This window comes from Streptomyces sp. NPDC051109 (genome assembly GCF_044455885.1).
In the GTDB taxonomy this organism is placed as follows: domain Bacteria; phylum Actinomycetota; class Actinomycetes; order Streptomycetales; family Streptomycetaceae; genus Streptomyces.
In genome coordinates this window covers 37,787-92,306 of sequence record NZ_JBITFF010000011.1, presented here as the reverse complement: position 1 = coordinate 92,306, position 54,520 = coordinate 37,787, and the positions used below count along the sequence as shown (strand labels likewise).

The 54,520-nt window shown below is 72.8% G+C and carries 50 protein-coding genes, 7 tRNA genes and 1 pseudogene; 39 read left to right on the top strand and 19 right to left on the bottom strand.

What is annotated here, in order from left to right; translation table 11 throughout:
• Positions 1–34 precede the first annotated feature (34 nt).
• Both ACIBAD_RS21275 and argH read left to right on the top strand, forming a co-directional pair.
• On the top strand, positions 35–1,228 hold the full coding sequence (locus ACIBAD_RS21275) for an argininosuccinate synthase (RefSeq protein WP_398908036.1): 1,194 nt from the start codon (positions 35–37) through the stop codon (positions 1,226–1,228).
• 98 nt (positions 1,229–1,326) lie between these two features.
• The gene (gene argH / locus ACIBAD_RS21270; protein WP_123515309.1) at positions 1,327–2,757 is read left to right on the top strand and encodes an argininosuccinate lyase; all 1,431 of its coding nucleotides are present in this window, start codon (positions 1,327–1,329) and stop codon (positions 2,755–2,757) included.
• 156 nt (positions 2,758–2,913) lie between these two features.
• On the opposite strand, the gene ACIBAD_RS21265 is transcribed toward argH, so the two are convergent.
• Entirely contained in the window at positions 2,914–4,092 is a 1,179-nt protein-coding gene (locus ACIBAD_RS21265; protein ID WP_398908035.1) for a hypothetical protein, read from the bottom strand.
• Between the two features lie 50 nt (positions 4,093–4,142).
• The gene (locus ACIBAD_RS21260) at positions 4,143–4,676 is read right to left on the bottom strand and encodes an HAD domain-containing protein (protein WP_134074708.1); all 534 of its coding nucleotides are present in this window, start codon (positions 4,674–4,676) and stop codon (positions 4,143–4,145) included.
• A gap of 89 nt (positions 4,677–4,765) precedes the next feature.
• On the opposite strand from ACIBAD_RS21260, the gene ACIBAD_RS21255 reads away from it, so the two are divergent.
• The 3 genes from ACIBAD_RS21255 to ACIBAD_RS21245 all read left to right on the top strand — a co-directional run bounded on the left by ACIBAD_RS21255 (position 4,766) and on the right by ACIBAD_RS21245 (position 8,414).
• Positions 4,766–5,317 (top strand): TetR/AcrR family transcriptional regulator, encoded by a 552-nt coding sequence (locus tag ACIBAD_RS21255; protein WP_398908034.1) that lies wholly within the window; start codon positions 4,766–4,768, stop codon positions 5,315–5,317.
• Positions 5,314–6,870, top strand: coding sequence for an MFS transporter (locus ACIBAD_RS21250; RefSeq protein ID WP_398908032.1), 1,557 nt, complete (start codon positions 5,314–5,316; stop codon positions 6,868–6,870). Before ACIBAD_RS21255 ends, ACIBAD_RS21250 begins: the two co-directional genes overlap by 4 nt.
• 68 nt (positions 6,871–6,938) lie before the next feature.
• The gene (locus tag ACIBAD_RS21245; protein ID WP_398908031.1) at positions 6,939–8,414 is read left to right on the top strand and encodes a membrane-associated oxidoreductase; all 1,476 of its coding nucleotides are present in this window, start codon (positions 6,939–6,941) and stop codon (positions 8,412–8,414) included.
• A gap of 8 nt (positions 8,415–8,422) precedes the next feature.
• On the opposite strand, the gene ACIBAD_RS21240 is transcribed toward ACIBAD_RS21245, so the two are convergent.
• Positions 8,423–9,052, bottom strand: a complete 630-nt coding sequence (locus tag ACIBAD_RS21240) for a lysophospholipid acyltransferase family protein (protein ID WP_134074705.1) — start codon at positions 9,050–9,052, stop codon at positions 8,423–8,425.
• Positions 9,053–9,355: 303 nt separating this feature from the next.
• Here ACIBAD_RS21240 and ACIBAD_RS21235 point away from each other — a divergent pair, with 303 nt between their 5' ends.
• The 3 genes from ACIBAD_RS21235 (at position 9,356) to ACIBAD_RS21225 (ending at position 11,794) form a co-directional block, all read left to right on the top strand.
• Positions 9,356–10,561, top strand: a complete 1,206-nt coding sequence (locus ACIBAD_RS21235) for a glycerophosphodiester phosphodiesterase (RefSeq protein WP_398908030.1) — start codon at positions 9,356–9,358, stop codon at positions 10,559–10,561.
• A gap of 173 nt (positions 10,562–10,734) precedes the next feature.
• Positions 10,735–11,250 carry a sigma-70 family RNA polymerase sigma factor gene (locus ACIBAD_RS21230; RefSeq protein WP_398908028.1) on the top strand — a complete coding sequence of 172 codons (516 nt, stop codon included), beginning with the start codon at positions 10,735–10,737 and terminating at the stop codon, positions 11,248–11,250.
• 37 nt (positions 11,251–11,287) lie between these two features.
• A complete protein-coding gene (locus ACIBAD_RS21225; RefSeq protein WP_053688798.1) occupies positions 11,288–11,794 on the top strand; it encodes a GNAT family N-acetyltransferase in 507 nt (168 codons plus the stop codon).
• Positions 11,795–11,825: 31 nt separating this feature from the next.
• Here the strand turns inward: ACIBAD_RS21225 and ACIBAD_RS21220 are convergent, their stop codons facing one another.
• Together ACIBAD_RS21220 and ACIBAD_RS21215 are read right to left on the bottom strand one after the other, a co-directional pair.
• Positions 11,826–12,239: a hypothetical protein gene (locus ACIBAD_RS21220; RefSeq protein WP_134075722.1), complete on the bottom strand. Its 414-nt coding sequence runs from the start codon at positions 12,237–12,239 to the stop codon at positions 11,826–11,828.
• A gap of 16 nt (positions 12,240–12,255) precedes the next feature.
• Positions 12,256–12,624, bottom strand: a complete 369-nt coding sequence (locus ACIBAD_RS21215; protein WP_134074703.1) for a hypothetical protein — start codon at positions 12,622–12,624, stop codon at positions 12,256–12,258.
• A 577-nt stretch (positions 12,625–13,201) separates the two neighbouring features.
• Here ACIBAD_RS21215 and ACIBAD_RS21210 point away from each other — a divergent pair.
• The 8 genes from ACIBAD_RS21210 to ACIBAD_RS21175 all read left to right on the top strand — a co-directional run bounded on the left by ACIBAD_RS21210 (position 13,202) and on the right by ACIBAD_RS21175 (position 23,881).
• Entirely contained in the window at positions 13,202–14,257 is a 1,056-nt protein-coding gene (locus tag ACIBAD_RS21210) for a methionine ABC transporter ATP-binding protein (RefSeq protein WP_398908027.1), read from the top strand.
• A complete protein-coding gene (locus tag ACIBAD_RS21205) occupies positions 14,254–14,922 on the top strand; it encodes a methionine ABC transporter permease (protein ID WP_134074701.1) in 669 nt (222 codons plus the stop codon). Before ACIBAD_RS21210 ends, ACIBAD_RS21205 begins: the two co-directional genes overlap by 4 nt.
• 90 nt (positions 14,923–15,012) lie before the next feature.
• On the top strand, positions 15,013–15,876 hold the full coding sequence (locus ACIBAD_RS21200) for a MetQ/NlpA family ABC transporter substrate-binding protein (protein ID WP_398908026.1): 864 nt from the start codon (positions 15,013–15,015) through the stop codon (positions 15,874–15,876).
• Positions 15,877–16,028: 152 nt separating this feature from the next.
• The gene (locus tag ACIBAD_RS21195) at positions 16,029–16,712 is read left to right on the top strand and encodes a GNAT family N-acetyltransferase (protein ID WP_134074699.1); all 684 of its coding nucleotides are present in this window, start codon (positions 16,029–16,031) and stop codon (positions 16,710–16,712) included.
• Positions 16,713–16,816: 104 nt separating this feature from the next.
• Positions 16,817–18,040, top strand: coding sequence for a precorrin-6y C5,15-methyltransferase (decarboxylating) subunit CbiE (gene cbiE, locus ACIBAD_RS21190; protein ID WP_398908025.1), 1,224 nt, complete (start codon positions 16,817–16,819; stop codon positions 18,038–18,040).
• Between the two features lie 250 nt (positions 18,041–18,290).
• Positions 18,291–21,539, top strand: coding sequence for a nicotinate-nucleotide--dimethylbenzimidazole phosphoribosyltransferase (cobT, locus tag ACIBAD_RS21185; RefSeq protein ID WP_398908024.1), 3,249 nt, complete (start codon positions 18,291–18,293; stop codon positions 21,537–21,539).
• A gap of 212 nt (positions 21,540–21,751) precedes the next feature.
• Positions 21,752–22,972, top strand: a complete 1,221-nt coding sequence (gene cobA / locus ACIBAD_RS21180) for a uroporphyrinogen-III C-methyltransferase (protein WP_134074698.1) — start codon at positions 21,752–21,754, stop codon at positions 22,970–22,972.
• 57 nt (positions 22,973–23,029) lie between these two features.
• The gene (locus tag ACIBAD_RS21175) at positions 23,030–23,881 is read left to right on the top strand and encodes a TrmH family RNA methyltransferase (protein WP_398908022.1); all 852 of its coding nucleotides are present in this window, start codon (positions 23,030–23,032) and stop codon (positions 23,879–23,881) included.
• Between the two features lie 10 nt (positions 23,882–23,891).
• Here the strand turns inward: ACIBAD_RS21175 and ACIBAD_RS21170 are convergent, their stop codons facing one another.
• On the bottom strand, positions 23,892–25,151 hold the full coding sequence (locus tag ACIBAD_RS21170; RefSeq protein ID WP_398908021.1) for a serine/threonine-protein kinase: 1,260 nt from the start codon (positions 25,149–25,151) through the stop codon (positions 23,892–23,894).
• A 561-nt stretch (positions 25,152–25,712) separates the two neighbouring features.
• Between ACIBAD_RS21170 and ACIBAD_RS21165 the strand changes: the two genes are divergently transcribed.
• The 3 genes from ACIBAD_RS21165 (at position 25,713) to ACIBAD_RS21155 (ending at position 27,577) form a co-directional block, all read left to right on the top strand.
• A complete protein-coding gene (locus tag ACIBAD_RS21165; RefSeq protein ID WP_030157329.1) occupies positions 25,713–25,898 on the top strand; it encodes a hypothetical protein in 186 nt (61 codons plus the stop codon).
• A 231-nt stretch (positions 25,899–26,129) separates the two neighbouring features.
• The gene (locus ACIBAD_RS21160) at positions 26,130–27,206 is read left to right on the top strand and encodes a phosphotransferase family protein (protein ID WP_398908020.1); all 1,077 of its coding nucleotides are present in this window, start codon (positions 26,130–26,132) and stop codon (positions 27,204–27,206) included.
• A gap of 65 nt (positions 27,207–27,271) precedes the next feature.
• On the top strand, positions 27,272–27,577 hold the full coding sequence (locus ACIBAD_RS21155) for a zf-TFIIB domain-containing protein (protein ID WP_030157333.1): 306 nt from the start codon (positions 27,272–27,274) through the stop codon (positions 27,575–27,577).
• Positions 27,578–27,653: 76 nt separating this feature from the next.
• On the opposite strand, the gene ACIBAD_RS21150 is transcribed toward ACIBAD_RS21155, so the two are convergent.
• The 5 genes from ACIBAD_RS21150 to ACIBAD_RS21130 form a co-directional block, all read right to left on the bottom strand.
• Positions 27,654–27,728, bottom strand: a tRNA-Val gene (locus tag ACIBAD_RS21150).
• A 50-nt stretch (positions 27,729–27,778) separates the two neighbouring features.
• Positions 27,779–27,850, bottom strand: a tRNA-Val gene (locus ACIBAD_RS21145).
• Between the two features lie 19 nt (positions 27,851–27,869).
• Positions 27,870–27,941 (bottom strand) — tRNA-Val (locus ACIBAD_RS21140).
• A 1-nt stretch (position 27,942) separates the two neighbouring features.
• Positions 27,943–28,016, bottom strand: a tRNA-Cys gene (locus tag ACIBAD_RS21135).
• A gap of 38 nt (positions 28,017–28,054) precedes the next feature.
• A tRNA-Gly gene (locus ACIBAD_RS21130) sits at positions 28,055–28,127 on the bottom strand.
• Positions 28,128–28,307: 180 nt separating this feature from the next.
• Between ACIBAD_RS21130 and ACIBAD_RS21125 the strand changes: the two genes are divergently transcribed.
• The 3 genes from ACIBAD_RS21125 (at position 28,308) to ACIBAD_RS21115 (ending at position 31,181) form a co-directional block, all read left to right on the top strand.
• Positions 28,308–29,363 (top strand): chorismate-binding protein, encoded by a 1,056-nt coding sequence (locus ACIBAD_RS21125; RefSeq protein WP_166682146.1) that lies wholly within the window; start codon positions 28,308–28,310, stop codon positions 29,361–29,363.
• A gap of 16 nt (positions 29,364–29,379) precedes the next feature.
• Positions 29,380–30,213 (top strand): aminotransferase class IV, encoded by an 834-nt coding sequence (locus ACIBAD_RS21120; RefSeq protein ID WP_398908019.1) that lies wholly within the window; start codon positions 29,380–29,382, stop codon positions 30,211–30,213.
• Positions 30,214–30,356: 143 nt separating this feature from the next.
• Positions 30,357–31,181 carry a GNAT family N-acetyltransferase gene (locus ACIBAD_RS21115; protein ID WP_398908018.1) on the top strand — a complete coding sequence of 275 codons (825 nt, stop codon included), beginning with the start codon at positions 30,357–30,359 and terminating at the stop codon, positions 31,179–31,181.
• Here ACIBAD_RS21115 and ACIBAD_RS21110 read toward each other — a convergent pair.
• Positions 31,178–31,696 carry a DsbA family protein gene (locus ACIBAD_RS21110; protein ID WP_398908017.1) on the bottom strand — a complete coding sequence of 173 codons (519 nt, stop codon included), beginning with the start codon at positions 31,694–31,696 and terminating at the stop codon, positions 31,178–31,180. The genes ACIBAD_RS21115 and ACIBAD_RS21110 overlap by 4 nt on opposite strands.
• A 238-nt stretch (positions 31,697–31,934) precedes the next feature.
• Here ACIBAD_RS21110 and ACIBAD_RS21105 point away from each other — a divergent pair, with 238 nt between their 5' ends.
• Positions 31,935–32,405, top strand: a complete 471-nt coding sequence (locus tag ACIBAD_RS21105; RefSeq protein WP_398908016.1) for a hypothetical protein — start codon at positions 31,935–31,937, stop codon at positions 32,403–32,405.
• A 108-nt stretch (positions 32,406–32,513) separates the two neighbouring features.
• A complete protein-coding gene (locus ACIBAD_RS21100) occupies positions 32,514–32,693 on the top strand; it encodes a hypothetical protein (RefSeq protein WP_030157343.1) in 180 nt (59 codons plus the stop codon).
• A 54-nt stretch (positions 32,694–32,747) separates the two neighbouring features.
• On the opposite strand, the pseudogene ACIBAD_RS21095 reads toward ACIBAD_RS21100, so the two are convergent.
• Positions 32,748–33,302: pseudogene (locus tag ACIBAD_RS21095) on the bottom strand (CGNR zinc finger domain-containing protein); the annotation flags it as partial.
• Positions 33,303–33,591: 289 nt separating this feature from the next.
• Complete coding sequence (locus ACIBAD_RS21090) at positions 33,592–34,005, bottom strand: SsgA family sporulation/cell division regulator (RefSeq protein WP_030011909.1); 414 nt, start codon at positions 34,003–34,005, stop codon at positions 33,592–33,594.
• Between the two features lie 177 nt (positions 34,006–34,182).
• On the opposite strand from ACIBAD_RS21090, the gene ACIBAD_RS21085 reads away from it, so the two are divergent.
• Entirely contained in the window at positions 34,183–34,653 is a 471-nt protein-coding gene (locus ACIBAD_RS21085) for a TIGR02611 family protein (RefSeq protein WP_134074689.1), read from the top strand.
• 46 nt (positions 34,654–34,699) lie between these two features.
• Positions 34,700–34,771: transfer RNA gene (locus ACIBAD_RS21080), tRNA-Val, on the top strand.
• Positions 34,772–34,828: 57 nt separating this feature from the next.
• Here ACIBAD_RS21080 and ACIBAD_RS21075 read toward each other — a convergent pair.
• Complete coding sequence (locus ACIBAD_RS21075; protein WP_398908014.1) at positions 34,829–37,195, bottom strand: SCO7613 C-terminal domain-containing membrane protein; 2,367 nt, start codon at positions 37,193–37,195, stop codon at positions 34,829–34,831.
• Between the two features lie 160 nt (positions 37,196–37,355).
• Between ACIBAD_RS21075 and ACIBAD_RS21070 the strand changes: the two genes are divergently transcribed.
• Positions 37,356–37,850, top strand: coding sequence for an SRPBCC family protein (locus ACIBAD_RS21070; RefSeq protein ID WP_398908013.1), 495 nt, complete (start codon positions 37,356–37,358; stop codon positions 37,848–37,850).
• A 39-nt stretch (positions 37,851–37,889) separates the two neighbouring features.
• Positions 37,890–37,961: transfer RNA gene (locus tag ACIBAD_RS21065), tRNA-Val, on the top strand.
• Between the two features lie 73 nt (positions 37,962–38,034).
• Here ACIBAD_RS21065 and ACIBAD_RS21060 read toward each other — a convergent pair.
• Positions 38,035–38,760: a 3'-5' exonuclease gene (locus tag ACIBAD_RS21060; protein ID WP_134074686.1), complete on the bottom strand. Its 726-nt coding sequence runs from the start codon at positions 38,758–38,760 to the stop codon at positions 38,035–38,037.
• A 231-nt stretch (positions 38,761–38,991) separates the two neighbouring features.
• On the opposite strand from ACIBAD_RS21060, the gene ACIBAD_RS21055 reads away from it, so the two are divergent.
• The 3 genes from ACIBAD_RS21055 to thrS all read left to right on the top strand — a co-directional run bounded on the left by ACIBAD_RS21055 (position 38,992) and on the right by thrS (position 42,948).
• Complete coding sequence (locus ACIBAD_RS21055) at positions 38,992–39,582, top strand: DUF4365 domain-containing protein (protein WP_053694050.1); 591 nt, start codon at positions 38,992–38,994, stop codon at positions 39,580–39,582.
• Positions 39,582–40,826 (top strand): hypothetical protein, encoded by a 1,245-nt coding sequence (locus ACIBAD_RS21050; RefSeq protein WP_398908012.1) that lies wholly within the window; start codon positions 39,582–39,584, stop codon positions 40,824–40,826. Before ACIBAD_RS21055 ends, ACIBAD_RS21050 begins: the two co-directional genes overlap by 1 nt.
• Before the next feature lie 145 nt (positions 40,827–40,971).
• Positions 40,972–42,948 (top strand): threonine--tRNA ligase, encoded by a 1,977-nt coding sequence (gene thrS, locus ACIBAD_RS21045; protein ID WP_119096506.1) that lies wholly within the window; start codon positions 40,972–40,974, stop codon positions 42,946–42,948.
• A gap of 26 nt (positions 42,949–42,974) precedes the next feature.
• On the opposite strand, the gene ACIBAD_RS21040 is transcribed toward thrS, so the two are convergent.
• Positions 42,975–43,673: a potassium channel family protein gene (locus ACIBAD_RS21040; RefSeq protein WP_398908011.1), complete on the bottom strand. Its 699-nt coding sequence runs from the start codon at positions 43,671–43,673 to the stop codon at positions 42,975–42,977.
• Between the two features lie 67 nt (positions 43,674–43,740).
• Here ACIBAD_RS21040 and ACIBAD_RS21035 point away from each other — a divergent pair, with 67 nt between their 5' ends.
• The gene (locus tag ACIBAD_RS21035) at positions 43,741–44,301 is read left to right on the top strand and encodes an HIT family protein (RefSeq protein WP_398908010.1); all 561 of its coding nucleotides are present in this window, start codon (positions 43,741–43,743) and stop codon (positions 44,299–44,301) included.
• Positions 44,302–44,359: 58 nt separating this feature from the next.
• On the opposite strand, the gene ACIBAD_RS21030 is transcribed toward ACIBAD_RS21035, so the two are convergent.
• Together ACIBAD_RS21030 and ACIBAD_RS21025 are read right to left on the bottom strand one after the other, a co-directional pair.
• The gene (locus ACIBAD_RS21030; protein ID WP_398908009.1) at positions 44,360–46,024 is read right to left on the bottom strand and encodes a hypothetical protein; all 1,665 of its coding nucleotides are present in this window, start codon (positions 46,022–46,024) and stop codon (positions 44,360–44,362) included.
• A 138-nt stretch (positions 46,025–46,162) separates the two neighbouring features.
• Positions 46,163–48,358: an elongation factor G-like protein EF-G2 gene (locus ACIBAD_RS21025; RefSeq protein ID WP_398908008.1), complete on the bottom strand. Its 2,196-nt coding sequence runs from the start codon at positions 48,356–48,358 to the stop codon at positions 46,163–46,165.
• A gap of 243 nt (positions 48,359–48,601) precedes the next feature.
• Here ACIBAD_RS21025 and pgsA point away from each other — a divergent pair, with 243 nt between their 5' ends.
• The 7 genes from pgsA to ACIBAD_RS20990 all read left to right on the top strand — a co-directional run bounded on the left by pgsA (position 48,602) and on the right by ACIBAD_RS20990 (position 54,424).
• Positions 48,602–49,267: a phosphatidylinositol phosphate synthase gene (gene pgsA / locus ACIBAD_RS21020; protein ID WP_134074679.1), complete on the top strand. Its 666-nt coding sequence runs from the start codon at positions 48,602–48,604 to the stop codon at positions 49,265–49,267.
• Positions 49,267–50,175 carry a phosphatidylinositol mannoside acyltransferase gene (locus ACIBAD_RS21015; RefSeq protein WP_134074678.1) on the top strand — a complete coding sequence of 303 codons (909 nt, stop codon included), beginning with the start codon at positions 49,267–49,269 and terminating at the stop codon, positions 50,173–50,175. The genes pgsA and ACIBAD_RS21015 overlap by 1 nt, the downstream gene beginning before the upstream one ends.
• Positions 50,172–51,335, top strand: coding sequence for a glycosyltransferase family 4 protein (locus tag ACIBAD_RS21010; protein WP_134074677.1), 1,164 nt, complete (start codon positions 50,172–50,174; stop codon positions 51,333–51,335). The genes ACIBAD_RS21015 and ACIBAD_RS21010 overlap by 4 nt, the downstream gene beginning before the upstream one ends.
• 43 nt (positions 51,336–51,378) lie before the next feature.
• On the top strand, positions 51,379–51,918 hold the full coding sequence (locus ACIBAD_RS21005) for a hypothetical protein (protein ID WP_134074676.1): 540 nt from the start codon (positions 51,379–51,381) through the stop codon (positions 51,916–51,918).
• A 182-nt stretch (positions 51,919–52,100) separates the two neighbouring features.
• Positions 52,101–53,018 (top strand): pyridoxal 5'-phosphate synthase lyase subunit PdxS, encoded by a 918-nt coding sequence (pdxS, locus tag ACIBAD_RS21000; protein WP_030157377.1) that lies wholly within the window; start codon positions 52,101–52,103, stop codon positions 53,016–53,018.
• A 5-nt stretch (positions 53,019–53,023) separates the two neighbouring features.
• Positions 53,024–53,614, top strand: coding sequence for a pyridoxal 5'-phosphate synthase glutaminase subunit PdxT (pdxT, locus tag ACIBAD_RS20995; RefSeq protein WP_134074675.1), 591 nt, complete (start codon positions 53,024–53,026; stop codon positions 53,612–53,614).
• Positions 53,615–53,671: 57 nt separating this feature from the next.
• The gene (locus ACIBAD_RS20990; protein ID WP_030157380.1) at positions 53,672–54,424 is read left to right on the top strand and encodes a YebC/PmpR family DNA-binding transcriptional regulator; all 753 of its coding nucleotides are present in this window, start codon (positions 53,672–53,674) and stop codon (positions 54,422–54,424) included.
• Positions 54,425–54,520: the final 96 nt, after the last annotated feature.

Here is a 54,520-nt window from a genome sequence, read left to right as displayed (position 1 = left end):
TGGATGTACCGCTGGAGCCCGTAAGGAGAAGCCCGTGACCGAGCGCGTCGTACTCGCCTATTCAGGCGGACTGGACACCTCCGTCGCCATCGGCTGGATCGCCGAGGAGACGGGCGCAGAGGTCATCGCCGTTGCCGTGGACGTCGGCCAGGGCGGCGAGGACCTGGACGTCATCCGCAAGCGGGCCCTCGCCTGCGGTGCCGTCGAGGCCGAGGTCGCGGACGCCAGGGACGAGTTCGCCGACGAGTACTGCCTTCCGGCGATCAAGGCCAACGCCCTCTACATGGACCGCTACCCGCTGGTGTCGGCGCTCTCCCGGCCGGTCATCGCCAAGCACCTGGTCGCCGCCGCGAAGAAGCACGGCGCGGGCGTCGTCGCCCACGGCTGCACCGGCAAGGGCAACGACCAGGTCCGCTTCGAAGCCGGCATCCAGACCCTCGGCCCCGATCTGAAGTGCATCGCCCCGGTCCGCGACTACGCCATGACGCGGGACAAGGCCATCGCCTTCTGCGAGGCCAAGAACCTCCCGATCGCGACCAGCAGGAAGTCCCCGTACTCCATCGACCAGAACGTCTTCGGGCGCGCCGTCGAGACGGGCTTCCTGGAGGACATCTGGAACGCGCCGATCGAGGACATCTACGAGTACACCGCCGACCCCGCCGAGCCGCGCGGCGCCGACGAGGTCGTCATCTCCTTCAAGGAGGGCGTCCCCGTCGCCGTCGACGGCAGGCCCGTCACCGTGCTCCAGGCGATCCAGCAGCTCAACGCCCGGGCCGGGGCCCAGGGCATCGGCCGGATCGACATGGTCGAGGACCGCCTCGTCGGGATCAAGTCCCGCGAGGTGTACGAGGCCCCCGGCGCGATCGCGCTGATCACCGCGCACCAGGAGCTGGAGAACGTCACCGTCGAGCGCGAACTGGCCCGCTACAAGCGGCAGGTCGAGCAGCGGTGGGGCGAGCTGGTCTACGACGGCCTGTGGTTCTCCCCGCTCAAGCGGGCCCTGGACGGCTTCGTCGACGAGGCCAACCGGCACGTCACCGGCGACATCCGGATGACCCTGCACGGCGGCCGCGCCGTGGTCACCGGCCGCAGGTCGGACGCGTCGCTGTACGACTTCAACCTGGCGACCTACGACTCGGGCGACACCTTCGACCAGTCCAAGGCCCAGGGCTTCATCGAGATCTTCGGTCTCTCGTCGAAGATCGCGGCGCGCCGCGACCTGGCCTGAGCCCGACTCGTTACGCAGTACGAAGTCGGCCTCCCCGTATCCTCCGCGACGGGGAGGCCGACGCACATCCACGCACGCATTCCTGAGGAGCAGCAGCTGTGAGCAGCAACAACGGTGGTGACGTCCGGCTCTGGGGCGGCCGGTTCGCCGACGGCCCCGCCGAGGCCCTCGCGAAGCTGTCCGCGTCGGTCCACTTCGACTGGCGCCTCGCGCCGTACGACATCGCCGGATCCCGTGCCCACGCCCGCGTGCTCGCCAAGGCGGGCCTGCTCACGGCGGACGAGCTCGACCGCATGATCGCCGGCCTGGACCGGCTCGAAGCCGACGTCGCCGACGGCTCCTTCACCGGGACCATCGCCGACGAGGACGTGCACACCGCCCTGGAGCGGGGCCTCCTGGAGCGGCTCGGCGCCGACCTCGGCGGCAAGCTGCGCGCCGGCCGGTCGCGCAACGACCAGGTGGCCACCCTGTTCCGGATGTACCTGCGCGACCACGCCCGGATCGTCGGCGGCCTGATCGCGGACCTCCAGGACGCGCTGGTAGGCCTCGCCGAGACGCACCACGACGTGGCCATGCCGGGCCGGACCCACCTCCAGCACGCGCAGCCGGTGCTCTTCGCGCACCACGTACTGGCCCACGTGCAGTCGCTGTCGCGGGACGCGGAGCGGCTGCGGCAGTGGGACACCCGGACCGCGGTCTCCCCGTACGGCTCCGGTGCGCTGGCCGGCTCCTCGCTGGGGCTGGACCCGGAGGCGGTCGCCGCCGACCTGGGCTTCGAACGGGGCTCGGTCGGCAACTCGATCGACGGCACCGCCTCGCGCGACTTCGTCGCCGAGTTCGCCTTCATCACCGCGATGATCGGGATCAACCTGTCCCGGATCGCGGAGGAGATCATCATCTGGAACACGAAGGAGTTCTCCTTCGTGACCCTGCACGACGCCTTCTCGACCGGGTCGTCGATCATGCCGCAGAAGAAGAACCCGGACATCGCGGAGCTGGCTCGCGGCAAGTCGGGCCGGCTCATCGGCAACCTGACGGGCCTGCTCGCCACGCTGAAGGCGCTGCCGCTGGCCTACAACCGGGACCTGCAGGAGGACAAGGAGCCGGTCTTCGACTCCTGCGACACGCTTGAGGTCCTGCTCCCGGCCTTCACCGGCATGATGGCCACGCTCACGGTCAACCGGGAGCGGATGGAGGAGCTGGCCCCGGCCGGCTTCTCCCTGGCCACGGACATCGCCGAGTGGCTGGTCAAGCAGGGCGTGCCGTTCCGCGTCGCGCACGAGGTGGCCGGCGAGTGCGTCAAGGAGTGCGAGGCGCTCGGGATCGAGCTCGACGAGCTCACGGACGAGCAGTTCGCGAAGATCTCGGAGCACCTGACCCCGCAGGTCCGTACGGTCCTCAACGTGCCGGGCGCCCTCGCCTCCCGCAACGGACGCGGCGGCACAGCCCCCTCGGCGGTCGCCAAGCAGCTCGCGGAACTCAAGGCCGACCTGGTCATCCAGCACGCCTGGGCCACCCACAAGCAGTAGCCGCACGGCGCTGCGCCCGTACGTCCGCGGCCATGCGGCCCGCACGCCCGGCCCTCCGGGGCCCGGGCCCTGCACCCCCGCACGCCGCGGGATGCCCGCAGGGGCGGTCGGAGCCCATGCTCCGGCCGCCCCTGCGTCGTGTCGGTGCCCGCGTGTTCAGCGCACCGGGTGCTCCGGCTCGTAGTTGGTCAGGACGCAGCCCTCGACCTGCGCCTTCTCCAGCCGGTACCCGGACGGGGCGGAGAACCCGGGCGCGCAGTTCAGGTAGAGGAACTGCTGCTGGTATAGGCCGAACCGGGCATCCGGGTCGTTGGTCTCCACCGCGATGTTCTCGCCGACCAGCAGCAGGCTCGTGGTGGCCCGCAGCTTTCCGGCCTCCTTCAGTTCGGCCAGCTGGGCGGCCTTCGCCTTGGTCTGCAGCTTCCCCATGTCCCCGACGGTGTCGAGCCAGCTCAGGTTGACGGCGCGCTGCGCCCCCGCCGGGCGGCCGCACAGGGCGCGGCCCGTGATCCCCCAGTCCAGCGCCTTCCCCTTCACCACGGGCTGGTAGTCGATGGACTCGACGGCCACCGCCTCGGGGTCCGTGGAGAAGTGCTCCTCGCACTCCCTCAGGCTGCTGCCCACGAGCTTGCGCAGTTCGGCGATGCCGCCCGCGCGGGCGAGCCCGAGGCTGCCGGTCTTCGGCTGGCCGGGCTTCTCGGTGGCCCCGGCCCCCGGGTCCTGCGGCGTTTCGAGGTTCGGGCTGCCCGAGCCGTCCGTGCTGCCCACGAAGTCGCTGAGCTGGCAGCCTTCGACCAAGGCCGCCTCCCGCTTGTAGCCCTTGGGCACCGGGGCCGTGGGGTTGCAGGTCAGGACGCGCAGCTCGGAGCGGACCAGCGCGAGGGCCGTCTTCGTACGCGTCGGGGTGGCGACGAAGCCCTTGCCGACGAGGATGCGGCTGTTGAGGCCGTAGGCGCCGTCGCCTCCGGCGATCCGGTCCATGACGTACTGCTTGTAGCGCGTCTGGAACTCGCGCATGTCCGAGGGGACGGACAGGACGATCTCCCCGTGCTCGGGCTTGTCGCTGCAGACGCCGCGTGCGGTCACGGACCACTCTCCGGCCTTCGTGATCTCGTCCGCCGCCAGCCGCGGGTCGTCGGGTGCCGTGCTCAGCTCCTCGCACGAGCCGTACTGGCGTACGTAGCGCTGCGCCTCGGTGAGGGGCCCCTCGGGCGGGGCGGACGGGGGAGCCGCCGGCGGGGCGGCGTCTGCGCCCCCCTCGCACGCGGGGAGGGTGGCGAGGCAGGCGAGGGCGGCAGTCGTGGCGAGGATCCGCCGGATCCGCTGGATGTGCATGGGTCGCTTTCGTCGGGACTGCGGACATGGTCAGGAGTGGCATGATCATGCTAAGTGACCTTGACGGTGCGTCCGTTAGCGGCCCAGCGGGCGAGCGCGTCGAAGTCCGGTTGCGTGAGACCGATCCGCTCGTCGATGCGCATGAGCAGGGCCCGCGCCGGGTGGCGCTGGTCCGTGTACTCGCGGTCCGGTTCCCTGATGTCGTCGTCGATCCAGGCGAACTCGCGGGTGCCCGCGTACTCCAGGACGTACTGCGTCTTCCAGAAGGTGCCGCGCGGGGCCCGGCCGTGCATCTGCGGCCAGTCGATGTACGGCAGGCGCGGCAGGCCGAGGTGCGGCCCTATCCAGTCGTTCGCCTCGTCCTTCCACGTGGTGGCCCAGACCAGCTCGTAGGAGCCGGCCAGGGCGAGCAGCTCCGCGCCGTGGTCCGGATTCAGCCAGACCCGGAGCGGGCGCCGGCTCTCGGCCTCCGTCCAACCGGTCGGCCGCATCCGATGGGTGGTGTACCCCGCCGGGCGGCGCTGGGGCTTGGCCGCGTACGGGTTCAGCGGGCCGTCCACGTCTATCAGCAGCAGTGGCTTCATGGGGTGAGGATTCCTCTCCGGCTGCCCTGCGGCAGCTCGTTTTTGCCCCGCGTGAGACACTCGCGTCTCATTCGGGGTATGCTTGTCTCATGGCCATGGATCGTGACCAGGTGCTCCGCGACGCGGCAGCCCTGCTCTCCCGCAAATCGACTGCCACGATGGACGAGGTCGCCCGCGCCGCAGGCATCGGGCGCGCGACCCTCCACCGGCACTTCGCCGGGCGCGACGCCCTCGTACGGGCCCTCGAAGAACTCGGCATCCGCCGGTTCGAGGCCGCCTTCGACAACGCCCGCCTCGACGAGGGCACGGCGGTCGAGGCCCTGCGCCGGCTCGTCGGCGAGGCCGAGCACGACGCCCAGCTGCTGGCCTTCCTCGTCACCGAGAACCAGCTCTTCGAGGGTGACCAGGTCAACGAGGGATGGGCCCGGCTCGACGCGCGCGTCAGTGCGCTCTTCCGGCGCGGCCAGCAGGAGGGCGACATCCGGATCGACCTGAGCCCCGCCTGGCTCACCGAGGCCCTCTACGGCCTCATCGGCACCTGCGCCTGGGCCGTCATGGACGGCCGGGTCGCAGCCAAGGACTTCCAGTACATGATCATCGAGCTGCTGCTCGGTGGCGCACGACGGAGCGTGGAGAAATGAGCCGCACAGACCAGCTGACGCAGGGGCAGGGGACGGAGGCGAGCGGGGCCAAGGGGAGCAGGGGGCGCTGGCTGGCGCTGTCCGTGCTCGTCCTGGCCGTCCTGCTGGTCGCGGTGGACGCCACCGTGCTCGGTCTCGCCACACCCTCCCTCAGCGAAGACCTCAAGCCGTCCGGCACCCAGCTGCTGTGGATCGGCGACATCTACTCGTTCGTCATCGCCGGCCTGCTCGTCTCCATGGGCTCCCTCGGCGACCGCATCGGCCGCAAGAAGCTGCTCCTGGTCGGGGCCACCGCCTTCGGCGCCGTCTCCGTGCTCAACGCCTACGCCACCAGCCCCGAGATGATGATCGTGGCCCGGGCGCTGCTCGGCGTGGCGGGCGCGACGCTGATGCCCTCGACCCTCGCACTGATCCGCAACATATTCCACGATCCCAAGGAGCGCAGCCTCGCCATCGGCATCTGGGGCGCCACCGCCTCGGCCGGCGCGGCCATCGGTCCCGTCGTCGGCGGAGCCCTGCTCCAGCACTTCTGGTGGGGCTCGGTCTTCCTCATCAACCTGCCCGTGATGATCGCCCTGGTCCTCGTCGGCAGCAAGCTGCTGCCCGAATCCAAGAACCCGGTCGCCGGACCCTGGGACCTGCTCAGCGTCGCCCTCTCGCTCGTCGGCGTCATCAGCGTCGTCTACGCGGTCAAGGAAATCGCGACCCACGGCATCACCTGGGGCGTCGCGGTCTCCGCCGTCCTCGGCGCGGCGTGCCTGTACGGCTTCGTCCGCCGCCAGTTCGGCCTGCCGTCGCCGCTCCTCGACATGCGGCTCTTCCAGCACCGCGGCTTCTCCGGTGCGGTCCTCGCCGACCTGCTGACCGTCTTCGGCCTGTCCGGCCTCGTCTTCTTCCTCTCCCAGTTCCTCCAGCTCGTCCAGGGCCGAGACCCGCTGGAGGCCGGTCTGGCCGAACTGCCCGCCGCCATCGGCGCGGTGGTCACCGGCCTGGTCGCCGGCCGCTACGCCCGCCGGTACTCGGTACGGTCGATCGTGACCGGCGGCCTCGCGGCCATCGGGCTCGCCCTGGGTGCGCTCACCCTGATCCACAAGGAGAGCGCCTACCCGCTGCTCGGCGCGGCGCTGCTGGTCGTCGGCCTCGGTGCCGGCTTCTCCTTCACCGTCACCGCCGACGTGATCCTCTCCAGCGTCCCCAAGGAGCAGGCCGGTTCGGCCTCGGCCGTCTCCGAGACCGCGTACGAACTCGGCGCGGCGCTCGGCATCGCCCTGCTCGGCTCCGTCGTCACCGGCGTCTACCAGGGCTTCACCGCCCCGGCCTCGGTCCCCGCACCGGTCGCCGACGCCGCGCACGAATCGCTGGGCGGCGCCGTCGAGGCCGCCAAGGCGGTGGACCCGGCGACCGCGCAGACCATGGTCGCCGCCGCCCAGGACGCCTTCGTGGACGGCCTGCGGTTCGCCTCCGGCGTGGGCGCGGCCGTGCTGCTGGCGACGGCGGTCGCGGCCTGGTTCCTGCTCAGGGGGCAGAAGCTCCAGGACGGCCCCACGCACTGATCCCCCTCAAGGGAAGGTGCTCTGAACGGAGTTGACAGTCCGTTGACACCCAGGACACCATCCCCGCGATGGAGATCAACGAGCTGACCCCGGCGGAACGCCGCGTATGGGAAGCCTTCCCGCGCGGGGAGGGCGTCGACTTCAGGGAGCACCCCGACGAGAACGGCTTCGGCGGCGCGCAGTGGGGGCCCGAGCGGACGCTGCGCGCCGAGGTGCTCAGCGCCCTGCTGCTCAACCGGGTCACCCCGGCGGGACAGGTTCCCGGACTCAATGTCCGAGGTGCCCGGATCACGGGCAAGCTGGATCTCAAGTACGCGGTCGTCGAGCACGCCATCCGGCTGCGCGCCTGCTGGTTCGAGCGCAAACCCCTGCTCTACGGGGCCCGATTGCGCGCCCTCGTACTGTCCGACTCGGCGCTGCCCGGCCTGACCGCCGCCACCCTCGGCGTCGACCTCGACCTGCGGCTGTCCTGCTGCCGCATCACCGGACCGGTGCGGCTCCAAGGAGCCCGGATATCCGGGGGCTTCTTCCTCCGGCGGGCCGTCCTCGGCGATCCGGACGCGCAGCAGGAGGCCGCGGAGGCCCCGCTCCAGTTCAACCACGCAGCCATCGGCACCGACGTCATCGCCATGGAACTCACCGTCCACGGCCAGACCCGGATCAACGGCGCCACCGTCGGCGGTCAGATCAATCTCGACGGCGCCCGCCTGCTCGCCCCCGGCGGAACCGCCCTGCACGCCGAGACCCTGTCCGTCGGCACCGACCTGCGGGCCATGCGGCTGGAGGCCCGGGGCCGGGTCAACCTCACCGGCTCCCGCATACCCGGCCAGCTCAACCTCGCATACGCCCGTCTCGCCAACCCCGGCGGCGTCGCCCTGCGCGCCTCCAGCTGCGTGATCGGCGAGGTGTGGCTGCGGTCCTGCGACACCATCCGCGGCGGGGTGAACCTGCGCCGCTCCCAGTTCGACCTGCTGCACATGCCGCCGCAGACATGGCCCGAGCAGATCCGCATCGACGGCCTCACGTACCGCACCCTCGCCCCGCACCTGCCGCCCGAGCAGCGGCTGCCCGCGCTGGAGCGGGAGGAGACCGGGTACCTCCCGTACGCGTACGAGCAGCTCGCGGCGGCCTACCGCACGGCCGGGGACGAGGCGGGCGCCCGCACCGTGCAGCTCGCCAAGCTGCGCGAGCACCGGAGCACCCTGCCCCGGCACGCCAGGGCCTGGGGCCTGCTCCAGGACGCCACCGTCGGCTACGGCTTCCGGCCGCTGCGGGCGGCGGGCTGGCTGGCGGCCCTGCTGCTGACGGGCTCGATCGCGTACGGTCTGCACCCGCCGAGGGAGCTCAAGGCGGGGGAGGCCCCGGAATTCAACCCGGTGTTCTACACGATCGACCTGATGCTGCCGATCGTCGGCTTCGGCCAGGAGGGCGCCTTCGCGCCGAGCGGCTGGTACCAGTGGCTCTCGTACGTGCTGATCGTGACCGGCTGGGTCCTCGCCACGACGACCGCGGCGGGCGTCAGCCGGTCACTCCAACGGCAGTAGGAGCGGAGCTACGCGGCCTTCGCCTTGGTGGCGTACATGTCCACGTACTCCTGGCCCGAGAGCCGCATGACCTCCGCCATCACCGAGTCGGTGACGGCGCGCAGCACGTAGCGGTCGCGGTCCATGCCCTCGTAGCGGGAGAACTCCATCGGCTCGCCGAAGCGGACGGTGACCCGGCCCGGGCGCGGCATGCCCTTGCCGCCCGGCTGGAGCTTGTCGGTGCCGATCATCGCGAAGGGGACCACGGGGGCGCCGGTCATCAGGGTCAGGCGGGCGATGCCGGTGCGGCCGCGGTAGAGGCGGCCGTCGGGGGAGCGGGTGCCCTCGGGGTAGATCCCGAAGATCTTGCCCTCTTCGAGGATGCGGCGGCCGGTCATCAGGGCGGCGACGCCGCCGTTGGCGCCGTCACGGTCGACCGGGATCATGCCGGACCCGGTGAAGAACCAGGCCATGGCGCGGCCCTTGACGCCCTTGCCCGTCACGTACTCGTCCTTGCCGATGAAGTGGACCGTACGGTCGCACACCAGCGGAAGGATCATGGAGTCGATGAAGGTGAGGTGGTTGCCCGCCAGGATCACCGGACCGGTGCCCGGGATGTTCTCGATGCCCTCCACACGGGTGCGGAACATCATGCGCATGACCGGTCCGACAGTGGCTTTGATGAGCGATGTACGGAACAACGTGAGCCCTCCGGCATCGAAACGCGATTTTCGCACCACACGGGGGTAGTGCAGGTGAGGACGATACTCGCGGGTCAGCTCCGAGTGCACATCGGGTTCACGAGGTGGATACGCAGTGTTGACGCACGTTTGCGCCATGTTCCCCGCAGGCCCATCCCCGCGCCACCGGCGGCTGCCTACGATCGGCACGCCGAACCGGGCCGCTCGGACCCGCAGAATCCGGGTACCGCCGGGCCCTCTCAGACGACTGGAGTGGCATTCATGACGCAGGGTGGGGCAGCACGGCGCACGGTCCTGGGGGCGGCCGTCCTGGCAGCGGGCGGCGGCGCGGCCGGGCTCTCGGCGGGATCCGCCTCGGCAGCGCCGGCGGCGCAGGCCGCGGACGCGGCAGGGGCGGCGGAGGCGGCGTACGCCGCCGACCTGCGACACGGCGGCGGCTACCGGGACCTCCCCGTCCCGCTGGTCATCGGCCACCGCGGGGCCAGCGGCTACCGGCCCGAGCACACGCTCGGCTCGTACCAGCTCGCCCTCGACCTGGGCGCGGACGTCGTCGAGCAGGACCTGGTGCCCACCAAGGACGGCCACCTCGTGTGCCGCCACGAGAACGAGATCGGCGGCACCACCGACGTCGCCGACCACCCCGAGTTCGCCTCCCGGCGTACGACCAAGACGGTCGACGGGGTCGCGGTCACGGGCTGGTTCACCGAGGACTTCACCCTCGCCGAGCTGAAGACCCTGCGGGCGAAGGAACGCATCCCCGCCGTCCGCCAGCGCAACACGCTCTACGACGGCCGGTGGGACGTGCCCACCTTCGAAGAGGTACTGCGCTGGGCCGACCGCGAGGGCAGGCGGCGCGGCAAGCGCGTCTGGCTGCACGTCGAGACCAAGCACCCCACGTACTTCCGGTCGCTCGGCCTCGGGCTCGAAGAGCCCCTCGCCAAGCTGCTGCGCCGCTACGGCCGCGACGGCCTGGGCGCCCCGCTGTTCCTGCAGTCCTTCGAACCCTCCAGCATCCAGCGGCTGTCCCGGCTGGTCTCCGCGCCGCGCGTGGTCCTGCTGTCCGCAGCCGGCACCCGGCCCTGGGACTTCGAACAGGCCAAGGACCCGCGGACGGTGGCGGACCTGGTCAAGTCCGAGGGCCTGAAGTGGATCGCCGGATTCGCCCAGGGCATCGGCCCGACGATGGACCTGATCCTCCCGCGCGACGCGTCGGGCGGGCTCGGCGCCCCGACCACGCTGGTCCAGGACGCCCACGCCCGGGGGCTGGTGCTGCACCCCTACACCGCGCGCAACGAGAACACCTTCCTGCCGGCCGAGTACCGCAAGGGCACCGACCCGAACGCGTACGGGGACGCCTTCGGCGCCTTCAAGAGGTACTTCGAGCAGGGCATCGACGGCATCTTCACGGACAACGCGGACACCGGACTGCTCGCGGCCGAGGCCTTCCGCCCGGGCCGCGGCCGCTGAGGACCCGGGGACGGCATCCGGCCAACCCCGGGGACGGCATCCGGCCAACACCGCGGCCGGCACACCGTCAACAGACAAGGCCCGCACCGTCAATAGATAAGCGGAATATCACGTACGGGTGGGCTGTGCCGGGTGTGGAAACCGCCGGGCACGGCCCGCGCGTCCCGCCCGGCATGGACCTGCTGAAGGACGCCGACCTCCTGAACGAACTGGGCCCGCTGCTCTCCGCCGAGGCGGCCGCGGAGGCCCCGGGCGCCGGAGTGGAAGCGGCCGACCTGGAACAAGCCGTCTGGGTCAGGCTGCTGGAACACGACCCCGCCCCCGCCGAACCGGCCCGCTGGCTGCGCCGTGCGGTGCGGGCCGAAGCCCGGCTCGCCCGGCGCCGCGCCCGTCGCGAGATCCCGTACGGCTGCCGGCCCGGCAGCACCGGCGCCGAACCCGAAGACGCCCTGCTGCACGGGGAGGAGAACCGGGCCCTCCGATCGGCCGTCGCCCGATTGCCCGGACGGTGTCCGGAGCTCATGGGGGCACTTCTTTCGCCCAGAGACCTCACTTACCGTGAAATCGCAGGAGAGTTGGGTATCTCACAAGGAAGTTTGGGACCCGTGCGTTCCCGTTGCCTGGGATGTCTGCGCAGAATGCTCGCGTCAGAGGTTGCGGCTCCTCGCCTTCGGGGAAGGGAGCGGTAGACCAATGGGCTACCAGGTGAGCGGGAGGCATGCGCACATGGGCATGAGCGTGACCATTTCGGCGGCAGCTGCCGAGGACACAGAGCAGATCCTCAAACTGCAGTACCTGGCGTTCCAGCGTGAAGCCGAGCTGTACGGCAACTACCGCATCCAGCCGCTCACCCAGACCCTGGACTCCCTCAAGGCGGAGCTGGAGTCGGACACGGTGCTCGTGGCCCGGCTCGGCGACGAGGTGGTCGGCACCGTGCGCGGCAGCGTCGACGAGGACGGCACCGGCAAGATCGCCAAGCTCTGCGTCCACCCTCGCCTGCAGGGCCACGGGCTCGGCGCCCGGCTGCTGCGCGCCGTCGAGGAGGCCCTCGCGGGCCGCGCCGAGACCACCCGCTTCCGGCTGCACACCGGCCACAAGAGCGAGTCCAACCTGCGCCTCTACCGCAACGCCGGATACGTACAGGTCGGCGGCCGCACGGCTTCCGACGGCGTACGCCTGGTCATCCTGGAGAAGGAGGCCACCGACGCGGCCGACTTCGCGGTCAGCGCCTGACGTTCAGCGTCTGACGTTCAGCCCCTGACGCTCAGCGCTTGGCGCGCAGCCAGAGCATCCCGGTGATCGGCAGGATCACCGGGATGAACAGGTAGCCCATCCCGAACTGCGACCACACCGTCGAGTCGGGGAAGGACTCGGGCCGCACCAGGGTCCAGGTGCCGACGACGAGGACCCCGGCGAGCTCGGCGGCGCAGCAGGCGCGCGCCGCCCTGCGGGCCGTCTCCCCGCCGCGCACCAGCGAGTACGTGATGAAGCAGTAGACGAGTGCGGCCACGGCGGTCAGCGTGTACGGCAGCGGGGCCCGGTCGAACTCGGTGGAGATCTGGTAGACCGAGCGCGAGACCGCGCCGACCGTGATCACCCCGTACAGCCAGACCAGCAGCAGCCCGGGCCCGGAGACCAGCCGCTTGCGCCCGGCCGGGCCGGCCGGGTCCGCGGTCATGTCGGTGTCGGTGGTGTCAGGCACCGGGGGTCCCCCAGATGTCGTAGAGGCGTACTTCGAGGACGGCGAGGACGAGTGCGCCCGCGGCCACCGTCACCGAACCCCACCTGGTGCGCTCGCTCAGCGAGAGCAGCCCGGCGGCCGGGACCGCCGCGAAGGCGCCCACCAGGTACGCCACGAAGATCACCGTGCCCTCGTCGGGCTTGCCGCCCTGCGCGAGCTTCACCACGCCGACCACCAGCTGGGCCAGGGCCAGCAGGGTCACCACGCCCATGCCGATGAAGTGCCAGTCCTTGGTGGGCTGGTCCCGCAGCGCGGCGAAACCGCACCAGGCGGCGAGGGCGAGTGCGGCCGCGCCGAGGGCGACCGTCAGGGCGTCGAGCATGCAGCGAGGGTATTACGGGCCGAAAGGCCCGGTGCGCGCGCCCCTGGCCGCGGGCTTCGCGGGCGGGCAGGGACCGGCGCCCGGACCGTGGCCTTGACCACAGCGCACACCGTCGCCGAGCCCGGCGCGGGCAGGACCGTACGGGCCCTCCGGCCGTGTCCGTGCAGGTCAGTGGCAGGGATGCGAGGGTGCCGACGGACGGCCGGGGCTGACCGATGTTGTCCGATATGCGGCCGGATTCCGTCCGCTATCCGGACAGCTTTGATCGGTGACGGGATGCGTCTGCTTTACTTGGGCCCATGACCACGACGAGCAGCCGCACCCTTGCGACCGAGGCGACGATGACGCCCGGTGCTCGTTGTATGTGTCGAATGTGCGCCTTCTGAGGGCCCCTCTCCTGCGTCTCGCGCCCCGAAGCGAGATTCGGCCGAGCCCGTCCACACCCCACGGACCGCTCCTGCCCCGCGCATGCGTCGACGTCGACTTTTTGTGACGGTTCGACCCGTATCGCGTCCCCAGATGTATGCCCCGTGCCGGCACCCCGCTGCGCCGCGCACTCGACAGCGACGGAATTCCTGTGATCACCACATCGGGCCTCACGAAGGTCTACCAGTCCCGTGGCCGCGAGGTCACCGCCCTGGACGGCGTCGATCTGCACGTCCGCGAGGGCGAGGTCTACGGAGTCATCGGCCAGAGCGGCGCCGGCAAGTCCTCCCTGATCCGCTGCGTGAACCTGCTGGAGCGCCCCACCACCGGCACCGTGACCGTCGACGGCGTCGACCTCACCGCGCTCGCCGGCCGCGGCCGGCGGGCCGGCAAGGAGCTCCGCGAGGCCCGCAGCCGCATCGGCATGGTCTTCCAGCACTTCAACCTGCTGTCCTCGCGCACCGTCCAGGGCAACGTCGAACTGCCGCTGGAGATCCTCGGCGTCTCCGGCCGCGAGCGCTCCCGCAAGGCCCTCGAACTGCTCGACCTCGTCGGCCTGGCCGACAAGGCCAAGGCCTACCCCGGCCAGCTCTCCGGCGGCCAGAAGCAGCGCGTCGGCATCGCCCGCGCCCTGGCCGGCGACCCCAAGGTGCTCCTGTCCGACGAGGCCACCAGCGCCCTGGACCCCGAGACCACCCGCTCGATCCTCCAGCTGCTGCGCGACCTCAACCAGCAGCTCGGCCTGACCGTCCTGCTCATCACCCACGAGATGGACGTCGTCAAGACCGTCTGCGACTCGGCCGCCCTCATGAAGCAGGGCCGGATCATCGAGTCCGGCACCGTCGCCGAACTGCTCGCCACCCCCGGCTCCGAGCTCGCCGGCGAGCTCTTCCCCGTCAGCGGCGCCGCCACCGGGCCCGACCGCACGGTCGTCGACGTCACCTTCCACGGTGACGCCGCCACCCAGCCGGTCATCTCCCAGCTGTCGCGGACGTACAACATCGACATCTCGATCCTCGGCGCCGCGATGGACACCGTCGCCGGCCGCCAGATCGGCCGCATGCGGATCGAGCTGCCCGGCCGCTACGAGGACAACGTCGTGCCCGTCGGCTTCCTGCGTGAGCAGGGCCTGCAGGTCGACGTCGTCGACGATCCCGAAGACGCCGACGCCGAGCTCGCACAGCTCGTCAAGGATGGTGCCAAGTGACCTGGTCCGAGATGCAGCCCCTGCTCAGCCAGGGCACGTACGACACCCTCTACATGGTGCTGTGGTCCACCCTGGTGACCGTCCTCGGCGGACTGCCCGTCGGCATCCTCCTCGTCCTCACCGACAAGGGCGGCCTCCTGCAGAACCGGCCGCTCAACAAGGTCCTCGGCGTGATCGTGAACATAGGCCGCTCGCTGCCGTTCATCATCCTGCTGATCGCCCTGATCCCGGTCACCACCGCGGTCGTCGGCACCTTCATCGGCCCCACCGCGATGATCGTCCCGCTGGCTATCGGCGCCATCCCCTTCTTCGCGCGCCTCGTCGAGACGGCCGTCCGCGAGGTGGACCACGGCCTGATCGAGGCCGTCGAGTCCATGGGCGGCGGCGTCCCCACCCTCGTGGGCAAGGTGCTGCTCCCGCAGGCCCTGCCCTCGCTGGTCGCGGCCGTGACCACCACCCTGATCACCCTGATCGGGTACTCCGCCATGGCCGGCGCGGTCGGCGGCGAAGGCCTCGGCTCCAAGGCGATCACCTACGGCTTCCAGCGCTTCGAGACCGGCTTCATGCTCGCCACCGTCGTGGTCCTGATCGCCGTCGTCACGGTGATCCAGCTGATCGGCGACGGCGTGGTACGCCTCCTCGCCCGCCGCGGCCGGACGGCCTGAACCGGGCTCACGGCCCCCGAACCCCCCTCCCCAAAGCCCGCACTTGTCGTGCTCGGGCCTCCATCCGGAAAAGCAAGAAAGGCACTCTTCGTGCGTAAGAACATCAAGGCCACCGCCTTCGCCGCCGCCTCCGCCGCGCTCGCCCTCGGCCTCACCGCCTGCGGCAGCTCCTCGGACCCGTCCTCCACCAAGGCCGACGGAGGCAAGGTCGACGAGAGCAAGCCGCTCGTCATCGCGGCCTCCCCGAGCCCGCATGCCGACATCCTGAACTTCGTCAAGGACAAGCTGGCGGCCAAGGAGGGCCTCAAGCTGGAGGTGAAGGAGTTCACGGACTACGTGCTCCCCAACACCGCCACCGAGCAGGGCCAGGTCGACGGCAACTACTTCCAGCACAAGCCGTACCTCGACGACTTCAACAAGAAGAACGGCACCCACATCGTGCCCGTCGTGAACGTGCACCTGGAGCCCCTCGGCCTCTACTCCAAGAAGGTCAAGGCCCTCACCGACCTCAAGGCCGGCCAGACCGTCGCCGTCCCCAACGACACCACCAACGAGGGCCGCGCGCTCCAGCTGCTCGCCGCCAACAACCTGATCACCCTCAAGGAAGGTGTCGGCACCGGCGCCAAGCTGTCCGACATCACCGACAAGAAGGGCCTGGAGTTCAAGGAGCTGGAGGCCGCCACGGTCCCGCGCGCCCTGAACGACGTGGACGCCGCGGTCATCAACGGCAACTACGCCCTGGAGGCCAAGCTCTCGCCCGCCAAGGACGCGCTCGTCCTGGAGAAGGCCGAGGGCAACCCGTACGCCAACTTCCTCGCGGTGAAGGCCGGCCACGAGAAGGACCCGCGGATCGAGAAGCTCGCCAAGCTCCTGGGCTCCGACGAGGTCAAGAAGTTCATCGAGGACAAGTACCAGGGCTCGGTCGTCCCGGCCTTCGGCGCCCCGAAGTCCTGACCCCGAACCGCTGATCGGCCCCGTACGCCCCAGTGGCGTGCGGGGCCGAGCGCTGCCCGCTTCCGGGCAACCCGGCCGCCACATCCCACCGCCGATGCTGCATGCTGTGCCTACGGCCCGCACAAAGGTCCAGCAACGGCATGGAGCTGCGCATGACTACCACCTTCCCGGACGTCACCATCAGCACGGACCGGCTGGTGCTGCGCCCCTTCGACGGGGAGGACGTCACCGCGCTCGCCGAGATGATGAACGACGAGCACATCACCGCCTGGACCTCGGTACCGCACCCCTACACCCACGCCGACGCCCACGCCTGGGCCACCCGGCAGTCCCACGCGGAGCGCACCGAGGGCAGAGGCATCGTTTTTGCGGTCGCCGAATTCCTCACCCAGCGCCTCGTCGGCATCGTGCACCTCAAGAACACCAACTGGCGCACCCGCAGCACCGAGGTCGGCTACGTCACCGCCCCCTGGGCCCGCGGCGAGGGCTACGCCAGCGAGTCCGTACTCGCCGTCGCCCAATGGCTCTTCCACGACCAGCGCTTCGAACGCCTCGAACTGCGCACCGCCGCCGACAACACCGCCTCCCAGCAAGTGGCCCAGAAGATCGGCTGCATCAGCGAAGGCGTCCTGCGCAACGCGTGGATGGTGCGCACCCAGAACCCCGACGGCTCCTGGACGGACACCCGTACCGACCTCATCGTCTGGAGCCTGCTCCCCGAGGACATCGACGACATGGCGGAGTCCGACGGATACAACGGCCACGACGACTACGGATACGGCCGCGGCGCCCAGGCGGGCGCCGGCGGCTACGCCGTCGGCGCCGACTGGAGCTGACCGGGCCGACCTGATGACCAGGTAGTCTCACCGTGCCTGGCTGGCCCGCCCGCCGGCCCCGCCGACGAAGCTTCGCCCGCCCCCACCCCAGGAGACTGACGACGATGGCCGACCGGGTCACGGTGATCGGCTGGGACGGCTCGCCCCTGACCGCGGCCGCCCGGTCCGCGCTCTCCGCCGCCACTCTCGTGGCCGGAGCCGCCCACCACCTCGCCCTTCCCGAGGTGCCGCCCACCGCCGAGCGCATCCGCCTGGGCAGCCTCGGCCTCGCCGCCCGCCGCATCGCCGGCCACCGCGGCACCGCCGTCGTCTTCGCCGACGGGGACCCCGGCTTCTTCGGCGCCGTACGCACCCTGCGCGCCCCGGAGCACGGCCTGGAGGTCGAGGTCGTCCCCGCCGTGTCCGCCGTCGCCGCCGCCTTCGCCCGCGCCGGGATGCCCTGGGACGACGCCCAGGTCGTCGTCGCCCACCCCCGTACCCTGCGCCGCGCCGTCAACGTCTGCCGCGCCCACGGCAAGGTCGCCGTCCTCACCTCGCCCGGCGCCGGCCCCGCCGAACTCGCCCTGCTGCTCGGCGGGGTCCACCGCACCTTCGTCATCTGCGAGGAGCTCGGCACCGCCAAGGAGCAGGTGACCGTCCTGACCTCCGACCGGGTCGCCGACCACAGCTGGCGCGACCCCAACGTCGTCATCGTCATCGGCGGACAGGCCGCCGCCCCCGCCGCCACCCCCTCCGCCCCGGCCGCCGACCCCGCCTGGCTGCTCGGCCAGGGCGCCGCGCACACCGGCGGACGCGGCTGGGCCCGGCCCCGGGCCGACGAGGGCGAGGGGGAGTCGGCGCTGCTGCGCGCCGCCCAGCTCGCCCGCCTCGGCCCGCGCACCGGCGACCTGGTCTGGGACATCGGCACCGGCTCCGGCGCCCTCGCCGTGGAGGCCGCCGCGTTCGGCGCCGCCGTCATCGCGGTCGACGCCGACCCGCGCGCCTGCGAACGGGCAACTGCCGCCGCCCGCAACCGGGGCGTACAGGTCCAGGTCGTCGCCGGGCGCGCACCGCACGTACTGGAGGACCTCCCCGAACCCGACGTCGTCCGCGTCGGCGGCGGGGGAGCCGCGGTCGCCCGGGCCGTCGCCGACCGCCGCCCCGAACGGATCGTCAGCCACGCCTCCACCCGCGACGAGGCGGAGGAGATCGGCCGCGCACTCGCCGAGGGCGGCTACACCGTCGAGTGCGCGCTCCTGCAGTCGGTGGGCCTGGACACCCGTACCTGGGGTGAACAGGACCGTTCCGTCGTCTTCCTCCTGGCAGCCGAACGCCCCGTGAACCGCTAGCCCGGAGGCCGGGGTAGGCTGGCCGATCGTCGTACCGCCCTGGCATCCCCGGGGGTGACGGCACCGCCGGACGCGCGACGTGGCGCAGTCCACAGCACACCGTGCCGGTTATGGCCGCCATGGTGGCTAACGGGCGCGACAATGCTTACGGGTTGTCGTGCGGGGCGTGCGCGCGACGGACACGTCGTACGGCAACCCCGCTCGGGCGCCGGGCGATCGAAGACGCACAACCGATGGGCGAGGGGTACGCATGACTGACACCGGCCAGGTACCGGGCGAGGGTCTCCCGGACGACGCGGGCATGGTGGATCAGCAGGGCATGCCCGCTCCGGTCCAGCACCCGGGCCCCGCCCCCGCTCCCGTCCAGGGCGGCTACGCCTTCCAGGACCTCGTGGACAACCCGGCCGAGCCGGAGGACGAGGAACTGCTGCTGATGCCGAGCGGCCAGGGCTCCTGGAGCGACCCGCAGGTCGTCCCGCCGGCGCCGGTCTTCGCGGTCGAGACCTCCTACGGCGACGCGCCCTACGCCGAGTACCCCGAGGCGCCGGTCGCGTACGCGGAGCCCGCCTACCCCGTCGCACCCGCGTTCCCCGACCCCTCCTACGGCGACGCCTCCTACAGCGCGGGCGCGCACGAGGCCGGCGGCCGCGATTCCGGCGCCCTCGACCTCGGCGGCCTCGTGGTCCCGCCGCCGGCCGCCGCACCGGTGGCTCCGGCCGCGCCCGCGGCCCCGGTGGCGCCCTCCCGCCGGCCGCTGCACATGGGCCCGCCCGTGCCCGATGCCACCGGCGGAGTCGTACGTTCCCTCGCCGACCGGGGTCCGGCCGCGGCTCCGGTGCCTCCCGCCGTGCCCGTGGCGCAGGTCGCGGCTCCCGTGGCCGCGCAGGTCGCCGCTCCCGCGGCGCCGATCCCGGTCCAGGTGGCCGGGCCGCCGACCGTGGGCCCCGAGTACCTGGACGTCCCGCGTCCCGAGGCCGCCGCCGTGCCGGCCGCGCCGCAGCCGGGCGAGGTCCCGCCGCAGGCCGGTGACCCGTGGACGGCGGAGCCCGCGCCCGAGCCGGTGGCCGCCCCGGAGCCCGCCGTCGCACCCGAGCCCGTGACGGCGCCCGAGCCGGTCATGGCGCCCGAGCCCCCGGTGGTGCCCGAGCCCGTGATGGCGCCCGAGGCGCCGGCGGCCGACGAGGTCCCCGCCGAGTCCCCCGCCGCCCCGCAGACCCCTCAGCCGGAGCCGGTCGCCGCTGTGGAGCCCGAGCCGGCCGCCGTCGCCGTGGCCGTCGCGGAGCCCGCGCCGGAGCCCGTCGCCGAGGCGCCCGCCGCCGCGGAGCCCGCCGGAGCCCCGGGGGCGCCCGCCGCGGAGCCCGCGCCGGAGCAGGTCGTGGCCGAGGCCGCGCCGCTGGAGGTGCCCGCGGAGGCGCCCGTGGCGGACGTACCGGTGGTGGAAGCGCCGGCCGCCGAGCCGGAGCCGTCGGCCCAGCCCGCAGAAGCGGTGGTCCAGGCACCCGAGACCCCCGAGGCCCTCGCTCCTGAGGCCCCCGAGGCCGCCGCTCCCGATGCCCCCGCGGCCCCCATCGCCCCGGAGCCCGTACCGGAGGCGCTCCCGGAGGCCGCGGCCGTGGAGCCCGAAGCCGCTCCCGAGCCCGCACCGGAGCCGGTCGCCGTACCGGAGCCCGAGCCGGCCGCCGAACCGGCAGCCGGGACGGCGGCCGAGGCCGCCACCGAGACCGAGCCCGTCGTCCCCCTCGTACCCGGCGTGGAGCCCTCCGCGGGCGAGGCGGCCCCCGCGTACGCCGACGCCGAGCGCGAGGCCGTCCTGCGCGTCATGCGCGAACGCCGCGACATCCGCAACGGCTTCCGCACCGACCCGATCCCGCACGAGGTGCTCCTCCGCGTCCTGGAGGCGGCCCACCACGCTCCCAGCGTGGGCCACTCCCAGCCCTGGGACTTCGTCGTCATCCGCTCGGCCGAGACCCGCCGGACGATGCACGAGCTCGCCCAGCGCCAGCGCGAGGCCTACGCGAAGTCGCTGCCCAAGGGCCGGGCGAAGCAGTTCAAGGAACTCAAGATCGAGGCCATCCTCGACACCCCGGTGAACATCGTCGTCACCGCCGACCCCACCCGCGGCGGCCGCCACACCCTCGGCCGGCACACCCAGCCGCAGATGGCCCCGTACTCCTCGGCCCTCGCCGTAGAGAACCTCTGGCTCGCCGCGCGCGCCGAGGGCCTCGGCGTCGGCTGGGTCAGCTTCTTCGACGAGCGCGAGATGGTCCGCGAGCTCGGCCTGCCCGAGCACCTGGAGGTCGTCGCCTACCTGTGCGTCGGCTACGTCGACGAGTTCCCGGAGGAGCCGGAGCTGGCGCAGGCCGGCTGGTCGCAGCGCCGGCCGCTGGCCTGGGTCGTGCACGAGGAGACGTACGGGCGCCGCGCGCTGCCCGGCGAGGAGCCGCACGACCTGCTCTCGGAGACGGTCGTCAGCATCCGCCCGCTCGACGCGAAGGCGCTGGGCGAGGCATGGGAGCGGCAGAAGCGCATGACCAAGCCCGCCGGGGCCCTGGGCATGCTCGAAATCATCTCCGCACAGCTGTCCGGCCTCTCCCGGGTCTGCCCGCCGCCGATCCCGGAGCCGGCCGCAGTCGCGATCTTCGCCGGTGACCACGGGGTCCACGCCCAGGGCGTCACCCCGTGGCCCCAGGAGGTCACCACGCAGATGGTGGCCAACTTCCTTGGCGGCGGCGCGGTCTGCAACGCGTTCGCCAACCAGGTGGGGGCCGAGGTCTGCGTGATCGACGTCGGCGTGGCAGGGGACCTCCCCGCCACCCCCGGCCTGCTCCCGCGCAAGGTCCGCCCGGGGACCGCCGACCTCTCCACGGGCCCGGCGATGACCCGCGAGGAAGCGGTCGCGGCCATCGAGGTGGGCATCGAGACGGCCCGCGACCTGGTGGCGGCGGGCAACAAGGCGCTGCTGACGGGCGAGATGGGCATCGCGAACACGACGGTGTCGGCGGCCCTGATCTCGGTCTTCACCGGAGTCGACCCGGCGGAGGTCACCGGCCGGGGCACGGGAATCAACGACGAGACCCACGCCCGCAAGGTCGAGGTCGTACGCCGCGCACTGGAGCTCCACCAGCCGGACCCGGCGGACCCGATCGGCGTCCTCGCGGCGATCGGCGGCCTGGAGCACGCGGCGATCGTCGGCCTGCTCCTGGGCGGGGCCTCCCTCCGCACCCCCGTGATCCTGGACGGCGTCAGCGCCGGCGCGGCGGCCCTGGTGGCCCGTGCCATCGCCCCGGAATCCCTCTCGGCGTGCATCGCGGGCCACCGCAGCGCGGAGCCGGGACACGTCGCGGCCCTGAACAAGCTGGGCCTGCGTCCCCTGGTCGACCTCGACCTCCGCCTCGGCGAGGGCACGGGCGCGCTGCTTGCCCTCCCGCTCGTCCAGAGCGCGGCCCGCGCGATGCACGAGGTCGCCACGTTCGACTCGGCCGGAGTCACCGAGAAGTAGGCCGGGTCCGCTGCGCGGGGTGGAGAACGCCCCGCGCGGCCGGCCCCGTCCCCCGGGGCCGGGGAGCCCGGGGGTGGAGCCCCAGGGGCGGCGGCGCGGGCCGTATCGTTGGACCCGGACAGGGAAAGCGCACGTCACCCACCCCGAACCCAGCCGCTCCAGCGCAGCAGCGGCCCGCAGAAACCGCCCGCCGCATCAGGAGCCGCACCGCTATGGCCGAACACTCCGCCTACCCCGTAGGACTCCGTCTCGCCGGCCGCCGTGTCGTCGTCATCGGCGGCGGCCAGGTCGCCCAGCGCCGGCTGCCCGCGCTCGTCGCGGCCGGCGCCGACGTCCTCCTCGTCTCGCCCTCCGCCACGCCCTCCGTGGACGCCATGGCCGAGACCGGCGAGATCCGCTGGGAACGCCGCCGCTACCAGGACGGAGACCTGGACGGTGCCTGGTACGCGCTGATCGCGACCCGGGACCGGGCCGCCAACGACGCCGCCTCCGCCGAGGCCGAGCGCCGCCGGATCTGGTGCGTGCGCGCCGACGACGCCGACGCGGCCACCGCCTGGACCCCGGCCACCGGCCGCGTCGACGGGGTCACCGTCGCCGTCCTGAGCGGCAACGACCCCCGCCGCTCCGCCGCCGTCCGCGACGCGGTCGTCGAGGGGCTGCGCGACGGCTCCCTCACCGCGAACCGCACCCGCACCCCCGGCGTCGCCCTCGTCGGCGGCGGTCCCGGAGACCCCGACCTGATCACCGTCCGCGGGCGCCGCCTCCTCGCCGAGGCCGACGTGGTCATCGCCGACCGGCTCGGCCCCCGCGACCTGCTCGACGAACTCCCGCCGCACGTCGAGGTCATCGACGCCGCGAAGATCCCGTACGGCCGCTACATGGCCCAGGAGGCCATCAACAACGCCCTGATCGAGCACGCCAAGGCCGGCAAGGCCGTGGTCCGGCTCAAGGGCGGGGACCCGTACGTCTTCGGCCGCGGCATGGAGGAGCTCCAGGCCCTCGCCGAGGCCGGCATCGCCTGCACCGTCGTCCCGGGCATCTCCAGCTCCATCTCGGTGCCCGGCGCCGTCGGCATCCCGGTCACCCACCGCGGTGTGGCGCACGAGTTCACCGTGGTCAGCGGCCACGTCGGCCCCGACGACCCGCGTTCCCTGGTGGATTGGGCCTCCCTCGCCAAGCTCACCGGGACCCTGGTGATCCTGATGGGCGTGGACAAGATCGGCCTGATCGCCGAGGCCCTCGTCCGCCACGGGCGCCCGGCCGACACCCCCGTCGCGGTCGTGCAGGAGGGCACCACGGCCACCCAGCGCCGCGTGGACGCCACCCTCGCCACCGTCGGCGAGACCGTACGCGCGGAGGAGATCCGTCCGCCCGCGGTCATCGTGATCGGCGAGGTCGTCAACGTCGCGTCTCCCGCCGCCCCCACCGTCTGAAAACCCGCGCCCCGCACGGCCGTTGGCACCACACCCCGGACAAGGCAGTATCACCCTGTGGCTGATCTCATCACCGTCGAAGACCCCGACGACCCCCGCCTGCGCGACTACACGGGCCTGACCGACGTCGAACTCCGGCGCCGGCGCGAGCCGGCGGAAGGCCTGTTCATCGCCGAGGGCGAGAAGGTCATCAGACGGGCCAAGGACGCCGGGTACGAGATGCGCTCGATGCTGCTCTCCGCCAAGTGGGTCGACGTCATGCGCGACGTCATCGACGAGCTCCCGGCCCCGGTCTACGCCGTCACCCCGGAGCTCGCCGAACGCGTCACCGGCTACCACGTGCACCGCGGCGCCCTCGCCTCGATGCAGCGCAAGCCGCTCCCGGCGGCCGACGAGCTGCTCGCGGCGGAGGGAGCGGGCGCGGGCCACCGGATCGCCGTCTTCGAGGGCTTCGTCGACCACGCCAACCTGGGCGCCGCCTTCCGCAGCGCCGCGGCCCTCGGCATCAGCGCGATACTCCTCTCCCCCGACTGCGCGGATCCGCTCTACCGGCGCGCCATCAAGGTCTCGATGGGGTCCGTGTTCTCGGTTCCGTACGCGCGCCTGGACCAGTGGCCCGCCGACCTGGAGAAGGTCCGCGAGGCCGGCTACCGGATCCTGGCCATGACGCCGAGCCCGAAGGCCACTCCGCTGGACCAGGTCCCGCCGGAGCGCTTCGAGCGATCCGCGATCATGCTCGGATCCGAGGGCCACGGCCTGTCCACGTACGCGCTGCGGGCCGCCGACGAGTGGGTCCGCATCCCGATGGCCGAGGGGATCGACTCGCTGAACGTGGCCGCGGCCTCGGCGGTGGCCTTCTACGCGACCCGCCCGCCCCAGGCCCCGGCCCCCGCCTCCCCGGAGCTCTAGGCGCCGTCTACTAGAACTTCTGGGCGGCGGCGATGCCCAGGGCCACGACCAGCGTGACCACGACGAACACGATCAGCCGCTGGCGCATCAGCCGGGGGTCCGGCCGCGAGGGGCGCCGCCCGGCTCCCGTCGTGCGCGGTGCCTGGCGGCCTCCCGTACGCCCCGCCGTCGGCCGGGAGGACGGGCCGCCCGGGTTCCGCGAGGACGAAGGGCGCGGGGACGAGGGCCGGGAGGACGAGGGCCGCGCATGCCCCCCGCTGTTCGGGCCGTGACCCTGCCCGTGGCCCTGGCCCTGGCCCTGGCCCTGGTCCGGTCCCTGGGGCGCGGGCATGCCGCCCGTGCGTCGCTCCGTGTGCTGGTCTGCGTATGCATCGGCCCGCTCGGGCAGTCGCCCGGTCGGCCGGTCGGCCCGCGCGCGCTGCGCCGGAGGGCGCCCGTCGGACAGCCCCTGCGCCTCGCGTGCCGCGATCTCCTTCAGCCGCATCGACAGCTGGAGGGTGCTGGGCCGCTCCTCGGGATCCTTGGCCAGGCAGGCCTGTACCAGGGGGGCCAGCGCGTCCGGGACCCCCACCAGGTGCGGCTCCTCGTGCACCACGCGGTACAGCATGACCTCGGAACTGCCGTGCCCGAAGGGCGAGTCGGCGGTCGCCGCGTAGGCGAGGGTGGCGCCCAGCGCGAACACGTCGGTGGCCGGGGTGACGGCTGCGCCGCGCACCTGTTCGGGCGCGAGGAAGCCTGGGGAGCCGACGGCCGTGCCCACATGGGTGAGGGTGCTCGCGCCGGTGGCCCAGGCGATACCGAAGTCGATGATCCGGGGGCCCTTGGGGGACAGAAGGATGTTCGAGGGCTTGAGATCGCGGTGGACGACCCCCGCCTCGTGCACGGCGACCAGTCCCTCGGAGAGCGCGGCACCGATCGCGGCGATCTGCGCGGCCGTGAGGGGACCCTCCTCGGCCACCTTGTCGTGCAGGGACGGGCCGGGCACGTACTGCGTGGCGAACCACGGGCGCTCTGCCTCCAGGTCGGCGGCCACCAGGCGCGCCGTGCACCCGCCGCGGATCCGCCGGGCGGCGGACACCTCGCGCGCGAAGCGCGAGCGGAACTCCTGGTCCTCGGCCAGGTCGGGCCGGATCACCTTCAGCGCCACCCGCTGGCCGCGCCGGTCCGATCCCAGGTAGACCACGCCCATGCCGCCGGCGCCGAGGCGTCGGTGCAGCCTGAATGAGCCGACGACACGCGGGTCCTCGCGCCGGAGCCGCATCATCGCCATGTCCACCCCGCTGACCGGTCGTCCTGTTGACGTGCCCCAGCTTACGGACCATCCGCCACGAGCGCTCAGAGGCCGCGCCCTCGCCGGAAGATTCGATTGTCAGTGCGGGGCAACCCACTTGAGGGTTCCTCACTCGCACGGACCCCTGCCCGTACGGCACTTGCCCGTACGGCCAAACGGCCGTCGGGCCAAGGGGATTGAGCGTCCCGCCGGGGTGGTGCGCGGGGCGCGTGGAGGGCGGGAGCGCGTGCGCCGGGCGGGAACGCGGGGTGATCTTGCGGGTACCCCGTCGGCGGACACGCATGCGCGGGGAGTGACGGAAGTGAGCGAACTCACTACCCTCCGGTCATCCCCTCCGGGATGACCCTCAGAACGGGGGACCGGTCTCCACCCAGGGGAGTACACGCACGGCGGCCCGTCATCCTCCTGGAGGCCTGCCAAGGGGTACGAGGGCAGGACGCCAGGGGACTTCGCCGCGCCTAGTGTTGAAGACAAGCGGCGGGTGGCGCACTCGTCCCCCGAGGTCACAAGCCCGCCGCTGCAACCGACAGGGAGAGGGCCATGGCGGACATCACGCGGCACGGACGCAAGGCATTCGCGTTCAACGGCCATGAGTCCGGCACGCGCCACCCGCTGGTGGCCGCGGCCATGGTGCTCCCCCTGGCCGCCCTCCTGCTCTTCCTCTTCGGAGGATTCGACCAGGTGGCGGCACAGGCGTCGTCCGTGGGCGTGATGCTGGGGCGCTGAGCGGCGCCCCGGGTCCGGGAGAGCGGCCCGGACCGGGACATCGGCCTGTCGAACCCCGTGGGGACGGGGGCGCGACGGACGGCAGGTGAAGGGTGCTGCCCGTACGACTGGGGAGTCGGACGGGCAGCACCCTTTTTCATGCCGTCCCGCACCGCCGTCCGCCCCGTCATGCGGCCCCGCCGTTCCGTAACCTGCTTCCGAGAAGCCAGCTACGGGAGCCGTGGAGCCGCGATGAACCAGGAGCCACTGCCCGCCGCCCTCGCGGCGTACGCCGGCGCGGGGGAGCGGGGCGCTCCGTACGAGCTGCTCGCCGAGCGCGAGGACGGCACGGTCGTGCGCTGCGGCGAGATCGTCGCCAAGGCGCACGCCGGGGACAGCGACCGCGCGGGCCTCGCCGTCCGGATGCGGATCGCCGCGGACGAGGCACTGGCCGGGGTGCTGCTGGCCCCGCTGCGCCCCGAGGTCGGCTACCTCGGGGGCCGGCCGGTGTCCCTCTGGCCGTACGGGGCTCCGGTCGACCCGGAGCGCCCGGAGGAGGCCCCCTGGGAGGCGGCCGGGCGGCTCCTGGCGGCCCTGCACCAGGTGCCCGTGCACCGGCTGCCCGGCCCGGTCCCCCCGATGCGCGGCCCGGCCAAACTCGCCCGCGCCCTGCGCCGCCTGTCCCGGGCCACGGCTCCCGACGGGGTGCGGAGTCCCGAGGGGGTGCGGAGTCCCGAGGGGGTGCGCAGCCACGACGGGCTGCGGAGCCACGACGGCGCCCGGAGTCCCGCCGGGGCACGGTCCGGGGCGCCGCTCGTGCCCGGCCCCGCCGAGGGCCGGCCCGCCGGCGACCTCGTACGGGCCGCCGCGCGGACCCTGCCCGCCTGGGTGCGCGGGGAGGCGCCGGCGCCCCGGGGCGGGGCCCTGTGCCACGGGGACCTGCACCTCGGCCAGTTGGTGCAGGGGCCCGGCCCCGACGGGGGCTGGCGGCTCATCGACGTGGACGACCTCGGCATCGGAACCCCGGCCTGGGATCTGGCCCGGCCCGCCGCCTGGTACGCCGCCGGGCTGCTCGACACCGGCACCTGGGTCCGCTTCCTCGACTCCTACCGGGCCGCCGGCGGCCCCGCGGCCGGGCCGCCGGGCTCCGACCCCTGGCCGGAACTGGACCTCGCCGCCCGGGCCCTGACCGTGCAGACCGCCGCCCTCGCCCTGGCCAAATCGGCAGAAAGCCGACGTCGACTCGATGACGTGGAGCGGCTGATGGTGGAGTCCTGTGCCCGAATTGCCTCCCTCCCGCCCGACTTGGAGGCGCGGGCTCCGTCGTAGGGTGAGCTCCACGCCACCGGGCATGCATCCGGTGGTGAAGCAGACGGCGAGGAGTTGATCCGGTCATGCAGTGTCCGAAGTGTCACGCGATGATGCACACCTACAACCGCAACGGTGTCCAGATCGAGCAGTGCAGCAACTGCCGCGGCATCTTCCTCGACTACGGCGAGCTGGAGGCGCTGACCCGCCTGGAGTCCCAGTACACCGGCGGCCAGTACGGCCAGGTCCCGCCGCCGGCCGCGCCCCCGGCCCCCTACCCGGCCGCCCACGCCCCCGCCCCGGCCTGGGGCGCCCCGCACCACGGCGGCCACGGCCACGGTCACCACGGCCACCACAAGGGCGGCTTCGGCCGGATGCTCTTCTCCTCCTGAGCCGCGGCCGGGGCGGCCCCGGCCGCCCCGGCAACGCGGAAGCCCCGGCCGTGGGAACGGCCGGGGCTTCCGGAGGTGGTGCGCGATACTGGGATTGAACCAGTGACCTCTTCCGTGTCAGGGAAGCGCTCTCCCGCTGAGCTAATCGCGCGGGACTACGGTGCGAAACCGCAGGTGGAACAGGGTGCTGCAGGTACTGCGTGCGCGATACTGGGATTGAACCAGTGACCTCTTCCGTGTCAGGGAAGCGCTCTCCCGCTGAGCTAATCGCGCGGGGATCCTTGCGGATCAGTGGACGATACTGGGATTGAACCAGTGACCTCTTCCGTGTCAGGGAAGCGCTCTCCCGCTGAGCTAATCGTCCTTGGAGGTGGAGACGGGATTTGAACCCGTGTAGACGGCTTTGCAGGCCGTTGCCTCGCCTCTCGGCCACTCCACCAGGAGCTGCAGGGTTCTCGGGAAGATTCCCCCACTTCGAGCGGACGACGAGACTCGAACTCGCGACATCCACCTTGGCAAGGTGGTGCTCTACCAACTGAGCTACGTCCGCAGGTCACCGTGTTCGCTCCGGGGTTTTCCCCCTTCGCTCCCTGGCGACGTGTTGAACTCTAGCGGATTCCCGGGCCAGCTCAAAAACGCGTTTCCGCAGCGTGCTGCCGCTCGATCACCACCGGTCACCCGGCAGTCACCTCACCGGCGCCGCGGCGTCACCGGTCATAGACTCGCAGCCGTGCACGACCTGCTTCCCCTGGCCCGCTTCGGCGGCCTCCTCGCGACCGACCTCCGAGACGTCACCAGCGACCCCTCAGCCCTCGACTCGACGGGCTTCTGGGCGGTCGCCGCCGACTTCGAGGGACGCCTGGTCTGCGCCCGCTTCGGCGACATACGCCCCGACCCCGTCCCGGCGCCCGTCCCGGGGGCCTGGCGCGGCCCCGCCGCCGACCGGTGGACCTCGTCCCTCGACCGCGCCGCCTACACGGCTGGCGTACGCCGCATCCGCGAGTACATCGCCGCGGGCGAGGTGTACCAGGCCAACCTCTGCCGCGTGATGTCCGCGCCGCTGCCCGACCCGGACCGCGCGGACGTCGACGCCCTCACGGCCCTGCTCGCCCGGGGCAATCCGGCCCCGTACGCAGGAACGATTCGGCTCCCGGCGCACGGGGTCGAGATCGCCACCGCGTCCCCCGAGCTGTACCTGCGCCGGGCCGGCCGCCACGTGGAGTCCGGCCCCATCAAGGGCACCGGCCGCACCGCCGCCGACCTCCTGCCCAAGGACCACGCCGAGAACGTCATGATCGTGGACCTCGTACGCAACGACCTCGGCCGGGTCTGCGCCACCGGCTCCGTCGCGGTACCCGAGCTGTGCGCCGTCGAGGAGCACCCGGGCCTGGTCCACCTCGTCTCCACCGTCAGCGGCGAACTCGCCGAGGGCGCGGGGTGGCCCGAGCTGCTCGCCGCCACCTTCCCGCCCGGCTCCGTCACCGGCGCCCCCAAGTCCTCCGCGCTGCGGATCATCGAGGCCCTGGAAACCGCCCCCCGCGGCCCCTACTGCGGGGGCATCGGCTGGGTCGACGCCGACCGCGGCACCGCCGAGCTCGCCGTCGGCATCCGCACCTTCTGGATCGACCGCCGGCGCCCGGGCGGCCCGAGCCTGCTCTTCGGCACCGGCGCCGGCATCACCTGGGGCTCGGACCCCGACCGCGAATGGGCCGAGACGGAGCTGAAGGCCGCCCGGTTGCTCAGGGTAGCGTCGGGAACCCATGAGGTGACCGGCACCCCTGGGTGAGCGGAGGGATCGTACGGTGAGGATCTGGCTCGACGGCGCGCTGCGGGACGCCGACAGCGCACAGGTGTCCGTGTTCGACCACGGGCTGACCGTGGGCGACGGCGTGTTCGAGACGGTGAAGGCGGAGCGCGGCACCGCCTTCGCCCTCACCCGCCACGTGGACCGGCTGACCCGCTCGGCCCGCGGCCTCGGACTGCCCGATCCCGACCCGGACGAGGTGCGCCGGGCCTGCGCGGCCGTCCTGGAGGCCAATCCGCTGCCGCTCGGCCGTATGCGCATCACGTACACGGGCGGCGTGTCCCCGCTCGGCTCCGACCGCGGCGACGCCGCCCCCACCCTCGTCGTGGCCGTGGCCGAGGAGATCCGCCGGCCGGACACCACCGCCGTGATCACGGTGCCCTGGGTCCGCAACGAGCGCTCCGCCGTGGCCGGCCTGAAGACCACGTCGTACGCCGAGAACGTCGTCGCGCTGGCCGCCGCCCACCGGGCCGGGGCCTCCGAGGCCCTGTTCGCGAACACCGTCGGGCGGCTCTGCGAGGGCACCGGCTCGAACGTCTTCGTCGTCCTGGACGGGGAGCTGCACACCCCGCCCCTCGCCTCCGGCTGCCTCGCCGGCATCACCCGGGCCCTCGTCGTGGATTGGGCCGGCGCCAAGGAGACGGACCTGCCCTTCGAGGCACTGGAGCAGGCCGAGGAGGTCTTCCTGACCTCCACGCTGCGCGACGTGCAGGCCGTCCACCGGGTCGACCGGCGGGCCGTCGAGGGGCGGGCCGCGGCCGTGCCGGGGCCGGTCACGGCCGAGGCGATGCGGATCTTCGACGCGCACGCCGGGGCGGACCTGGACCCCTGAGGCCGGCGACCGGTGACCGGTGATCGGTGATCGGGGCGATGGGTGGGGCGGATGGGACGGGCGGGGCCGGGTAAGGCGTGGCGCCCCGAACCGCCCGTTTAATGGCTGTCGCACAGGGCCGCGGGGCGGGTAGAACACGATTGATGACCACCACCCTGCGGCCGAGCGGGCCGCTTCAGCAGAGCACCGGGGGCGCGCGGTCGCGCCCGTACGAGATCCGGGTCAACAGCAGGCGCGTCGGCGCGCTGCTGGTCGCCTGCGACACGCCCTTCGGGCCGACCGTCGGCGAGATCCGGGATCTCGCCGTCGACGAGCCCGACCGGCGGCGCGGCCGCGCCACGGTCGGGGCGCTCGCCGCCGAGGAGGTGCTGCGCGGCTGGGGCTGCCGCCGCGTCCGGGTCTCCGTGCCCGCGGAGTCGGCGGGCGGGCTGCGGATGGCGCAGGCGCTCGGGTACGCCGAGTACAGCCGTAACATGGCCAAGGACCTCCCCGCCGAGCCGCCCGAGCTCCGCGCAGGGGTCGCCGGCCGACCGATGACGGAGGCCGAGTACGAGGTCTGGCTCGCCCGGGCGGTCGAGGGATACGCCGCCGACTGGACCACCCGCGGCATGCCGGAGGAGGCCGCGCGGGCGAAGGCGGTGGCCGACCACGAGCACGCGCTGCCCCACGGGCTGGCCACCGAGGGCACCACGCTGTCCGTCCTGGAGGCGGACGGCGTCGCCGTCGGCCACGTGTGGGCGGCGCCGAACGGGGAGGGCGCGTACGTCTTCGACGTCGCCGTCGCCGAGGAGCACCGGGGCCGGGGCCACGGGCGCGACCTGATGCTCCTCGCCGAACGCGCGGCCCTCGCCGGGGGCCACCGCGTCCTCGGGCTCCAGGTCTTCGCGGGCAACACCCCGGCCCTGCGGCTGTACGAGTCCCTCGGCTATCGGACGACGGACGTCAACTACGCCAAGGACCTGCTCTAGCCGGCGGACCCTCCCCGGGCCTGGCCGGCCAGCAGGCGGTCCGCGATCTCCTCGATGCGGGCGCGCAGGCCCTCCTGGCTCTTGCCGCCGTCGAGGCGCTCGCCGTCGATGACGTACGTCGGAGTGCCGGTCACGCCGATGGCCTTGCCCTCGGCCTGGTCGGCGTCGACGATCAGGATGTGCCGGCCGTCGATCAGCGCGGTGTCGAACTCCTCGGCGTCGAGGCCGAGTTCACGCGCCACGTCCAGCAGCACGGCCTCGCCGCGCTCACCGAGCTCCGCGGTGCGGGCCAGTACGGCCTCCACGTACGGCCACGCCCGGCCCTGCTCCGCGGCCTCTTCGGCGGCCTGCGCCGCGGCGAAGGCGTGCTTGTGCTTCTCCAGCGGGAAGTGGCGCAGCCGGATGTCCAGCCGGTCGCCGTAGCGGGCCCGAAGGGCGCGCACGTCGTCCAGGGCGCGGTGGCAGTCCGGGCACTGGAGTTCGCACCAGACGTCGAGGATCACGGAATCGGTCATGGGCCCAGTGTCCCAGCCGCCGGGCGCGGCCTTCGAAACGCACCCCTGCCATGTCCCCTGCATGTCCCCTGCCACACCCCCTGCCGCGCCCCTGTCGTGCCCCCTGACTCAGGCCTGAGGAGGAGGCGCGACCCCGAGATCTCCCGGAGATCGGCGCCGGACCGGCCCGGGCCGTGGCCGCTGCCGTGGTGCCCGGTGCAGGATGGAAGGGACAGATCGCCCACTCCTGGAGGACCGCATGCTGGCCGAGACCATATGTTCCGCGGTGTCCGCGGCGGGCCTGGGCATCGCCGCGGTGGCCGCGTACCGCAAGCGCTTCCTCGCCGCCACGCGCATCACGGCGTACGCGCTGGTACCGGTCGCCCTGGTGCTGACGGGTGTCGTGGAGTGGGTGTCCGGGATGGTCTTCAAGCCGGCCGTCTGGGCGGGCTTCGGGCTGCTCGGGCTGTCCTGGGTGCTGTTCATGACCACCCGCGCCATCGAGCGGCGCGGGCTCGGCGCGGGGGAGAAGCCCGCCAAGGCGGTCAAGCCGTCGAAGGCCGCGAAGGCGGCCGAGGGGAGCCCGGGGCAGGGGGCCGTGGCCCCGTCCGCGTCCGCGCCCTCGCTGGGGCGGGGCGCCCGTCCGCAGCCGGAGTCCCGCCAGGCCCCCGCCGCTCCTGCGGACGACTTCTCCGACATCGAGGCGATTCTGAAGAAGCACGGAATCTGAGGCCGCGCACGGAATCGCCGCGGGCCTGACAAGAAGGGGTGAACTCCCGCGTGAAGGCTGGCGTGTTGGGGGCCGTTGGGGCGCGCCCTGCGCGATCATCGCCCCGACATGCTCGACACATCGCAGGGCGACCCGCCGGTTCCCGCACCGGCCCCGGTCCCCGCCCCCGTCGCCGACGAGCCGCGAGGCTGCCTCTTCGCGCTCTCCCAGCCGCCCCTGATGATCTTCCTAGGGGTGATCGGCACCCTGTTGCTGCTGGCCGCCGTGCACGACCTGTTCCTCCTGTGAGCCCGACTGCGGGCCCCGGTGCGCGTCCTGCGGGGCGTCCGGCTCCGAGGGGCCCGCGTCGGCCTCCTTGCGCCGGGCCCGGTACGCCGCCACGTGCAGCCGGTTCCCGCAGGTCCGGCTGTCGCAGTAGCGCCGCGAGCGGTTCCGGGACAGGTCCACGAAGGCCCGACGGCAGTCGGGGGCCTCGCAGCGGCGCAGCCGCTCCTGCTCGCCGGAGACCACGATGAAGGCCAGCGCCATGCCGCCGTCGGCCGCGAGGTGGTCGCCCAGCGAGGCGCCCGGCGCGAAGTAGTGGACGTGCCAGTCGTAGCCGTCGTGGTCGGTCAGCTGCGGGGTGGTGCCGGCGGTCGCCACCAGCTCGTTGATGAGCCCGGCCGCGGTCCGCGGGTTGGGCGCTGCGAAGACCTGGGCGAACTTGCCGCGGACCGTCCGCACGCCGGACAGGTCGCGGGCGCCGAGCTCGCCGATGTCGCTGATCTTGTACTCGCGTACGAACTCGCGCAGAGAGCCGACGTCCGCCAGTCCGTCGGGGTGGTCGGCCTCGGCCGCGGTGTTCACCAGCGCGACGACGACGTCGAGCGCGCGACGGGTGTCGTGGGGAATCTGCACGGGGGTCGCTCCCTGGGGGCCGGGCCTGCGGCGACGGACCAGTGCCGCCGCTGGGGGCCGACTCTAGCCTTGACCGGGCGGAACCGGGAGGGACCCCCGCGGCGGACGCGTCACCGGCGGCGAGACGGGCCGTGCCACGCACACCGGCGCCGCCCTCGCGGACGGCTTCCGCAAGAACAGCGCCGGCACTGCCGTATGAGGTTTTCGTCCAGCCCGCACCGTCGCCCCGAGTCGGACGGTGCGGAGTGGCCCCCGGCGCGTGCCGGGAGGTGCTCCCTGAGGGCCTGGCTCAGCTTTCGGCCAGGATGTGGGAGAGCTCTTTGTCGAGGTCGAAGTGCCGGTGTTCGGTCCCGGGTGGAACCGCGGCGTCCGTCCGCTTGAGGAATGATTCGAGTGCGCGGGCGGGTGCTTCGAGCAGTGCTTCTCCCTCCGGTGAGCTCAGGGCGATGCAGACGACGCCCTGACCGTGGCTGCGGGACGGCCAGACGCGGACGTCTCCGGTTCCGGTGGGCCGGTGGAGGCCCTCAGCGAGGAGGTCTCGGGCGAAAACCCACTCGACCGTCTCCTCGGCGCCGGTGTGGAAGGTGGCGTGCACGGCGTAGGGATCGGCCGTGTCATACCGCAGGCCCGCCGGGACAGGCAGTGAGGACTCGCTCGACACAACGAGGCGCAGGTGCAGCTCGCAGCTGACCGTGGTGTTCATAAGCGCCAGGGCCTTTCGCTCAGTGTGCGCTCGGGGATTCGCACGTCGGCGAAATCGACATGCCACCTACGGTGCCGTTGTAAACCCCTCTGACCGTTTTGCGGACCTCTGGGTCCCTCGGACGGCGGATCCAAAGCACCATTCACGTGTGCTTCCGGCTCCGGTAGATTCGGGCCCATGAATACGGGGAGTGACCGCGGGACCCAAGGGTCCGCAGCCGAGTCCGCAGTCGAGTCCGCAACCGACGACGCCACTCAGCAGACCACGGAGGAAGCGCCGCACGTATCGAAGGCTCCCGCCTTCATCAAGTCGCGCCGCACCCTGCACCTCAGCTGGCAGGTCGGCGTCTTCGTCGTCGGGCTCGCCGTCATCGGGGCGGGCGTCGCCATGCTCGTCCTGCCCGGCCCCGGCTGGGTCGCGATCTTCGCGGGCCTGGCGATCTGGGCCACCGAGTTCGCCTGGGCGTCACTCGTGCTCCGCTGGACCAAGCGCAAGGTCACCGAGGCCGCGCAGAAGGCGCTGGACCCCAGGGTCCGCCGCCGCAACATCATCCTGACCAGCGTCGGGCTCGTGATCGCGGGCGCCCTGATCGGCTTCTACCTGTGGAAGTACGGGCTCACGCCGCCCTGGGACCTGAAGGACCAGTGATGGTCGGGAACCACCGCTGACATGGGGTAATGTTTGCGGTGCGTCCGGGCGATTAGCTCAGTGGGAGAGCACTTCGTTCACACCGAAGGGGTCACTGGTTCGAACCCAGTATCGCCCACCCGGACCAAGGGCCCGGAGACTTTCACCGTCTCCGGGCCCTTGGCGTTTCCCGCCGCTACACCAGCCGGCCGAGCGCCGCCCGCAGCCGGCGCGCGTCCCGAAGCCGTTTCTCGTACGTCGCCCCCACCACCAGGAGCAGCAGCCCCGCCAGCGCCGGCGGCAGCCAGCGCGGCAGCGTGTCGACGACCTGGACCACGTACGGGGCCAGCTCGTGCAGGGCCACCGCCGCGAGGGTGGCGCCGCCGAGCAGCAGCGGGGCCTGGAGCCGCCGGTGCGCGCCGAGCAGGGTCACCGCCAGCGCCGCCACGCCCAGCAGCAGAGGCCGCAGCCAGTGCGGATCGCCCCAGGCGGCGAGCAGGCTCGGCAGCAGCGTCGCGGCCAGCCCCGGCCCGTACGCCGTCCACGACGAGGCCCGCGCGTCCCGGCGGCGGCGTACGAAGCCCACCGCCAGCGCGGGCACCGTCACCGGCAGCGCGTACGCCTCCGGCAGCTGGACGCCCGACGCCGACAGGCGGATCCACGTCGCCGCCACGAACAGGGCCCCGGCCGCCCAGCCGAGCCCGCGCCGCTCCGCCCGTACCGCCGCGCCCGCGCAGACCACCCCGGCCAGCGCGCACACCAGCGCCGCCCGGGCCGGCTCCCAGGGCCAGCTCGCGAGGAGCAGCGCCACCGCGCCGACCCCGCCCGCCGCGGCCTCCGCCGGGATCCGCACCCGGCCCAGCCGCGGGCCGGCCGCGGCCACCACCGCCGGGACCGCCAGCAGCGGCAGCGCCCACCAGGACACCGCGAGCCCCCACAGGGCTCCCAGCGCCGCCGCCTCGGCCGCCGCGTACCCGACGGCCAGCACCGCGGCCCCGGCCCGCACGGGCAGCGGAGCGGGCCGCTGCGCCGCCCCCGCCGCGCAGCCGGCACCCAGCAGCCCGAACACCGCGAACGTGGCCGTACGGCCGTCCAGAGCGGCCACCGACAGGTTCAGCGCCCCCGCCGCCGCGCACACCGCGGCCGCGTACCCGGGACCGCCCCCGAGCCGCAGCGCGCACACCCCGGCCGCCGCCACCACCGCCAGCTGGGCCGCGAGCACCGCGGCCGTCGGCAGCCCGAACAGCAGCGGCGCCGTGAACAGCCCCGCCCAGCCGAGCACCACCGCGACCACACCCGCCTCCGGGCGCGGCAGCACCCGCGCCAGCCACCCGGCGGCCCCCGCCGCCAGCAGCAGGGTCACCGCGGCCGCCGGGCCCGGCCCGTACGCCTCCCGGGACGGGGTCGTCGCCGCCCACACCTCGCCCAGCACCACGACCCGGGACCCCAGCGAGCCCACCGCCGCCACCAGCGCCGAGAGCGCCGCCAGGGCGGCCACCCCCGCCCCGGCCCGCGCCAGGCCGCGCCGGACCGCCGCCGGGAGCGCGCCCGCCCGTACCGCCGCCAGCAGCGGCAGGGAGATCAGCAGGAACACCACCACGGCCCAGTCCCGCGCCAGCAGCGGCCGTACCGGGCCGCCGAGCGCCGCCACCGCCGCGATGGCGCCCACGACCGAGGCCGCCATCGCCGAGGGCTCCCGCCAGGCCACCCCGACGCCCAGCGCCGCGCAGGCCGCCAGCAGCAGCGCCGGACCGGCCGCCGCCCCCGCCGAACCGGCCTGCGCCATCTCCGACAGCCCGCTCAGCAGCGCCCCCGCCCCCAGGACGGCCGCGCTCACCGCCGCCGGGCCGAACACCGCCGCCCGCGCCCGGACCCCCGGCACCAGCAGGACGAGCGCCGCGTCCAGCGCCGCCGTCGCCAGCAGCGCCCAGCCGGTCCCCACCGGCCCCGTCGCCACGGACACCGCCGCCAGCGGCAGCGCGAGCTGGGCCGTCAGCACCGCCGCCGGCAGCGGGACCACAGGCCCCGGCAGCACCCGGGCGTACCCCGCCCACAGCGCCGCCAGTACGGCCGCGGCCCCCGCCGCGTAGGCCGTGCCGTCGCCGTGCGGGGTCGCGACCGCGTACACCGCGTACGCGTCCAGCACCGTCAGCAGCAGCCCCACCGCCGCCACCGACTCGGCCGTCGACCGCAGTCCGCGGCGCAGCAGCAGCGCGGGGGCGCCCAGCGCCGCCGCCGTCACCACGGCCAGCACCGCGCTGCGCCCGGCGAGCCCCAGGGACCCCCAGCTGACCAGCGTGAACGCCAGCGCGGCCACCGAGAGCAGCACCGCACCCAGCGCCAGCAGCACGTTCTGCGCACCGGGGCCCGAGGCCTCCTGCGGGCGGACGGGGGAGCCGGAAGCGGCCGGTGCCCAGCCGTGCGGGGCCGGCAGCCGCAGCAGCCAGTCCCGTCGGGCCAGCAAGTACGAGCGCCGGGAGTCGAGTTGGGCCAGCTCCCGGTCGATGAGCGCCAGCTCGCGGTCGGGTGGCAGGGGTGTGCCTGGGGGTGGTGGAGTCGCCATGTTCCGGAGTGTGGCGCCCGTCACGCCGTCAGGACATGGGTGTGCGTACTCAGATCCGCGCTGAGTACAGGGGAGTACGGGAGTGCGCGCCCGTACCCACGGACGTGTGGATGCTGCGGAGCGGGCCCCGCGCGCGGTCCCGCCGGTCCAGACTGGGCCCATGGACCGCAGCACCCTGGACCGCTGGAACCGCTACCGCTTCCGCAGTGTGTGGGACCTCGACGCCCCGCCCGCGCGGGTCTACGCCGTACTGGAGCAGCCCGGCGACTACCCGCGCTGGTGGCCCCAGGTCCGCGCGGTCGAGCAGATCGGCGGCGCCGGGTACAGCGGCGCCCTGCGCATCCGCTCCCTCCTCCCGTACGAGATCCGCATGACCGCCACCGAACTGCTCCGCGATCCCGGGCGCGGCCTCCTGGAGGCGGCCCTGCACGGGGACGTCGAAGGCTGGGCGCGGTGGACCGTGCGGGCCCGCCGGGGAGCGGACGGGCGCGGGACACGGGCCCTGTACGAGCAGGAGGTCGAGGTGCGCAGCCCCCTGCTGCGGCGTCTCGCGGTGCCCGTGCGGCCCGCGTTCCGCCTCAACCACGCCCTGCTGATGCGGGCCGGACGGCACGCGCTCGCGGCCCGGCTGGCCGCCTCGCCGGAAGCGGTTTGAACCAGACCCCGTGCCTCTTGTATGGTTCAAACCGTTCCCGGGCGATTAGCTCAGCGGGAGAGCACTTCGTTCACACCGAAGGGGTCACTGGTTCGATCCCAGTATCGCCCACCGGGTCAGGCCGGTCCGTCTCACGACGGACCGGCCTTCCGCATGTCCGGGGCCCGTTGCCGTCCCGGTCCGCCTACGCCGCCGCCGGCATCTCCGGCCGCAGCGGCCAGTGCGGATCCACCGACTCGGGCGTCCCTTGCCGTGCGAACCAGGCCTGCAGCCCGCGCGCCTGCGCCGCGTGCCACACCGCCTGGAGCGTGTGCAGCTCCGCCGGGGTCAGCCGCTCCAGCCGGGCCGCGAACCGGCGCCCCACCGCCCGTACGACCTCCAGCGAGGCCAGCGCGTCCGCCGCCGCGTCGTGCGCGCCCTCCAGCTCTATCCCGTAGTGCGCGCACAGGTCCGTCAGCGTCCGGCGGCCCTTGCGGTACCGGTCCAGGTGCTTGTCCAGCACCCGCGGGTCCAGCACCGTCAGCGGCCGGTTGTCCAGGTACCGCGCCAGCGTCGACGCCCGGTGCCGGCGCAACTCCCGGTCCAGCAGCGTCAGATCGAACGGTGCGTTCATCACCACCACCGGCCGGCCCGCCACCAGCTGCTCCCCGAGCGCACGGGCTATCTCCTCCACGACCGGCGCCGGCCACCGCCCGTTGCGCTGGAGGTGCTCATCGGTCAGACCGTGCACTTCCGTGGCCCCCGGGGGCACCGGAATACCGGGATTGACCAGCCAGCGGGTGGAGCGGACCCGGCCGCCCGCACACTCCTGCACGATGAGAGCGGCGGACACGATCCGGTCCTGCTCCACGTCCACCCCGGTCGTCTCCGTGTCGAATGCGGCCAGCGGCCCCTCATACCAGCGCGTCATGGCGAACTCCTCGTTCCCGATCGGCAGTCGGGGCGCACCCGGGCGCCGCCGCCTCGGAACGTGCCACCCCTGCCCGCATCGGTGATACCCGGCCTGTTTGCGCCGTACGCCGTTTGCGGCCCGTCCGCTACGGAGACAACTTCCCTGGGGGGCCGCACACATGACCGGTCGTCACCCCACCCACCACACCACCCTCATTCGGCAGGGCCCGGAAGGCATGGGGAGCCGGCCATGGCGCTCGCGCAGCCCGAACCGGGCGGGATGCTGCAGGGGCGGACCGATCCGCGGAACGAGGAACGGACCGGACCGCTGCGCGGCACGCTCGCCACCACCGCCTGCATGGAGACCCTCCAGGTGGGATACCTGCACGCCGTCGCGGCCGCGGCCGGCTGCTCGCTCTCGCAGCCCTTTCCGGACAACGGCATCGACTGGCAGGTCAACCACGGAGCGCCCGAGCACGTCGTCGACGACGAGGTCACCATCAAGGTGCAGCTGAAGGCGACCTACCAGGTACCGCCCAGACCGGCGGGGCCCACGTTCGCCTTCACGCTCGACAACGAGCACCTGGTGAAGCTGGCCCGCACGCCGGTCGCCGTCCACAAGATCCTCGTCGTGATGCTCGTCCCGCGAGAGCGCGACCAGTGGCTCGCCGCCGGCCACGACCGGCTCGACCTGCGGCACTGCTGCTACTGGACCAACCTCGCCGGGCACCCCGTGACCGGCCGGCGCCGGACCACCGTACGGATCCCGACCACGCGGATCTTCGACGACCGGGCGCTGTGCGAGATCATGACCCGGGTCGGGTCGGGAGGGACACCTTGATGCACTGGCACTCACCGAACCTGGAACCGCTGGCGCCCCCGTCGGAGCACGGGGACTTCTCGGACTCCGGGACGCCCGATCCCGCGCACATCGACCCGGCGGTGCTCGGGGCCCTGCTGCACCGGCACGGCTGGCAGCGCCGGGGCGGCGCCGCGGGCCGGTACGGGCGCTGGACGCCGCCGGCCCCGTACGCGACGACCGGCGCGGGGGCGAGCCTCCTCGTCCCGGAGAGCCGGTCCTTCCCCGACTGCTCCGACCTGCTGGAGGAGGCGCTGACCGCCCTCTCGCGCAGCGCGCTGCCGTCCGCACGGGAGGTGCTGTACGGACTGAGCGTGCCCAGCGACGAGATCCGCTGGGAGCGGCGCATCCCGGAGGGCCCCGAGGGGCCGTACGGACCGCAGGGCGCGGCGGCCTGGACCGTGCAGGAACAGCTCCGCTCGGCCGCCCGGCAGCTGCTGCTGGCCGGGGCCCTCGCGGACCGGGCCAGGGCCGGGTACTACGGGGCCCGCCACCGCGGCCAGGCCGAACGCGCCCTGGACGGCGTCCTGGTGGGGCCGGCCCCCGGCGGGCGCCGGCTGACCGCGTACGTCCCGGTGGACGGCGGGCGGGGCACCGTGACCCGGCTGCACCACGCGCTGCACGCGGCCCGGGAGGCCGTGGACTACCGGCGGGCCACCGGCGGCATGGAGGCTTTCGACGCGGCCGTCGAGGCCGGGGTCAGCCGGGAGCTGGCCGATGCGCTGATCGCGCTGGTGCGCGGCTCGGAGGGGGCCCGCATCGCGCTGGCCTGGGCGCCCGCGGCGGGGGTCCCGGCGGGCTGCGCCGCCCGGCCGGAGCCGGTGGAGTTCTCGCCCGGGGACCTGCCGGTGCTCCGGGAGGCCGCGGCCCGCTACACCCGGGACGAACCGGCGGTGCCCGTGCGGGTGGCCGGGGCGGTGGTCCGGATGCGGCGCTCGGCGCCGGGCGGCGGGGGCACGATCCGGCTGCGCGTCCTGGCGGGGGCGGAGGTGCCCTACGTACGGGCGGTCCTGGACGAGGAGGCGTACCGGGTGGCGGGGCACGCGCACCTGGTCGGCGTGCCGATCCGGGTGAGCGGACGGCTGCAGCGCCGGGGCGGGTTCCGGCGGCTGACGGACGCCACCGACGTGAGCCCGGTCCCGCTGGACGAGGTCGAGCGCGACCGCCTGATGAAATCCCTGGACGAGTCCCTGGACCCCGCGGACGTCCTCCCGACGGACGACTGACCCGCCCCCGCCGCGGCGCCCCGTCCGGCCCGGAGCGCGGGCCCGGGGCGGCGGAGCCCAAACCGTTTCGCGGCGGAGCCGTTCGGCTCGGTACGATTCAGGCGCGCAGCGTTCGCTCGCGCATCCCCTGAGTCAGGAGAGACCGGTGTCAGACGTCCGTGTGATCATCCAACGCGATTCCGAGCGGGACGAGCGCGTGGTGGCCACGGGCACTACGGCGGCCGAGCTCTTCGCCGGCGAGCGCACCATCGTCGCCGCGCGCATCGCGGGTGAGCTGAAGGACCTCTCGTACGAGGTGAAGGACGGCGAGACCGTCGAGCCGGTGGAGATCTCCTCCGAGGACGGTCTCAACATCTTGCGCCACTCCACCGCGCACGTCATGGCCCAGGCCGTGCAGGAGCTCTTCCCCGAGGCCAAGCTGGGCATCGGCCCGCCGGTCCGGGACGGCTTCTACTACGACTTCGACGTGGCCCGGCCCTTCACCCCGGAGGACCTGAAGGCCGTCGAGAAGAAGATGCAGGAGATCCAGAAGCGCGGCCAGCGCTTCTCCCGCCGCGTCGTCACGGACGAGGCGGCCCGCGAGGAGCTCGCCGACGAGCCGTACAAGCTGGAGCTCATCGGCATCAAGGGCTCCGCGTCGACCGACGACGGCGCGAACGTCGAGGTGGGCGGCGGCGAGCTGACCATCTACGACAACCTCGACGCCAAGACCGGCGAGCTGTGCTGGAAGGACCTCTGCCGCGGTCCCCACCTGCCCACCACCCGCAACATCCCGGCGTTCAAGCTGATGCGCAACGCGGCCGCCTACTGGCGCGGCAGCGAGAAGAACCCGATGCTCCAGCGCATCTACGGCACCGCCTGGCCGTCGAAGGAAGAGCTGAAGGCCCACCTCGACTTCCTCGCCGAGGCCGAGAAGCGCGACCACCGCAAGCTCGGCAACGAGCTCGACCTCTTCTCCATCCCGGACGAGATCGGCTCCGGCCTCGCCGTCTTCCACCCGCGAGGCGGCATCATCCGCCGGACCATGGAGGACTACTCGCGCCGCCGGCACGAGGAAGAGGGCTACGAGTTCGTCTACTCCCCGCACGCCACCAAGGGCGCGCTCTTCGAAAAGAGCGGGCACCTGGACTGGTACGCGGAGGGCATGTACCCCCCCATGCAGCTCGACGGTGGTACCGACTACTACCTCAAGCCCATGAACTGCCCGATGCACAACCTGATCTTCGACGCGCGCGGCCGCTCCTACCGTGAGCTCCCGCTGCGCCTGTTCGAGTTCGGCACCGTGTACCGGTACGAGAAGTCGGGCGTCGTGCACGGCCTGACCCGCGCCCGCGGCTTCACCCAGGACGACGCGCACATCTACTGCACCCGTGAGCAGATGGCCGAGGAGCTCGACCGCACCCTCACCTTCGTGCTGAACCTGCTCCGCGACTACGGTCTGACCGACTTCTACCTGGAGCTGTCGACCAAGGACCCGGAGAAGTTCGTCGGCTCGGACGAGGTCTGGGAAGAGGCCACCGCCGTACTCCAGCAGGTCGCCGAGAAGCAGGGCCTCCCGCTGACCCCCGACCCGGGCGGTGCGGCCTTCTACGGCCCGAAGATCTCCGTGCAGGCGCGCGACGCCATCGGCCGTACCTGGCAGATGTCGACCGTCCAGCTGGACTTCAACCTGCCGGAGCGGTTCAACCTGGAGTACACCGCGCCCGACGGCTCCCGCCAGCGCCCGGTCATGATCCACCGTGCGCTGTTCGGCTCCATCGAGCGGTTCTTCGCCGTGCTGCTGGAGCACTACGCGGGCGCCATGCCGCCGTGGCTGGCCCCGGTCCAGGCCGTCGGCATCCCGATCGGCGACGGGCACGTCGAGTACCTGCAGGAATTCGCCGCCGCGGCGAAGAAGAAGGGCCTGCGGGTCGAGGTGGACGCCTCTTCCGACCGGATGCAGAAGAAGATCCGCAACCACCAGAAGCTCAAGGTCCCGTTCATGATCATCGTCGGTGACGAGGACATGGCCGCCGGCACCGTCTCCTTCCGCTACCGCGACGGTTCGCAGGAGAACGGCATCGCCAAGGACGAGGCGCTGGCCAAGCTGGCCAAGGTCGTCGAGGACCGCGTCCAGGTCTGACCGGCGCAGCGGCCCCCCGCAGGTGCCTATCGAGGGGACTCCGGGGAACTTCGGTTCCCCGGAGTCCCCTCGCCGCCTTCCTCGTCCTCCTCGCGGAAGACCTGGATCAGCCAGGACGAGAACGCACCCGTCACCGCCCCGAGCAGGGCCAGGCCGCAGACCATCAGGCCGACCGCGATCACCCGGCCGGTCGGGGTCACGGGGGCCACGTCCCCGTAGCCGACCGTCGTCAGGGTCTGGATCACGCACCACGCCGAGTCCCCGAAGGTGTGGATGGGGGAGGCCGGGTCCGTCCGCTCGCTGTCGTAGATGCCGAGCGAGCCGGAGAAGCCCAACAGCAGCGAGGTGAGCCCGGCGTACGTGATCACGCGCGGGTACAGGCTGCGGCGCGGGCGGCGCCCCTTGGCCCGGATCGCGTCGTGGACCTTGACCAGGCGCAGCGGCCGCAGCGTGGGCAGCACGACCACCACGGCGTCCAGCCAGTGCCTGCGGACGAAGCGCCGCGGTTTCTCGCCGCTCAGGACCAGCCGGATCAGGAAGTCCGCGAGGAAGCAGCCCCAGGTCACCAGGATCGCCACGGCCGCGAGGTCCTGCCAGATGTGCTCGGTCTCGGTGGCCAGGACGCGGACGGCGTACCCGGCCGTGAAGACCAGGGAAGCGTAGAAGAGCGGCAGCTCGGTACGCCGCTCCCAGACTCGATCACGGGGCTCTTCTTCGGCACGCATGGGCCCAGCATCGCGGTGCCGGCGGCCGCCTTCCCCCCGGCGACACGCCCTGCCGGGGCAAGGTCATATGCTGCATCCCATGACGACTGAGCCGGAGCAGCAGATCGGTGTGGGCACGCAGGACGCGTTCCAGCGTCTGTGGACGCCCCACCGGATGGCGTACATCCAGGGGGAGAACAAGCCGACCGGTCCGGAGGCCGGGGACGGCTGTCCCTTCTGCGGGATTCCGGAGATGTCCGACCAGGACGGCCTGGTCGTGGCCCGGGGCAACCACGTCTACGCCGTGCTGAACCTGTACCCGTACAACGGCGGGCACCTGATGGTGGTTCCGTACCGGCACGTCGCCGACTACACGGAGCTGGACGCCGCCGAGACGGTCGAGCTGGCCGACCTCACCAAGCGCGCCATGGTCGCGCTGCGCAAGGCGTCCGGGGCGCACGGCTTCAACATCGGCATGAACCAGGGCGCGGTCGCGGGGGCCGGAATCGCCGCGCACCTGCACCAGCACATCGTGCCCCGCTGGGGCGGGGACACGAACTTCATGCCGGTCGTCGGCCACACCAAGGTGCTGCCCCAACTCCTCGCGGACACCCGCCAGATGCTCGCCGACGCCTGGCCCAACGGCTAGGGGCCCGCAGGACGACGACCAGGAGGTCCCGGGGCGATCGGCCCCGGGACCTCCTGTCCTATGCGTCGTAGACGTCCGCCTTGCGCGGGGCGGCGTCCTGGACGAGCCCGCTGACGATCATCGAGCGGTTGCTGAAGCGGTCGATGTCGGCGCCGTTCTCGTCCAGCACCCGCAGCGCCGCCGCGTGCACCGCCCGCAGGACGGGGGTCGCGGCGCGCAGGGCGTCGTCGGCCATGAAGCGGTGGCGCCAGGGCTGGCCCGCCCAGACGTGGCGCAGGCCGAAGGGCTCGGGCAGGACCAGCTTGCCGCCGAAGAATTCGAGGATCGGCGGGAACCAGGTCAGCGGGGCGCGGACGGCGAGGCGGACCACTTCCTGGGCGTCCACCAGCGGCAGGGGCCGCTCGACGGTCTCCCAGAACCGGACGGACTTCGGCACCTCGACCTTCGGGGCCGCCGACTTGGTGGTGAACAGGCCGTGCACCGGTCCGAGCGCGTGGCCGGTCACCTCGACGCGCAGGGTCTTGTACAGCACGGTGACCGTCACCAGCATCGTGATCACCAACTGGCCGTCCCAGAGCGGGTACTGGATGCCGAGGTAGTGCCGGTTGCCGCCGCTGAACTGCTGTTCGTTGCAGATCCGGGTGATCTCGTGCGGCTTGACGAGGAAGGTGTCCACGTCCGCGCCGGTGGGGCGGGCCACCTCCGCGGCGGCTTCGCCGACCGGGGTGACGATCCAGTGCTGGATCGAGGCGGGCGGCAGGCCGCCGGTGTGCAGCGGGCCGCGCTCCAGCTTGCGCAGTTCGGTGTCGATCGCCCGGATGACGTCCCAGCTGCGGAACGGGTGGATCTCCATGCCCTCGGTCTTGGGCGCGAGCTCCTCGGCCATCTGCCAGCTGCCCCAGCGGGTGCCCATGCCGAGGATGCCCTTGGGGCCGGCGTAGAAGACGGAGTTGCTGCGGTCCTCGGCGGTGAGCTTGGCCAGCGAGTGCCGTAGGTCTTCCCGGGCCTTCTCGTCGGGGTTGCCGGGCACCGCCTCCGGGATCTTGGCCCCGATGCCGCTGCCGGCCAGCAGGCCGTCCCAGCGGGAGCGCAGGTCGGCGGCGGTGGCCTCGCAGATCCGGCGGGCGAGGAGCCAGCCCACGGCGGGGGCGATGACCATGCCGCGCAGGTAGAAGCCGAGGAAGCCGGTGAACGGCAGCCGGAACATGAGTACGGCCGCCACGACGGCGACGCCCACGAGCAGCAGGGTGCCCAGCCAGGAGCGCTTGCCCTCGCCCTTGGACAGGGTCTTGCGGAGCTGGAACAGGCCCAGCCACAGCAGGAGGCCGGGCAGGAAGAGGACGCCGGCGACGAGCGTGATCAGGCGCAGCTTGCGGTCGCGCTCCTTGCGGATGCGGGAGGCCGCCAGGCAGTGCTCGACGACGGTCTGCGGGTCGAGGCCGAAGGACTGGATGAGCGGTTTGCGGCCGGCCGCCAGGGTGCGGGCCTCGACCGCGCGGCAGAAGGCCTCGCCCAGGTTGGGTTCGAAGAGCGAGATCTTCGGGGGTTTGATCGTGGACTTGTGGTACTCGTTGTCGGCTTTGGCTATGTCGGACAGCTTGGTGTCCTTGCCGCCGTCCCGGTAGGCGGCCGACGCGAGGGCGTTGGTCGCCGCCGTCTGGCCGCCGCCCCCCTGGAGGGGGATCTGTGCCCCGGGCCTGAAGTCGAATCCGTCGTCCGCCACCGTTGCCCCCATCGCTGTGCGTTGTGCTCTTTTGCCGCGCAGATGAGCCTATCGGCGTATCTCTTCCCATGGTCATGGGACAGGGAAATGCCGCCCACCGCAAGCGGCTTGGGTGGGCGGCTCCCGGCGCAGTGTCAGTCAGGTTCCCTTCTCGGCCTGTTCTCGCACCTTGTCGGCGATCTGGGGCGGCATGGGCTCGTGGCGGGCGTAGGCGCGGGTGAACCGGCCCGTGCCGTGCGACACCGAGCGCAGTTCGACGGCGTACCGGCCGATTTCGATCTCGGGGATCTCGGCGCGGACCTGCGTGCGGCCGGCGCCGGCCTGTTCGGTGCCGACCACGCGGCCGCGGCGGCCGGCGAGGTCGCTCATGACGGGGCCCACGTACTCGTCGGGGACGAGGACCGCGAGCTCGGCGACCGGTTCGAGGAGGTGGATGCGGGCCTCGGCGGCGGCCTCGCGCAGGGCGAGCGCGCCGGCGGTCTGGAAGGCGGCGTCGGAGGAGTCCACCGAGTGCGCCTTGCCGTCGAGCAGGGTGATGCGCACGTCGACCAGCGGATAGCCGGCGGCGACCCCGCGGGCGGCCTGGGTGCGGACGCCCTTCTCGACGGACGGGATGAACTGGCGGGGCACCGCGCCGCCGACGACCTTGTCGACGAACTCGATGCCGCTGCCCGGGGGGAGCGGCTCCACCTCGATCTCGCAGATGGCGAACTGTCCGTGCCCGCCGGACTGTTTGACGTGGCGGCCGCGGCCCGAGGCCTTGGCGCCGAAGGTCTCGCGCAGGCTCACCTTGTGCGGGACGGGGTCGACCTGGACCCCGTAGCGGGCGCGCAGCCGCTCCAGGGCCACGTCCTGATGGGCCTCGCCGAGACACCACAGGACGACCTGGTGGGTGTCCGGGTTCTGCTCCAGCCGCATCGTGGGGTCCTCGGCGACGAGCCGGGCCAGGCCCTGGGAGAGCTTGTCCTCGTCGGCCTTGCTGTGGGCCTCGATGGCGAGGGGCAGCAGCGGGTCGGGCATCTGCCAGGGCTGCATCAGCAGGGGCCGGTCCTTGGCCGAGAGGGTGTCGCCGGTCTCGGCGCGGGTGAGTTTGGCCACGCAGGCGAGGTCCCCGGCGATGACCTGCGTGAGGGTGTGCTGCTGCTTGCCGAAGGGGGAGGTGAGGGTGCCGATCCGCTCGTCGACATCGTGGTCCTCGTGCCCGCGGTCGGCCAGGCCGTGGCCGCTGACGTGCACGGTCTCCTCGGGGCGCAGGGTGCCGGAGAAGACGCGGACGAGGGAGACGCGCCCGACGTAGGGGTCGGAGGAGGTCTTGACGACCTCGGCGACCAGCGGCCCGTCGGGATCGCAGGTGACGGCCGGGCGCTCGGCGCCGTCCGGGGCGGTGACGGCCACGGCGGCGCGCTCCAGCGGGGTGGGGAAGCCGCCGGTGATCAGTTCCAGGAGTTCGACGGTGCCGAGTCCCTGGCGGGCGCCGTCGGCGGCGGGTGCGGCCATCAGCACGGGGTGGAAGGTGCCGCGGGCGACGGCGCGCTCCAGATCGTCGACGAGGGTCTTGAAATCGATGTCCTCGCCGCCGAGGTAGCGGTCCATGAGGCTCTCGTCCTCGCTCTCGGCGATGATCCCCTCGATGAGACGGGAGCGGGCGTCGGAGATGAGGGCCAGCTCGGCGGGCTCGGGGTCGCGCTCCACGCGCTCGCCGGAGGTGTAGTCGTACACGCGCCGGGAGAGCAGGCCGAGGAGGCCGGCGACCGGGGCGTGCCCGTCGGGGCCGGGCGGCCCGTACAGCGGCAGGTAGAGCGGAATGACGGCGTCGGGGTCGTCGGCCCCGAAGTTCTCCCCGCAGACGGCGGCCATCTGTGCGTAGTCGGCGCGGGCTGCCTCCAGATGGGTGACGACGATGGCGCGGGGCATGCCGACGGCCGCGCACTCGTCCCAGAGCATGCGGGTGGCCCCGTCGATCCCGTCCGAGGAGGAGACGACGAAAAGGGCCGCGTCCGCGGCGCGCAGACCGGCCCTGAGCTCGCCGACGAAATCGGCGTATCCGGGGGTGTCCAGGATGTTGATCTTGATGCCGGCCCATTCGACCGGGACGAGGGACAGCTGTACGGACCGCTGCTGCCGGTGTTCGATCTCGTCGTAGTCGGAGACGGCGGTGCCGTCCTCGACGCGGCCGGCCCGGTTGACGGCGCCCGCCGTCAGGGCGAGGGCCTCCACCAGCGTGGTCTTGCCGGCTCCGCTGTGGCCGACCAGCACGACGTTCCGCAGCGACGACGGGCGGTCGGCCGTCGGTGCCCTGCCGGCGGCTCCGGCTTGGTGTGATGTGGCTCCCATGATGCTCGTGCCTCCCGGTGTGACGGTGAGGAGGTTGAATCGGGGTCCTTCGAGCTTTGCACCGGCGTCACACTGCGTCCATACGTAGTACCCGGCGCCGTCCGGAGCGCGACGCGGGCACGGACCGGCGATTGCCCGGCCGGAACCGGTGGGTGCGCGGCGCCGGGGCCCCGGGGCGCTGGCTACGATGGGCCAGCCGGTGGCCGATGTGGCCGCGCGGCCCAGCGACCCTCCGGGAAGGCCATGCTGAACAAGTACGCGCGTGCTTTCTTCACGCGTGTTCTCACGCCATTCGCCGCATTCCTCCTCCGGCGGGGGGTGAGCCCGGACGCGGTCACCCTGATCGGCACGGCCGGAGTGGTGGCGGGAGCGCTGGTCTTCTTCCCCCGGGGGGAGTTCTTCTGGGGCACCATCACCATCACCCTGTTCGTCTTCTCCGACCTGGTGGACGGGAACATGGCCCGCCAGGCGGGCGTCTCCAGCCGCTGGGGCGCCTTCCTCGACTCCACGCTCGACCGGGTGGCCGACGCGGCGATCTTCGGCGGCCTCGCGCTCTGGTACGCGGGCTCCGGGAACGACAACGTGCTGTGCGCCGTGGCGATCTTCTGCCTGGCCAGCGGCCAGGTGGTCTCGTACACGAAGGCCCGCGGCGAGTCGATCGGCCTGCCGGTGGCCGTCAACGGGCTCATCGAGCGCGCCGAGCGGCTGGTGATCTCGCTGGTCGCGGCCGGTCTGTCCGGGCTGCAGACCTTCGGCGTGCCCTCGTGGATCGGGGTGCTGCTGCCGATCGCGCTGTGGATCGTCGCGGTGGGCTCGCTGGTCACGCTGATCCAGCGGGTGGTCACCGTACGCCGTGAGGCGGCGGAGGCCGACGCCGCGGCCGCCGTGGCCGAAGGCGGCGCCGCCTGATGGCCGGCCGGGTGCAGGACAAGCTGGTCGACGGGCTCTACGGGCTCGGCTGGGCCGGGGTGAAGAAGCTGCCGGAGCCGGCCGCGGTGGCCCTGGGGCGCCGGATCGCGGACTACGCGTGGAAGAGGCGCGGCAAGAGCGTGCTGCGGCTGGAATCGAACCTGGCCCGCGTCGTACCGGACGCCGGACCGGAGCGGCTGCGCGAGCTCTCGAAGGCCGGAATGCGCTCGTACATGCGCTACTGGATGGAATCCTTCCGGCTGCCGACCATGGACCCGGACCGCTTCGGCACGGACGTCGAGTTCAAGGACGAGCACCTCCTGCGCGAGGCACTCGCCTCCGGGCGCGGGGTGGTCGTCGCCCTGCCGCACCTGGCCAACTGGGATCTCGCCGGCGCCTGGGCCATCGGCCACATCGGCGTCCCGTTCACCACGGTGGCGGAGCGGCTCAAGCCGGAGAGCCTGTACGACCGCTTCGTGGCCTACCGGGAGAGCCTCGGGATGGAGGTGCTGCCCCACAGCGGAGGCGCGGCCTTCGGGACCCTGGCCCGGCGGCTGCGCTCCGGGGGCCTGGTGTGCCTGGTCGCGGACCGCGACCTGTCGGCCACCGGGGTCGAGGTGGACTTCTTCGGTTCGGCGGCGCGCATGCCGGCCGGGCCGGCGCTGCTGGCGCAGCAGACGGGGGCGGTGCTGCTCCCGGCGACCCTGCACTACGGGGACTCGCCGAAGATGTACGGCCGGATCCACCCCGAGGTGGCGGTGCCGAAGGCCGGGGACCGGGCCGGGAAGACGGCCGCCATGACCCAGGCGGTGGCCGACGCCTTCGCGCAGGGGATCGCCGAGCACCCGGAGGACTGGCACATGCTGCAGCGGCTGTGGCTGGACGACCTGGAGGAGCGCGCGCAGTGAAGATCGGCATCGTGTGCCCGTACTCGTGGGACGTGCCGGGCGGCGTCCAGTTCCACATCCGCGACCTCGCGGAGCACCTGATCCGCCTCGGCCACGAGGTGTCGGTGCTGGCCCCGGCCGACGACGAGACGCCGCTGCCGCCGTACGTGGTCTCGGCGGGGCGGGCGGTGCCGGTGCCGTACAACGGGTCGGTGGCCCGGCTGAACTTCGGCTTCCTCTCGGCGGCGCGGGTGCGGCGCTGGCTGCACGACGGCGTCTTCGACGTGATCCACATCCACGAGCCGGCCTCGCCCTCGCTGGGACTGCTGTCCTGCTGGGCGGCGCAGGGGCCGATCGTGGCCACCTTCCACACCTCGAACCCGCGCTCGCGGGCCATGATCGCCGCGTACCCGATCCTCCAGCCGGCGCTGGAGAAGATCAGCGCCCGGATCGCGGTGAGCGAGTACGCGCGCCGCACGCTCGTGGAGCACCTGGGCGGGGACGCGGTCGTGATCCCCAACGGGGTCGACGTGGACTTCTTCGCCTCGGCCGAGCCGAAGGCGGAGTGGGGCGGCCGCACCCTCGGCTTCATCGGCCGGATCGACGAGCCCCGCAAGGGCCTGCCCGTCCTGATGGCGGCCTTCCCCAAGATCGTGGAGGCCTGCCCGGACGTACGGCTCCTGGTGGCGGGCCGCGGGGACGAGGAGGAGGCCGTGGCCTCCCTGCCCGCCGAGCTGCGCGCGCGGGTGGAGTTCCTCGGGATGGTCTCGGACGAGGACAAGGCGCGGCTGCTGCGCAGCGTCGACGTGTACGTGGCCCCGAACACCGGCGGCGAGAGCTTCGGCATCATCCTGGTGGAGGCCCTGTCGGCGGGCGCCGCGGTGCTGGCCTCCGACCTCGACGCGTTCGCGCAGGTCCTGGACCAGGGGGCGGCGGGGGAGCTGTTCGCCAACGAGGACGCGGACGCGCTGGCCGCCGGAGCGGTGGCCCTGCTGCGCGACCCGGAGCGGCGCGCGGAGCTGAGCGCCCGCGGCTCCGCGCACGTGCGCCGCTTCGACTGGTCGACGGTCGGCGCGGACATCCTGGCGGTCTACGAGACGGTGACGGACGGCGCTGCGGCGGTGGCCACGGACGAGCGCGTCCGCCTGCGCACCCGCCTGGGCCTGACCCGGGACGCATAGCCGCGCCGGGGGACCCCCCGGAAGGAGGGTATTGTCGCGCGGCGTGATCGAAACCCTTGTCTGGACCGCCCTGGCGCTCGGCGCCATCGGGGTCTACCTCAGCTGGACCGCCGGACGGCTGGACCGGCTGCACTCGCGGATGGACGCCGCCCGCGCCGCCCTCGACGCGCAGCTCGTACGGCGGGCCTCGGTGGTGCTCGAAGTGGCCACCTCCGGAGTGCTCGACCCCGCTTCCTCGATCGTCCTGTACGAGGCCGCCCACGGCGCCCGCCAGGCCGAGGAGGAGCAGCGCGAGGTCGCCGAGAGCGAGCTCAGCCAGGCGCTGCGCGCGGTGTTCGCCGACGCCGCCCAGGTGGATCTGCTGAAGGCCGCCCCGGGTGGCGAGGCGGCCGCCGAGGAGCTGGCCGCGGCGGTCCGCCGGGTGCCCATGGCGCGGCGGTTCCACAACGACGCCGTACGGGCCGCCCGCGCGCTGCGCCGGCACCGCAAGGTGCGCTGGTTCCGGCTGGCCGGCCACGCCCCGTTCCCGCTCGCCTTCGAAATGGACGACGAGCCTCCGGTGGATCTTGCCGACCGCCCGTAGCCTGGCCCGGTGGCCCCAGTTGTACCCAAAGGCCAAGTTGAAAGGGGCCACCGGCTCCTCATTGGCCCTTGCGGTGGACTGGTCTGGGACGGTTTGCTCGGCGCAGTAGCACCGCAGCCCGTGGAGCACCCCGGGCGCGGTACCGCCGCAGCACCCGTCTTCCCTTCGAGTGAGGTCAATCCGTGAGCACGCTTCCCTCCACCCCGCAGTCCGCTGAGTCCGCGATCGGCACCTCCCGCGTCAAGCGCGGCATGGCCGAGCAGCTCAAGGGCGGCGTGATCATGGACGTGGTCAACGCCGAGCAGGCGAAGATCGCCGAGGACGCCGGCGCCGTGGCCGTCATGGCCCTGGAGCGGGTCCCCGCCGACATCCGCAAGGACGGCGGCGTCGCGCGCATGTCGGACCCGAACATGATCGAAGAGATCATCGAGGCCGTCTCCATCCCGGTCATGGCCAAGTCCCGCATCGGCCACTTCGTCGAGGCCCAGGTCCTGCAGTCCCTCGGCGTCGACTACATCGACGAGTCCGAGGTCCTGACCCCGGCCGACGAGGTCAACCACTCCGACAAGTGGGCGTTCACCACCCCCTTCGTCTGCGGTGCCACCAACCTGGGCGAGGCACTGCGCCGCATCGCCGAGGGCGCGGCCATGATCCGCTCGAAGGGCGAGGCAGGCACGGGCAACGTCGTCGAGGCCGTCCGCCACCTGCGCCAGATCAAGAACGAGATCGCCAAGCTGCGCGGCTTCGACAACAACGAGCTGTACGCCGCCGCCAAGGAGCTGCGCGCCCCCTACGAGCTGGTCAAGGAGGTCGCCGAGCTCGGCAAGCTCCCGGTCGTGCTGTTCTCCGCCGGTGGCGTCGCCACCCCGGCCGACGCCGCGCTCATGCGCCAGCTGGGCGCCGAGGGCGTCTTCGTCGGCTCCGGCATCTTCAAGTCGGGCGACCCGGCCAAGCGGGCCGCCGCCATCGTGAAGGCCACCACCTTCTACGACGACCCGAAGATCATCGCGGACGCCTCCCGCAACCTGGGCGAGGCCATGGTCGGCATCAACTGCGACACCCTCCCCGAGGCCGAGCGCTACGCCAACCGCGGCTGGTAGTCACCATGACCAACCCCGTTATCGGCGTCCTGGCACTCCAGGGCGATGTACGGGAGCACCTGATCGCCCTGGCCGCGGCGGACGCCGTGGCCAGGCCGGTCCGGCGCCCCGAGGAGCTCGCCGAGGTCGACGCCCTGGTGATCCCCGGCGGCGAGTCCACGACGATGTCGAAGCTCGCCGTCCTGTTCGGCATGCTGGAGCCGCTGCGCGAGCGCGTCGGGGCCGGCATGCCGGTCTACGGCACCTGCGCCGGCATGATCATGCTCGCCGACAAGCTGCTCGACGGCCGTGACGACCAGGAGACCCTGGGCGGCATCGACATGATCGTGCGCCGCAACGCCTTCGGCCGTCAGAACGAATCCTTCGAGGCGAAGATCGATTTCGCGGGCATAGCGGGCGGCCCCGTCGAGGGCGTCTTCATCCGCGCGCCCTGGGTCGAGTCGGTCGGCGCGCAGGCGCAGGTGCTGGCCACGTACGACGGCCACACGGTCGCCGTGCGCCAGGGCAACGTCCTCGCCACCTCGTTCCACCCCGAGCTGACCGGTGACGACCGGGTCCACGCGTACTTCGTCGACATGGTGCGCGCGGGGCTGTAAACAGGTCCCGGTAGGATCTGAGGTGAACACTGTTGGTTACGCGAAGGAGACAGGCGGATGTCCGGCCACTCTAAATGGGCTACGACGAAGCACAAGAAGGCCGTGATCGATGCCAAGCGCGGCAAGCTCTTCGCGAAGCTGATCAAGAACATCGAGGTCGCGGCCCGTATGGGTGGTGCCGACATCGACGGCAACCCGACCCTCTTCGACGCCATCCAGAAGGCCAAGAAGAGCTCGGTCCCCAACAAGAACATCGACTCCGCGGTCAAGCGCGGCGGCGGCCTCGAGGCCGGCGGCGCCGACTACGAGACGATCATGTACGAAGGCTACGGCCCGAACGGCGTCGCGGTGCTCATCGAGTGCCTCACCGACAACCGCAACCGTGCCGCGTCCGACGTCCGCGTCGCCATGACCCGCAACGGCGGCTCCATGGCCGACCCGGGCTCGGTCTCGTACCTGTTCAACCGCAAGGGCGTCGTCCTGCTGCCCAAGGGCGAGCTCTCCGAGGACGACGTCCTGGAGACGGTGCTGGAGGCCGGTGCCGAAGAGGTCAACGACAACGGCGACACCTTCGAGATCATCAGCGAGCCCACCGACATGGTCGCGGTCCGCACCGCGCTCCAGGAGGCGGGCATCGACTACGACTCGGCCGACTCCAGCTTCGTCCCGACCATGCAGGTCGAGCTGGACGAAGAGGGCGCGCGCAAGATCTTCAAGCTGATCGACGCGCTGGAGGACAGCGACGACGTGCAGAACGTCTTCGCCAACTTCGACGTCTCCGACGAGGTCATGGAGAAGGTCGACGCCTGATCGCGCGTCAGCGGCGGGGGGGGGGGGGGGGGCCCCCCCCCCCCCCCCCCCGGGGGGCGGGGCCCGCCGCCCCCGCCCCCCGCCCCCACACACGGC

Coding starts and splice junctions, on each gene's coding strand:
- ACIBAD_RS21265 (WP_398908035.1), bottom strand. CDS start 4,092: ATGCACATCCAGCGGATCCGGCGGATCCTCGCCACGACTGCCGCCCTC.
- ACIBAD_RS21260 (WP_134074708.1), bottom strand. CDS start 4,676: ATGAAGCCACTGCTGCTGATAGACGTGGACGGCCCGCTGAACCCGTAC.
- ACIBAD_RS21255 (WP_398908034.1), top strand. CDS start 4,766: ATGGCCATGGATCGTGACCAGGTGCTCCGCGACGCGGCAGCCCTGCTC.
- ACIBAD_RS21250 (WP_398908032.1), top strand. CDS start 5,314: ATGAGCCGCACAGACCAGCTGACGCAGGGGCAGGGGACGGAGGCGAGC.
- ACIBAD_RS21245 (WP_398908031.1), top strand. CDS start 6,939: ATGGAGATCAACGAGCTGACCCCGGCGGAACGCCGCGTATGGGAAGCC.
- ACIBAD_RS21240 (WP_134074705.1), bottom strand. CDS start 9,052: ATGCGCATGATGTTCCGCACCCGTGTGGAGGGCATCGAGAACATCCCG.
- ACIBAD_RS21235 (WP_398908030.1), top strand. CDS start 9,356: ATGACGCAGGGTGGGGCAGCACGGCGCACGGTCCTGGGGGCGGCCGTC.
- ACIBAD_RS21230 (WP_398908028.1), top strand. CDS start 10,735: ATGGACCTGCTGAAGGACGCCGACCTCCTGAACGAACTGGGCCCGCTG.
- ACIBAD_RS21225 (WP_053688798.1), top strand. CDS start 11,288: ATGGGCATGAGCGTGACCATTTCGGCGGCAGCTGCCGAGGACACAGAG.
- ACIBAD_RS21220 (WP_134075722.1), bottom strand. CDS start 12,239: ATGACCGCGGACCCGGCCGGCCCGGCCGGGCGCAAGCGGCTGGTCTCC.
- ACIBAD_RS21215 (WP_134074703.1), bottom strand. CDS start 12,624: ATGCTCGACGCCCTGACGGTCGCCCTCGGCGCGGCCGCACTCGCCCTC.
- ACIBAD_RS21195 (WP_134074699.1), top strand. CDS start 16,029: ATGACTACCACCTTCCCGGACGTCACCATCAGCACGGACCGGCTGGTG.
- cbiE (WP_398908025.1), top strand. CDS start 16,817: ATGGCCGACCGGGTCACGGTGATCGGCTGGGACGGCTCGCCCCTGACC.
- cobT (WP_398908024.1), top strand. CDS start 18,291: ATGACTGACACCGGCCAGGTACCGGGCGAGGGTCTCCCGGACGACGCG.
- cobA (WP_134074698.1), top strand. CDS start 21,752: ATGGCCGAACACTCCGCCTACCCCGTAGGACTCCGTCTCGCCGGCCGC.
- ACIBAD_RS21170 (WP_398908021.1), bottom strand. CDS start 25,151: ATGGCGATGATGCGGCTCCGGCGCGAGGACCCGCGTGTCGTCGGCTCA.
- ACIBAD_RS21165 (WP_030157329.1), top strand. CDS start 25,713: ATGGCGGACATCACGCGGCACGGACGCAAGGCATTCGCGTTCAACGGC.
- ACIBAD_RS21160 (WP_398908020.1), top strand. CDS start 26,130: ATGAACCAGGAGCCACTGCCCGCCGCCCTCGCGGCGTACGCCGGCGCG.
- ACIBAD_RS21155 (WP_030157333.1), top strand. CDS start 27,272: ATGCAGTGTCCGAAGTGTCACGCGATGATGCACACCTACAACCGCAAC.
- ACIBAD_RS21115 (WP_398908018.1), top strand. CDS start 30,357: ATGACCACCACCCTGCGGCCGAGCGGGCCGCTTCAGCAGAGCACCGGG.
- ACIBAD_RS21110 (WP_398908017.1), bottom strand. CDS start 31,696: ATGACCGATTCCGTGATCCTCGACGTCTGGTGCGAACTCCAGTGCCCG.
- ACIBAD_RS21105 (WP_398908016.1), top strand. CDS start 31,935: ATGCTGGCCGAGACCATATGTTCCGCGGTGTCCGCGGCGGGCCTGGGC.
- ACIBAD_RS21100 (WP_030157343.1), top strand. CDS start 32,514: ATGCTCGACACATCGCAGGGCGACCCGCCGGTTCCCGCACCGGCCCCG.
- ACIBAD_RS21090 (WP_030011909.1), bottom strand. CDS start 34,005: ATGAACACCACGGTCAGCTGCGAGCTGCACCTGCGCCTCGTTGTGTCG.
- ACIBAD_RS21085 (WP_134074689.1), top strand. CDS start 34,183: ATGAATACGGGGAGTGACCGCGGGACCCAAGGGTCCGCAGCCGAGTCC.
- ACIBAD_RS21075 (WP_398908014.1), bottom strand. CDS start 37,195: ATGGCGACTCCACCACCCCCAGGCACACCCCTGCCACCCGACCGCGAG.
- ACIBAD_RS21070 (WP_398908013.1), top strand. CDS start 37,356: ATGGACCGCAGCACCCTGGACCGCTGGAACCGCTACCGCTTCCGCAGT.
- ACIBAD_RS21060 (WP_134074686.1), bottom strand. CDS start 38,760: ATGACGCGCTGGTATGAGGGGCCGCTGGCCGCATTCGACACGGAGACG.
- ACIBAD_RS21055 (WP_053694050.1), top strand. CDS start 38,992: ATGGCGCTCGCGCAGCCCGAACCGGGCGGGATGCTGCAGGGGCGGACC.
- ACIBAD_RS21050 (WP_398908012.1), top strand. CDS start 39,582: ATGCACTGGCACTCACCGAACCTGGAACCGCTGGCGCCCCCGTCGGAG.
- ACIBAD_RS21040 (WP_398908011.1), bottom strand. CDS start 43,673: ATGCGTGCCGAAGAAGAGCCCCGTGATCGAGTCTGGGAGCGGCGTACC.
- ACIBAD_RS21035 (WP_398908010.1), top strand. CDS start 43,741: ATGCTGCATCCCATGACGACTGAGCCGGAGCAGCAGATCGGTGTGGGC.
- ACIBAD_RS21025 (WP_398908008.1), bottom strand. CDS start 48,358: ATGGGAGCCACATCACACCAAGCCGGAGCCGCCGGCAGGGCACCGACG.
- pgsA (WP_134074679.1), top strand. CDS start 48,602: ATGCTGAACAAGTACGCGCGTGCTTTCTTCACGCGTGTTCTCACGCCA.
- ACIBAD_RS21015 (WP_134074678.1), top strand. CDS start 49,267: ATGGCCGGCCGGGTGCAGGACAAGCTGGTCGACGGGCTCTACGGGCTC.
- pdxT (WP_134074675.1), top strand. CDS start 53,024: ATGACCAACCCCGTTATCGGCGTCCTGGCACTCCAGGGCGATGTACGG.
- ACIBAD_RS20990 (WP_030157380.1), top strand. CDS start 53,672: ATGTCCGGCCACTCTAAATGGGCTACGACGAAGCACAAGAAGGCCGTG.